Origin of the sequence: Bradyrhizobium archetypum (genome assembly GCF_013114835.1) — a bacterium.
Taxonomy (GTDB): Bacteria; Pseudomonadota; Alphaproteobacteria; order Rhizobiales; family Xanthobacteraceae; genus Bradyrhizobium; species Bradyrhizobium archetypum.
In genome coordinates, this window is sequence record NZ_JAAVLW010000003.1 from 789756 (window position 1) to 846208 (window position 56453).

General features: G+C 62.8%; 52 protein-coding genes and 2 tRNA genes (1 of these 54 only partly in view). 34 read left to right on the top strand and 20 right to left on the bottom strand.

Going from position 1 to position 56453, the window contains the following annotated elements:
* Window positions 1–135: 135 nt before the first annotated feature.
* Together HCN50_RS12365 and HCN50_RS12370 are read right to left on the bottom strand one after the other, a co-directional pair.
* Window positions 136–372, bottom strand: coding sequence for a hypothetical protein (locus HCN50_RS12365; RefSeq protein ID WP_171709900.1), 237 nt, complete (start codon window positions 370–372; stop codon window positions 136–138).
* Between the two features lie 93 nt (window positions 373–465).
* Window positions 466–2040 carry a glycosyl hydrolase family 79 N-terminal domain-containing protein gene (locus tag HCN50_RS12370; protein ID WP_235976901.1) on the bottom strand — a complete coding sequence of 525 codons (1575 nt, stop codon included), beginning with the start codon at window positions 2038–2040 and terminating at the stop codon, window positions 466–468.
* Between the two features lie 223 nt (window positions 2041–2263).
* Here HCN50_RS12370 and HCN50_RS12375 point away from each other — a divergent pair, with 223 nt between their 5' ends.
* Window positions 2264–3055, top strand: coding sequence for a lytic murein transglycosylase (locus HCN50_RS12375; RefSeq protein WP_171709902.1), 792 nt, complete (start codon window positions 2264–2266; stop codon window positions 3053–3055).
* A 201-nt stretch (window positions 3056–3256) separates the two neighbouring features.
* Window positions 3257–4063 (top strand): lytic murein transglycosylase, encoded by an 807-nt coding sequence (locus HCN50_RS12380; RefSeq protein ID WP_171709903.1) that lies wholly within the window; start codon window positions 3257–3259, stop codon window positions 4061–4063.
* A gap of 195 nt (window positions 4064–4258) precedes the next feature.
* Here HCN50_RS12380 and HCN50_RS12385 read toward each other — a convergent pair whose 3' ends face one another.
* Window positions 4259–5101, bottom strand: coding sequence for an SDR family NAD(P)-dependent oxidoreductase (locus tag HCN50_RS12385; protein ID WP_171709904.1), 843 nt, complete (start codon window positions 5099–5101; stop codon window positions 4259–4261).
* Between the two features lie 149 nt (window positions 5102–5250).
* Here HCN50_RS12385 and HCN50_RS12390 point away from each other — a divergent pair, with 149 nt between their 5' ends.
* The 4 genes from HCN50_RS12390 to HCN50_RS12405 all read left to right on the top strand — a co-directional run bounded on the left by HCN50_RS12390 (window position 5251) and on the right by HCN50_RS12405 (window position 8868).
* The gene (locus HCN50_RS12390) at window positions 5251–5655 is read left to right on the top strand and encodes a response regulator (protein WP_171709905.1); all 405 of its coding nucleotides are present in this window, start codon (window positions 5251–5253) and stop codon (window positions 5653–5655) included.
* Window positions 5656–5701: 46 nt separating this feature from the next.
* Window positions 5702–6319, top strand: a complete 618-nt coding sequence (locus HCN50_RS12395; protein ID WP_171709906.1) for a LysE family translocator — start codon at window positions 5702–5704, stop codon at window positions 6317–6319.
* Window positions 6320–6979: 660 nt separating this feature from the next.
* A complete protein-coding gene (locus HCN50_RS12400) occupies window positions 6980–8209 on the top strand; it encodes a GGDEF domain-containing protein (protein ID WP_171709907.1) in 1230 nt (409 codons plus the stop codon).
* A 35-nt stretch (window positions 8210–8244) separates the two neighbouring features.
* Window positions 8245–8868, top strand: a complete 624-nt coding sequence (locus HCN50_RS12405) for a peptidoglycan recognition protein family protein (RefSeq protein WP_171709908.1) — start codon at window positions 8245–8247, stop codon at window positions 8866–8868.
* 226 nt (window positions 8869–9094) lie between these two features.
* Here HCN50_RS12405 and rpoH read toward each other — a convergent pair whose 3' ends face one another.
* Together rpoH and HCN50_RS12415 are read right to left on the bottom strand one after the other, a co-directional pair.
* A complete protein-coding gene (gene rpoH / locus HCN50_RS12410; RefSeq protein WP_171709909.1) occupies window positions 9095–9991 on the bottom strand; it encodes an RNA polymerase sigma factor RpoH in 897 nt (298 codons plus the stop codon).
* A 215-nt stretch (window positions 9992–10206) separates the two neighbouring features.
* Window positions 10207–11235, bottom strand: coding sequence for an RluA family pseudouridine synthase (locus HCN50_RS12415; protein ID WP_171709910.1), 1029 nt, complete (start codon window positions 11233–11235; stop codon window positions 10207–10209).
* On the opposite strand from HCN50_RS12415, the gene HCN50_RS12420 reads away from it, so the two are divergent.
* Both HCN50_RS12420 and HCN50_RS12425 read left to right on the top strand, forming a co-directional pair.
* On the top strand, window positions 11234–11572 hold the full coding sequence (locus tag HCN50_RS12420) for a hypothetical protein (protein WP_171709911.1): 339 nt from the start codon (window positions 11234–11236) through the stop codon (window positions 11570–11572). The two genes, HCN50_RS12415 and HCN50_RS12420, sit on opposite strands and share 2 nt — an antisense overlap.
* Window positions 11573–11706: 134 nt before the next feature.
* Window positions 11707–11781: transfer RNA gene (locus HCN50_RS12425), tRNA-Glu, on the top strand.
* 91 nt (window positions 11782–11872) lie between these two features.
* Here the strand turns inward: HCN50_RS12425 and HCN50_RS12430 are convergent.
* Window positions 11873–12067, bottom strand: coding sequence for a hypothetical protein (locus tag HCN50_RS12430; protein ID WP_171709912.1), 195 nt, complete (start codon window positions 12065–12067; stop codon window positions 11873–11875).
* A 1230-nt stretch (window positions 12068–13297) separates the two neighbouring features.
* On the opposite strand from HCN50_RS12430, the gene HCN50_RS12435 reads away from it, so the two are divergent.
* Window positions 13298–13372 (top strand) — tRNA-Glu (locus tag HCN50_RS12435).
* Window positions 13373–13391: 19 nt separating this feature from the next.
* Here HCN50_RS12435 and HCN50_RS12440 read toward each other — a convergent pair.
* From HCN50_RS12440 to HCN50_RS12455, 4 genes are all read right to left on the bottom strand, one after another.
* A complete protein-coding gene (locus tag HCN50_RS12440) occupies window positions 13392–13646 on the bottom strand; it encodes an HGGxSTG domain-containing protein (RefSeq protein WP_235976903.1) in 255 nt (84 codons plus the stop codon).
* The gene (locus HCN50_RS12445; RefSeq protein ID WP_171709913.1) at window positions 13643–14305 is read right to left on the bottom strand and encodes a hypothetical protein; all 663 of its coding nucleotides are present in this window, start codon (window positions 14303–14305) and stop codon (window positions 13643–13645) included. Before HCN50_RS12445 ends, HCN50_RS12440 begins: the two co-directional genes overlap by 4 nt.
* Window positions 14306–14614: 309 nt before the next feature.
* Window positions 14615–15631 (bottom strand): hypothetical protein, encoded by a 1017-nt coding sequence (locus HCN50_RS12450; RefSeq protein ID WP_210264878.1) that lies wholly within the window; start codon window positions 15629–15631, stop codon window positions 14615–14617.
* Between the two features lie 2 nt (window positions 15632–15633).
* The gene (locus tag HCN50_RS12455) at window positions 15634–18498 is read right to left on the bottom strand and encodes a penicillin-binding protein 1A (RefSeq protein ID WP_171709914.1); all 2865 of its coding nucleotides are present in this window, start codon (window positions 18496–18498) and stop codon (window positions 15634–15636) included.
* A 375-nt stretch (window positions 18499–18873) separates the two neighbouring features.
* Between HCN50_RS12455 and HCN50_RS12460 the strand changes: the two genes are divergently transcribed.
* Together HCN50_RS12460 and HCN50_RS12465 are read left to right on the top strand one after the other, a co-directional pair.
* A complete protein-coding gene (locus HCN50_RS12460; protein ID WP_171709915.1) occupies window positions 18874–19437 on the top strand; it encodes a hypothetical protein in 564 nt (187 codons plus the stop codon).
* A 60-nt stretch (window positions 19438–19497) separates the two neighbouring features.
* Entirely contained in the window at window positions 19498–19827 is a 330-nt protein-coding gene (locus HCN50_RS12465) for a cytosolic protein (RefSeq protein WP_235976904.1), read from the top strand.
* 218 nt (window positions 19828–20045) lie between these two features.
* Here HCN50_RS12465 and HCN50_RS12470 read toward each other — a convergent pair whose 3' ends face one another.
* Window positions 20046–20954, bottom strand: a complete 909-nt coding sequence (locus tag HCN50_RS12470; protein ID WP_171709916.1) for a PaaI family thioesterase — start codon at window positions 20952–20954, stop codon at window positions 20046–20048.
* 130 nt (window positions 20955–21084) lie between these two features.
* On the opposite strand from HCN50_RS12470, the gene HCN50_RS12475 reads away from it, so the two are divergent.
* Both HCN50_RS12475 and HCN50_RS12480 read left to right on the top strand, forming a co-directional pair.
* Window positions 21085–22638, top strand: coding sequence for an amidohydrolase family protein (locus HCN50_RS12475; RefSeq protein WP_171709917.1), 1554 nt, complete (start codon window positions 21085–21087; stop codon window positions 22636–22638).
* 2 nt (window positions 22639–22640) lie between these two features.
* Entirely contained in the window at window positions 22641–23573 is a 933-nt protein-coding gene (locus tag HCN50_RS12480; protein WP_171709918.1) for a CobW family GTP-binding protein, read from the top strand.
* Between the two features lie 13 nt (window positions 23574–23586).
* On the opposite strand, the gene HCN50_RS12485 is transcribed toward HCN50_RS12480, so the two are convergent.
* On the bottom strand, window positions 23587–24369 hold the full coding sequence (locus HCN50_RS12485; protein WP_171709919.1) for a DNA-binding transcriptional regulator: 783 nt from the start codon (window positions 24367–24369) through the stop codon (window positions 23587–23589).
* Window positions 24370–24502: 133 nt separating this feature from the next.
* Here HCN50_RS12485 and HCN50_RS12490 point away from each other — a divergent pair, with 133 nt between their 5' ends.
* From HCN50_RS12490 to HCN50_RS12540, 11 genes are all read left to right on the top strand, one after another.
* Window positions 24503–25321, top strand: coding sequence for an HpcH/HpaI aldolase family protein (locus HCN50_RS12490; protein ID WP_311968034.1), 819 nt, complete (start codon window positions 24503–24505; stop codon window positions 25319–25321).
* Window positions 25305–26237, top strand: a complete 933-nt coding sequence (locus tag HCN50_RS12495; RefSeq protein WP_171709921.1) for a cupin domain-containing protein — start codon at window positions 25305–25307, stop codon at window positions 26235–26237. Before HCN50_RS12490 ends, HCN50_RS12495 begins: the two co-directional genes overlap by 17 nt.
* Window positions 26238–26265: 28 nt before the next feature.
* Entirely contained in the window at window positions 26266–27237 is a 972-nt protein-coding gene (locus HCN50_RS12500; RefSeq protein ID WP_171709922.1) for a DUF6282 family protein, read from the top strand.
* 56 nt (window positions 27238–27293) lie between these two features.
* Window positions 27294–28379, top strand: coding sequence for an alpha/beta hydrolase (locus tag HCN50_RS12505; RefSeq protein ID WP_171709923.1), 1086 nt, complete (start codon window positions 27294–27296; stop codon window positions 28377–28379).
* 43 nt (window positions 28380–28422) lie between these two features.
* A complete protein-coding gene (locus HCN50_RS12510) occupies window positions 28423–29394 on the top strand; it encodes a Bug family tripartite tricarboxylate transporter substrate binding protein (protein WP_171709924.1) in 972 nt (323 codons plus the stop codon).
* A complete protein-coding gene (locus HCN50_RS12515; RefSeq protein WP_171709925.1) occupies window positions 29394–30155 on the top strand; it encodes an SDR family NAD(P)-dependent oxidoreductase in 762 nt (253 codons plus the stop codon). Before HCN50_RS12510 ends, HCN50_RS12515 begins: the two co-directional genes overlap by 1 nt.
* Before the next feature lie 41 nt (window positions 30156–30196).
* The gene (locus tag HCN50_RS12520; protein ID WP_210264909.1) at window positions 30197–31612 is read left to right on the top strand and encodes an aldehyde dehydrogenase family protein; all 1416 of its coding nucleotides are present in this window, start codon (window positions 30197–30199) and stop codon (window positions 31610–31612) included.
* A 222-nt stretch (window positions 31613–31834) separates the two neighbouring features.
* Window positions 31835–32089, top strand: coding sequence for a DUF3551 domain-containing protein (locus tag HCN50_RS12525; RefSeq protein WP_171709927.1), 255 nt, complete (start codon window positions 31835–31837; stop codon window positions 32087–32089).
* Window positions 32090–32189: 100 nt separating this feature from the next.
* Window positions 32190–33830 (top strand): phosphoglucomutase (alpha-D-glucose-1,6-bisphosphate-dependent), encoded by a 1641-nt coding sequence (gene pgm, locus HCN50_RS12530; RefSeq protein ID WP_171709928.1) that lies wholly within the window; start codon window positions 32190–32192, stop codon window positions 33828–33830.
* Between the two features lie 265 nt (window positions 33831–34095).
* A complete protein-coding gene (locus tag HCN50_RS12535) occupies window positions 34096–34422 on the top strand; it encodes a hypothetical protein (protein WP_171709929.1) in 327 nt (108 codons plus the stop codon).
* Window positions 34423–34483: 61 nt separating this feature from the next.
* The gene (locus HCN50_RS12540; protein ID WP_171709930.1) at window positions 34484–34930 is read left to right on the top strand and encodes a helix-turn-helix domain-containing protein; all 447 of its coding nucleotides are present in this window, start codon (window positions 34484–34486) and stop codon (window positions 34928–34930) included.
* Between the two features lie 68 nt (window positions 34931–34998).
* Here the strand turns inward: HCN50_RS12540 and HCN50_RS12545 are convergent, their stop codons facing one another.
* The gene (locus HCN50_RS12545) at window positions 34999–35553 is read right to left on the bottom strand and encodes a hypothetical protein (protein WP_171709931.1); all 555 of its coding nucleotides are present in this window, start codon (window positions 35551–35553) and stop codon (window positions 34999–35001) included.
* A gap of 69 nt (window positions 35554–35622) precedes the next feature.
* Here HCN50_RS12545 and HCN50_RS12550 point away from each other — a divergent pair, with 69 nt between their 5' ends.
* Window positions 35623–36984 carry a YcaO-like family protein gene (locus HCN50_RS12550; RefSeq protein WP_171709932.1) on the top strand — a complete coding sequence of 454 codons (1362 nt, stop codon included), beginning with the start codon at window positions 35623–35625 and terminating at the stop codon, window positions 36982–36984.
* Window positions 36985–37022: 38 nt separating this feature from the next.
* On the top strand, window positions 37023–39128 hold the full coding sequence (locus HCN50_RS12555; RefSeq protein WP_171709933.1) for a BTAD domain-containing putative transcriptional regulator: 2106 nt from the start codon (window positions 37023–37025) through the stop codon (window positions 39126–39128).
* Window positions 39129–39134: 6 nt separating this feature from the next.
* On the opposite strand, the gene HCN50_RS12560 is transcribed toward HCN50_RS12555, so the two are convergent.
* Both HCN50_RS12560 and HCN50_RS12565 read right to left on the bottom strand, forming a co-directional pair.
* Window positions 39135–39545: a hypothetical protein gene (locus HCN50_RS12560; RefSeq protein WP_171709934.1), complete on the bottom strand. Its 411-nt coding sequence runs from the start codon at window positions 39543–39545 to the stop codon at window positions 39135–39137.
* A gap of 42 nt (window positions 39546–39587) precedes the next feature.
* Window positions 39588–41336: a peroxidase family protein gene (locus tag HCN50_RS12565; RefSeq protein WP_171709935.1), complete on the bottom strand. Its 1749-nt coding sequence runs from the start codon at window positions 41334–41336 to the stop codon at window positions 39588–39590.
* Between the two features lie 549 nt (window positions 41337–41885).
* Between HCN50_RS12565 and HCN50_RS12570 the strand changes: the two genes are divergently transcribed.
* Complete coding sequence (locus HCN50_RS12570) at window positions 41886–42761, top strand: dihydrodipicolinate synthase family protein (RefSeq protein ID WP_171709936.1); 876 nt, start codon at window positions 41886–41888, stop codon at window positions 42759–42761.
* 145 nt (window positions 42762–42906) lie between these two features.
* Here HCN50_RS12570 and ftsH read toward each other — a convergent pair whose 3' ends face one another.
* The gene (gene ftsH, locus HCN50_RS12575; protein WP_171709937.1) at window positions 42907–44748 is read right to left on the bottom strand and encodes an ATP-dependent zinc metalloprotease FtsH; all 1842 of its coding nucleotides are present in this window, start codon (window positions 44746–44748) and stop codon (window positions 42907–42909) included.
* A 329-nt stretch (window positions 44749–45077) separates the two neighbouring features.
* Between ftsH and HCN50_RS12580 the strand changes: the two genes are divergently transcribed.
* The 5 genes from HCN50_RS12580 to HCN50_RS12600 all read left to right on the top strand — a co-directional run bounded on the left by HCN50_RS12580 (window position 45078) and on the right by HCN50_RS12600 (window position 50866).
* Window positions 45078–46178 carry a S1C family serine protease gene (locus tag HCN50_RS12580; RefSeq protein ID WP_171709938.1) on the top strand — a complete coding sequence of 367 codons (1101 nt, stop codon included), beginning with the start codon at window positions 45078–45080 and terminating at the stop codon, window positions 46176–46178.
* 163 nt (window positions 46179–46341) lie between these two features.
* Window positions 46342–48666 carry a xanthine dehydrogenase family protein molybdopterin-binding subunit gene (locus tag HCN50_RS12585; protein WP_171709939.1) on the top strand — a complete coding sequence of 775 codons (2325 nt, stop codon included), beginning with the start codon at window positions 46342–46344 and terminating at the stop codon, window positions 48664–48666.
* A 190-nt stretch (window positions 48667–48856) separates the two neighbouring features.
* Complete coding sequence (locus HCN50_RS12590) at window positions 48857–49465, top strand: LemA family protein (protein WP_171709940.1); 609 nt, start codon at window positions 48857–48859, stop codon at window positions 49463–49465.
* A gap of 20 nt (window positions 49466–49485) precedes the next feature.
* A complete protein-coding gene (locus HCN50_RS12595) occupies window positions 49486–50367 on the top strand; it encodes a TPM domain-containing protein (protein WP_171709941.1) in 882 nt (293 codons plus the stop codon).
* Window position 50368: 1 nt separating this feature from the next.
* Window positions 50369–50866: a TPM domain-containing protein gene (locus HCN50_RS12600; protein WP_171710009.1), complete on the top strand. Its 498-nt coding sequence runs from the start codon at window positions 50369–50371 to the stop codon at window positions 50864–50866.
* 259 nt (window positions 50867–51125) lie between these two features.
* Here the strand turns inward: HCN50_RS12600 and HCN50_RS12605 are convergent, their stop codons facing one another.
* Together HCN50_RS12605 and HCN50_RS12610 are read right to left on the bottom strand one after the other, a co-directional pair.
* Window positions 51126–51935 (bottom strand): MBL fold metallo-hydrolase, encoded by an 810-nt coding sequence (locus HCN50_RS12605; protein WP_171709942.1) that lies wholly within the window; start codon window positions 51933–51935, stop codon window positions 51126–51128.
* Window positions 51932–52306: a Crp/Fnr family transcriptional regulator gene (locus tag HCN50_RS12610; RefSeq protein ID WP_171709943.1), complete on the bottom strand. Its 375-nt coding sequence runs from the start codon at window positions 52304–52306 to the stop codon at window positions 51932–51934. The genes HCN50_RS12605 and HCN50_RS12610 overlap by 4 nt, the downstream gene beginning before the upstream one ends.
* A 245-nt stretch (window positions 52307–52551) precedes the next feature.
* On the opposite strand from HCN50_RS12610, the gene HCN50_RS12615 reads away from it, so the two are divergent.
* Together HCN50_RS12615 and HCN50_RS12620 are read left to right on the top strand one after the other, a co-directional pair.
* Window positions 52552–53559: a hypothetical protein gene (locus HCN50_RS12615; protein WP_311968035.1), complete on the top strand. Its 1008-nt coding sequence runs from the start codon at window positions 52552–52554 to the stop codon at window positions 53557–53559.
* A gap of 91 nt (window positions 53560–53650) precedes the next feature.
* Entirely contained in the window at window positions 53651–55165 is a 1515-nt protein-coding gene (locus HCN50_RS12620; RefSeq protein ID WP_171709944.1) for a hypothetical protein, read from the top strand.
* Between the two features lie 3 nt (window positions 55166–55168).
* Here HCN50_RS12620 and HCN50_RS12625 read toward each other — a convergent pair whose 3' ends face one another.
* Window positions 55169–55816 carry a glutathione S-transferase family protein gene (locus HCN50_RS12625; RefSeq protein ID WP_171709945.1) on the bottom strand — a complete coding sequence of 216 codons (648 nt, stop codon included), beginning with the start codon at window positions 55814–55816 and terminating at the stop codon, window positions 55169–55171.
* Window positions 55817–55827: 11 nt separating this feature from the next.
* A protein-coding gene (locus tag HCN50_RS12630) for a CaiB/BaiF CoA transferase family protein (protein WP_171709946.1) crosses the window boundary here: on the bottom strand, window positions 55828–56453 show its 3' portion. The gene runs 580 nt beyond the window's last position; 626 of the gene's 1206 nt are visible here — the last part of the coding sequence; its start codon lies beyond the right edge, outside the window; it ends in the stop codon at window positions 55828–55830.

Genomic DNA, 56453 nt, shown 5'->3' on the forward strand with positions numbered 1-56453 from the left:
GTTTTGTTTCTGGTCCGACGCTTGCTCCGTCATTGCGAGGAGCGTTAGCGACGAAGCCATCCATGCCTCCGCTTGCGGCGCGATGGATTGCTTCGCTGCGCTCGCAATGACGTGGGTGGAGTTGCCTGATCGAACCTACTTCTTCTTCGCCCCAACCCGGCTGATGCTCTTGATCTTGAGCTGCGGGCGCCCGGATTTCTCGGCGATCTCGCGGTCCTGCTCGCGGATGTAATCGCGCGCCGGCTCGTCGCCGTCGAGCCCGCCGAGCAGCTCGGCCGGCACGCGCCGGTTGGAGCGCTGCGAGTCGTCCTCATAGACGACATTGAAAAAGGCGAACTCGCCCTTGGGATTGGTTCCGGGTTTCTTGGCCATGGGCGGCTTGTCCTCGATCAACGCGCCGCTGTCAAAGAAAAACGGCGGCCCTCCGGCGATGGTGGACCGGCGTGCGACCGGCGCCCGAGAAATTCAATTGCAGGCCGCGTTTCCCGCATCCGCGACCGTGAGAAAGGCAATCGTGCTAGGTGCGATCTCGACCAAACCCGGTGGCGATGTCACTGCAGAGAGCCGCGGCAGATCGTCATTAGGCCCAAGGGCCAACGCCGTGCCATTCAGCTTCACCTCGGTGCCCTGAAGATCGTCCGCTGACAGCGTGTAACGCTCGCTCGCCGCCGGCAGTCGCAGGCTTGCGGCGGCCGTCCGGTTCGTATTGATGGCAAGCAGCGTGACAGCCCCAGGCACGCCGCGCCGGCAATGCGCATAGAGATGCATCCCCTTGTGCACGCCGGCGTCGAGAACGGTTTCGCCCATCAGCCTGCGCCACAGCAGCGCCGCCCAATAGCTTGGCCGCGGCCGCAACGTGTTCTCGTCAAGCAGGCCGTAATCGCTTGCCGCCAGCGTGTTGTGCGCAACGATCTGGACGCCGGCCCTGGCCAGCCGGCCAAGCTGATCGAGATACCGGAACGTATCGAGGAACGTGGAGGCCCAGGGATTGCCGCCGCACGCCGTCTCGCCGGTTTCTGTCAGCCATATCGGCTTGCCCGGCGCAAACTCGTCCCGCAGCGACTTGTAGAACGCGAACGTCTGCTCGGTGCTCGAAAGCCAGCTTTCCGAAAGCGCAGCCTCAGGCGTGGTCTGGCCCGGAATGCCGGAGCACCGCTGCGAGAGCGCGCCGTAGTGATGATAGGAGAACGCATCGATGGCGGCTCCGGATGCGGCAAGCAAGTCCCGCGCGCTGATGAAATCGGTGCTGGACGGCGATGCTGCTGTCTCACTGATCGAACCGGGGCCGAGAACGATCACATCCGGTTCGCTTCCCCGGATGAACGCAACAAAGGCCTTAAAGTCCCGCCCGTAGGCTGCCGCGTCGTAGCCCTTTGGCGCACCGCCCATGGCGGGAAGCGTCGGCTCGTTCATGAACTCGACGGCGGCAATTCGACCGCCGGCGGATCTGGTGTAGGCAAACAAGCGGCGCGCCTGATCGCTCTGCCACCGGCCTGCCACGTCGCGAACACCGGGCCCGACCGCCATCGAGGTCACGATCTCTGCGCCGGCCGCGCGGGCAAAGTCGATGACGCCCTTCCAGCGCGCCCGGCTCAGCACCGCGCGAAAACCGTCGGGCGGCGTGGCGGGCACCTCGCCGCTGTCGGCAAAGTACGTGGTATTGGCCCACGCGCCGCTGACGCGCACATAGGCTGGACCGAGAGCGGCAGCCAAGGTCCGCAGGCGAGGGTTCGACAGGTCGATCGGCGGCCGATACGCGTAGAGATCGGAATTCGAGTCCGCCGGGACATTGCCGGCGTTATCGCCGCCGCGATCCGGCGGCGCTGACGCACTCGTCCTGTAGGGCTTCCAGAATCGTCCGCCGGTGATCTCGACCATTTCAACGTTATACGATTGGAAACGCGCGTCGATGGTGCCGATACCGGGCAGTTGTGAAGGGTCGATGGAAAGCGCCGGTGCCTGCGCGACTGCCTGCTGGCTTCCCGCCAGCGCAGCGATGGCAATTCCAATCCCGACTTTGAAGCCGCCGAACTTGGCCATAGCCATTGTCCTTGGAGCCGCCAGGCGATCGAAGCGCGCGACGAACCACCACGCTGTTGGTTCGCCGCCATAGTTCAGGCGCGGCCGGCAGCCGGCAGTTCAAATTAGCCGCAATCATGGCTGATTTCGAGATGTCAATGGATTTGGCAACCCTCGAAGGGCCGCGAAGGACATGCTACAAACCGGAGCTTATTTGTAGCGCTCTGTCAGGAACGGTTTGTCTATGCTCCGCATCGCTTTTGTTTTCAGCGTCTCGCTGGCAATCCTTGCATCTTTCAGCACACACAGCACCGCCGCCCAATGCGGCACTTCCGCCGCCGGTTACGAATCCTGGAAGCAGCGATTCGCCGGCGAAGCCCGGGCAAAAGGCATCAGCGCTTCCACCATCCAGGCCCTGATGGCGACGAATTATGCGCAGGCCACCATCAATGCGGATCGCGGCCAGCGCAGCTTCAATCTATCGCTCGATGCGTTTCTGGCGAAACGCGGCGCGACGACCATCGTCGCGAAGGGGCGGCAGTTGAAGCGGTCGCAGGCCGCGCTGTTCGCCTCCATCGAGCAGCGCTACGGCGTGCCGCCGGGACCGTTGATCGCGATCTGGGGGATGGAGACCGGGTTCGGCAGCCAGCGCGGCAATCAGAACATGCTCGCTTCCATCGCGACGCTCGCCTATGACTGCCGGCGCTCGGAATATTTTACGGAGCACCTCTACGCGGCGCTGCAATTGATCGATCGCGGCGCGCTCTCGCCATCGCAGCGCGGCTCCATGCATGGCGAGGTCGGCCAGACGCAGTTCATGCCAAAAGCCATTCTGGCCTACGGCACCGGCAATCTCGAAAACGCGGCGAACGCGCTGATGTCGACCGCCAACTTCTTGAAGGCGCATGGCTGGCGCGCCGGCGCCGGCTACCAGCCGGGCGAGCCGAATTTTGCGGCCATCCAGGCCTGGAATGCCGCGAGCGTCTACCAGAAGGCGATCGCATTGATGGGCCGCCAGATCGACGGCGGGGAGTAGGGGCTTTTCGGCGTCGGCCCAACTCGCTCCGTCGTCATGCACCGGGCTTGACCCGGGCATCCATCCTCTTCGCAAGATTTCATTCGAAGAAGATGGATTGCCGGGTCAAGCCCGGCAATGACAGGTAAAGACGCCTCCCAGCACCTGCCGCGCGGCATCTTCCCGTGGCATAACGGACGCCGAGATGAACAAGGGATTCGCATGCGCATTTTTCGTTGGGCCATTTGTCTCGGCGCCGTCATCTGCTCCTCGCCCACTTACGCCGCCCGCTGTGGCGGCGATTTCAACACCTTCATCGCGGCGATGTCGCAGGAGGCGGCGGCTGCCGGCGTTTCGCAGGCCGTGATCGCGCAGGCGTTTGCCGGCATCACGCAGGATCCGGCGGTGCTCGCCTTCGACCGCCGCCAGCGCGGCACCTTCAACAAGACCTTCGAGCAATACGTCTCGACCCGCGTCGGCCCCGGGCGGATCAACATCGGCCGCCAGATGCTGCTGCGGCACGGCTCCCTCTTGGCGCGTATCGAGCAGAAGTTTGGCGTGCCGCCGGAGATCGTGGTCGCGATCTGGGGGCTGGAGAGCGATTTCGGCAAGGGCGATGTCGGCAAGCTGCCGGTGATTCGCACGCTCGCTACCATGGCCCATGATTGCCGCCGCACCGAGCTGTTTCAGGGCGAGTTGCTCGCGGCCTTGAAGATCGTGCAGCGCGGCGATCTTCCCTTGCGCGATCTGATCGGCGCCTTCGCCGGCGAAATCGGCCAGACGCAGTTTCTGCCGTCGTCCTACATCAAATACGGCGTCGATTTCGACGGCAACGGCCATGTCGACCTCCGCCACAGCGTCCCCGACGTGCTCGCCTCCACGGCGAACCTGCTGCACATGTCAGGCTTCAAGGCCGGCGCGCCCTATGGCGAGGGCAGTGCGAATTTCGAAGCGATGCGCGAGTGGAACAGGGCGACGATCTACCGCAAGACGATCGGCTATTTCGCGGACCGGCTGGTGGGGCGGTGATGTAGCAAGCAGTCCGCGACGCACGCCAGGTCGCGAAGTCATAGTCAGTTGTCGTCACCGCGAAGGCGGGTGATCCAGTATTCCAGACAAGTTAGCGATGGAGCCGATAAGCCGCAGCGTACTGGATTCCCGCATGCGCGGGGACGAGTTGCTTTGTGGCGGCCATCTCCACATCTTGCAAGCGCAGCGACTAACTCACTTCTTCTGCGCATCCCTCTTCCCAATCCGCTTCGCCAGCACCTTCCAATATGTCGCCGGGCGAAACCGCTGCAGCAGATCCATGAACCTGGCGTCGTTGCCGATCAGAATGCGCGGCTCGTCGTTCTCGATGCCGCGAATGATGCGCTGGGCGGCGGCCGGCGGGGTGGTCTTGGCGACTGCGTCGAAACGGTCGATCGATTCGGCGTGGCGCGCATTATCGGTGATACCGCTGCCGGTGCGGGAGTTGCGCACGATGTTGGTGAGCACTCCGCCAGGATGCACCACCGAGAGCTTCACCTTGCTGTTCGTCATCGCAAGCTCATGCCGCAGGCTTTCCGAAAAGCCGCGGACCGCGAATTTCGCCGCGCAATAGGCGGTCTGGCCGGGCGGGGCCACGATGCCGAAGATTGAGGAGAGATTGACGATGTGCGCTTCATGCCTCGTCGAAAGATGCGGCAGGAAGGCACGCGTGCCGTGCACCACGCCCCAGAAATTGATGTTGAACAGCCATTCCATCTGCGTCTGGTCGACCTCGCTGAAGGCGCCAAGCAGCGCGACGCCGGCATTGTTGATGACGATGTTCAGCCCCGGATGCGCGGCGATGGCGGCTTGCGCGAATGCCTGGATCTCTGCGGGAACGCCGACATCAACACGGTGCATCGAGACCTTGCGCGTGCCCACCTTTGCGACCTCGGCGGCGAGCTGTTGCAGCCCGGCCTCGTCGCGGTCGCCCAGCGCCAGGTCGCAGCCGCGCGCGGCCATTTCCAGCGCCAGCGCGCGGCCGATGCCGCTGGCGGCGCCGGTTACCGCGGCCGCGCTTCCAGATATCGCTGTCATGTCGGGAGCTCCTTGCGAAAAAGAAAACAGCAGGTTCCGTCAACTTTTCGCAAATTGGAACCGAACCATAAAGCGGTTTCCGCGCTTAGTGTCGATTACCGGACAAAAGGTGGCACCACCAACTGACGCGGATTCTGGAGGAGGCTCGTATGGGACAATCAAAACCATCTCGCGCAACGGCGCTGGTTGTCGAAGACGATCCGATGCAACGGGACATGATCTGTCTGCTCCTGGAGGAAAGCGAGGTCGATGTCATCGAATGCGAGAGCGCGGAGGCCGCCGAACTGGTGCTGGAGCGCGCCCCCGACAATCTGGTCCTGATGATGACCGACGTGCAACTCGCCGGCAACATGGACGGCGTCGAACTCGCGCATATCGCCAGGAAGTACAATCCCGAGATCGGCGTAATCGTCACCTCGGGCAAGCCGCTGCATCAGGAATTGCCCGACGGCGTTCAGTTCTGGGCCAAGCCCTGGGCACCGCTCGACGTGATCCGCGAGGCGGAGCGGATGGTCTATCAACGGCAGCATGGCGACGAGCCGCGCGCGCGTTGATGAAGGTGAGCTTCCGCGCCGCACGCCGCCGTGCTAATGGCAGCGCATGACGCTGTCGTTTCTGCTGACCTCGCTGATCGTGGTCGCTTCCCCCGGCACCGGCGTGCTCTACACGCTGGCGGTGGCGCTGACATTGGGCGCACGGCCGAGCGTCGCCGCGGCCTTCGGCTGCACGCTCGGCATCGTGCCGCATATGCTAGCTGCTATGCTCGGGCTAGCGGCGGTGCTGCATACCAGCGCGCTGGCCTTTGCAGCGCTGAAATGGTGCGGCGTCGTGTATCTGCTCTACATGGCCTGGCAGGCGCTGCGCGAGACTGGTGCACTCGCAATCGATACGCGCCCGGCGGCAGCCACCCGCTCGAGCCGCCGCGTGATCGTGACCGCCATCCTGATCAATATCCTCAATCCGAAACTGTCGATCTTCTTCCTCGCCTTCCTGCCGCAGTTCGTCGCCGTCGACGAGCCGCATCCGCTGGCACGGATGCTGGAATTGAGCGCAGCCTTCATGGCGATGACGTTTGCGGTGTTCGCAATCTACGGCCTGTTCGCAGCTTCCTTGCGCGACCACGTCATCACCCGGCCGAAGGCGATGGCCTGGCTGCGCCGCAGCTTTGCCGCGGGATTTGCTGCGCTCGGCGCCAAGCTCGCGCTCGCGGAGCGCTAGATTTTTCGCCACTGCCTTCATTGCGCGGAGCATGCAATCTGTATTGTTCGTAGTTCGTAGCCCGACGCCAAAAATAAAAAGGCGGACCTTTGGCCCGCCATTCTCCAAAAAACTTTCCCGGAGGTGGGAGCCCGGGCGAAGCTGAGCACTCCACCCGGGCTAAAATTCACTTCTTCTTCGCCTTCTTGGCCTTCTTGGCCTTCGCCTTTTTCGCCTTCTTCGCTTTCTTAGCCATAGTATCCTCTCAAGGTTTTCATGGATTGAAACGCGACACCGAGGCATGCTTGGCGGAGGGCCAGCCTCGCAACATCCTCGCTCATGATCCCAGCAGATTCGCAGGCCGCTGCCGCGTGCCGTCATGGCGTTGTCATCACGTTATCCACAGTTGTTATGCATTTTGACGCGACTTTGTGCCGAAACGAGCATCACCAGCGCCGTTCGCATGCGCGCGCCTCATGCTTAACGATGCCCCAACGTCAGCGATCTTCATCAATTCAAAACCACGGTTTGGATTGGGCGGCGGCAGTCAGGGTCCATTAAGCGCCGCGGATGCACCTTGTCCCGTAAGACGACGGAGATCGTCGTGGGGAAACCTCGAGGCGCGGCAGCCTCGCGCGTTAGACAAGAGGGGAGACGGGACCTGCGCGTCCCGGATTCGTAATGCTGAGCGTTCCGACGCTGTGGACGGTGTTCGTCATCAACTTTCTGGCGCTGGGCCTGATCTGGGCTTACGTCATGCGCTGCTATCCCTCGTTCGAGGCCGCGCGATTCTGGACTGCTTCCGCATTCGTCGCGGCGGCCGGCGCGGCGCTGGCGATGCTGCGCGTGGTGCTGCCCGACACGCTGGTGCCGCTGCTGTTCGCCGGCACCGCGCTGATCCTGGCGATCTGCCTCGCCACGATGGGGGTCCGCAAGTTCTTCGACCGGCCGGTATTGTGGCTTGGTACCGCGTTGACCACGGCGCTTGGCTTTGTCGGTCTCTCCTTCTTCATCTTCGTCCATGCCAGCGTGCCCGCGCGCGTGACCATTTTCACGATCGCGCAGATGCTGCCGATGGCGCTGAGCCTGAAACTGTTGCTGAGCCCGCATGACGGCCGGGTCAATCCGGGCGCGCGGCTGGCCGGCATCGTCACCATCATCCTGATGGCGATCCTCGCCGTCCGGCTGTTCGGCGCCGTCACCGGCATGGGCGGCGGCTTCTCCTACCTGCATTTCACCCCGGTGCAGTCGGTCGTCATCCTGGTGCTGGTGTTCCTGTCGATGGCGCTCAATTTCGGCTTCCTGCTGATGGCCATGGACCGCCTGCGCAACGAGGTCGCGGACCTCGCGCTGCTCGACGATCTCACCGGCGTCGGCAACCGCCGCTATCTGGTGCAGCGGCTCGCGGAAGAATGCGCGCGCGCCGAACGCAGCGGTCAGCCGTTTGCGCTGCTGGTGATCGATCTCGACGGCTTCAAGGCCATCAACGACACCCACGGCCATGCCGCCGGCGATGCCTGCCTGCAGCATTTCACGCTGATGGCGCAGACCCGTTTGCGGCCTGGAGACATGCTGGCGCGCAGCGGCGGCGACGAATTCTGCATCGTGCTGCCGTCCTCGACGTTGCGCGAAGGCGTCATGATCGCGCGCCGCGTGCTGGAGGTCTGCCGCGCGGATGCCGAGCACTGCACCGGCAACGACATTCCGATCGCGGTTTCGATCGGCGTCGCGCAATGGACAAGCGAGATGGGGCTTTATCCCGACCGCCTGATTGCGGCCGCCGATCACGCGCTCTACGACGCCAAGAAGGCCGGCCGGAACGGGTTTGCGACCTACGCCCCGGCGCCGCCGCTCGTGCCCGAACTGCCAAGCGCGCCAATGTCCGACATGGTTCTGCGCGAGAGGGCCTGAGACATGCTATTGAGGTCCGTCACTGGACCTCGCGCATGAATCTTCGCCTCGCAGCGGCCGCACTATTCGTCCTCATGCTTCCCGCGTGCGCCTCGGCGCAATCGCTCGATCTCGCCGCGATCGCGCGGGCGTCCGGCACGCCTGACATTCCCGGCCTGAAGATGGTCTGGCTCGCGCCGTGGGGAGAACTCGCGAAGGCCCATCCGTGGCGCAACATCATCGTGCACCAGACCGAAGGGCCGGCGGGCTCCGCGCGCGGCGGCGCGCTGGCGCAGTCGAAGAACCCGACCCGGCGCGGCGTCATGGTCTGGGTCGAGACCGATGGCACGGTGTACTGGGCGGTCGGCGACCATCTCGTTCCGACCCATGGCGACGGCGCCAACCGCAACGACAATAAGTACATCGACAACGGACCGACCTATCGCCAGGTGGTCGGTAACAATTCGGTCGGCGTCGAATTCGCCGGCAATTTTCCTGATGTGACGCGGGGCCCGACGGATGCGCAAATCGCGGCGTGGCGAATCCTGGTGAAGGTGCTGCGCGCGCGTTACGGCATTCCGCTCGATCGCGTCTATGCGCACAACTGGATCGACTTCAAGGACGCCCGCTACTGCGAAGGCTGCGCGTTGGCCAAGTTGGCGCGGGAGTGGGGCGAGTAGGGAAGGGCGTGTTGCTTAGACGCTCAGCCTTGCACTCGGTCGTCGTCGCCCGGCTTGACCGGGCGATCCAGTATTCCAGAGACCGAGTGTGGTGTCGAACGACCGCCGCGGCGTACTGGGTCCGCCGCTTTCGCGGAGGACGACAGCCGAGATGGTGGAGAAAGAGTAAAAAAAACAAAAAGCCGGCGTTGCTGCCGGCTTTCATTGCTTGATACCTCCGCCGCAATCAGTGCGCGGCTTCGAGTTCGGCTTCCTGGCGGGCAATCGTGCCCTTGACGGCCGATTGCACCTTTTCGAAAGCGCGGACCTCGATCTGCCGCACGCGTTCGCGCGACACGCCGAATTCGGCGGCGAGATCTTCCAACGTCATCGGCTCTTCCGCCAGACGCCGCGCCTCGAAAATGCGGCGTTCGCGCGGATTGAGCACGCCGATGGCGCCATTGAGCGCCTCGCGGCGATGATCGAATTCCTCGCTCTCGGCCATCACGGCCTCAGCATTGGGCGAGGTATCGACCAGCCAGTCCTGCCATTCGCCGGCTTCACCGTCGTCGCGGATCGGCGCGTTGAGCGACGCGTCGCCACCGAGGCGGCGATTCATGTCGACGACGTCCTGATCCGTCACGCCGAGGCGCTTGGCAATCAGCTTCACCTGATCGGGGTGCAGATCACCCTCGTCCAGCGCGGAGATCTTGCTCTTCGCCTTGCGCAGGTTGAAGAACAGCTTCTTCTGGTTCGCCGTGGTTCCCATTTTCACGAGCGACCAGGAACGCAGGATGTACTCTTGTATCGACGCCTTGATCCACCACATTGCGTAGGTAGCGAGACGAAAGCCCTTCTCGGGCTCGAACCGCTTGACCGCCTGCATCAGGCCGACATTGCCCTCCGAGACGACCTCGGAGATCGGCAAGCCGTAGCCGCGATAGCCCATGGCGATCTTGGCCACGAGCCTGAGATGGCTGGTGACAAGGTGATGTGCCGCGTCGCGATCGTCATGCTCGCGCCAGCGTTTGGCGAGCATGTATTCCTGCTGGGGTTCCAGCATCGGAAATTTGCGGATCTCGGCGAGGTATCTAGAAAGACCCGATTCTCCATTGAGAACCGGTAAGGTAGCTGTACGGGCCATTCGAGCGCCCTCCAGTGGTTCAGGCCCCCGACAGCGGCGGGCCCGGCAGGTGATCGCTGTGTTAAAGCCAATCAGGCTGCGATGTTCCGCGTTGGATATTCAACGCAGGTGCAACATAGCAAAAAACGAACAAATAGGGAAGGAATGCTGACGTCACGTCCCCGTGTGGCAGCTATAAGCTATTGGTATAGCTTACCTTTTCTAAAGGGCCTGCGTCATAGGGCCGCTTGCAGGGCGCTTTGCAGCCGAACCAAATCGGCCGGCAAGGGCGCCTCCCAATGCAAAAGTTCCCCGGTTCGGGGGTGTTCGAGGGCCAACAGGAAGGCGTGCAAGGCCTGGCGGCCCAGATCGGCCAAGGCCGCCTGGCCCTCGGGGCCGAGGTGGCGGGCCTTGGTCTTGAAGTGCGGGCCATAGACGGCATCACCCATCAAGGGATGGCCGATATGGGCGAGGTGCACCCGGATCTGGTGGGTTCGCCCGGTCTCAAGCTGGCAGGCGAGCAGCGAGGCGACCGGTTTGCCGTCGCGCCCGTGATACGCCGCCTGCACTTCCCAATGGGTTATCGCCTCGCGGCCGCTCTGGCGCACCGCCATTTTTTCGCGGGCATACGGATGCCGGTCGATCGCCGCATCGACCGTGCCGCGCTGGCGGCTGGGCACGCCCCAGATGAAGGCCATGTAGCCGCGTTGCATTGGACCGGTGCGGCCGTGATCGGCGAATTGCGCGGTCAGCGATTGATGCGCCTGGTCGTTCTTGGCGACTACCATCAGCCCGGTCGTGTCCTTGTCGAGCCGGTGGACGATGCCCGGCCGGCGGACGCCGCCGATGCCGGAAAGGCTCGCTCCGCAATGGGCGATCAGCGCGTTCACCAGCGTGCCGCTCTCATGGCCGGCGGCCGGATGCACGACCAGCCCCTTCGGCTTGTCGATGACGATGATGTCGTCGTCCTCATAGACGATATCGAGTGCGATAGCTTCACCCTGCGGCTCCGCCGGCGCGGCCTCGGGGACGTCGATTGTGATCGTATCGCCGGCCGCGACATGATAAGCGGGGTCGCGGATGGGTGTGCCCCTGGTGGTGACGGAACCGGCCAGGATCAGCGCCTTCAGCCGCGAGCGCGACAGTTCCGGGCGAAGCACCGCGAGCACGCGATCGAGGCGGGACGATCCCTCGTTGCCGCCGACGGTAACCTCCAGCCTTTGGCCGCCGTTCGATAATCCCTGTTCCAAGCTAGAGCCTTGCATGACCGATACCGTTGCGCCCGAACCGACCCCCGAGCAGGCCGCGCTGATCGCGCGGGTGCGGCGGATGATGCTGATCGCGGGCCTGACCTCGGCCCTGGCAGTGGCCGTGGTCCTGATCGCCGTCGGGTACCGTCTTTACCGCGGCGAGGGAAGCCCCACGCCTGGCACGACGGACATCGCGGAAACCCTGCCCAAGGGCGCCCGCATCGTTTCGACCGCGGTCGCCGGCGAGCGGCTGGTGCTGACGCTGGATATCGGCGGGGCCACCGAAATCCGCACCTTCGAAGCCAAGACGCTGAAACCCGCCGGAAAGCTCAGATTCGTCAACGAGCCGTGAAGCCGCGCGATCGGCCCGAATTCCCCCCGGCATCCGGCCCGGGGATGCAAGGCAACAGGTTTATCCAACCGGGCGAGAACCTTCAGACTTGCCTTGCCCCCCGCACATTTCGCGGCTATTCCCTGAAGCCATACGCTCCCTTCGTCTAGCGGTTAGGACGCGGCCCTCTCAAGGCTGAAACAGGGGTTCGATTCCCCTAGGGAGCGCCAACCGGCACCGCAGTCGCAGCCAAGCTCGCTGTCCGATGGCTTGTCAGGATGGTTCTCGCAAACCCACCCGATGGCATGATAAATTGTGCAATTAGGGTTTGTCACCACGCGACGGCCTAGCAGCGTTTGCCTGCGCCTCGATTTCTGATTGACGGAGCAGTTCGATCTGCTCTCGGAAGTTCACCGGCAACTCTCGATCTTCTTTTAATGACGCGCGTAGTCGTTCACCGATCTTTTTGACGATCGCGAGACTATGGGTGGAGTCGATGTCAACACGCTTTCGCATGACATCTCTCCCAGAAAAACCGACACCAATGTCGGTGTGCCGACTAAGATGCCGGCGGAGGATTTTGTTCCTCGTTTTCTGAATATTTGTTCAGATTGCTGGTGGAGCGCCGATCGCATGCTGAGGCTGGAATCTTTGGCGCGATCGAACTCTTTGGAGTAGTCGGGTGTCTCGCCGCCGAGGCAACCACTGACCTGAATCTCCTGAAAGTTTCATAAGCAAATTTTTTGTAACCGACCTTTTTCCCGAAGCCGTCGGCAAGGATGATCGAGGAACGTGAACGCCATCGGATCGTTGAGCATTTTGCCTAGTCGTCTAGAACCGCGGCAATGCGGGCAGCTGGTGCTTGAGTTAGGATCTCGACCATGTGCTCAGGTCGGCGACTCGCTGCCATTGTTCTTCTCAGCTTTATGCCCTTAGCGGAGGCTACTGCGGCCAGCTTGGAATGGCGACGGTACGCAAACCCCGCCACCGGGCTGAGCGTAGATGTTCCAGTATCGATTTTCGAGGAGGACAGGGGCGCAACAGAGGGGACACTTGACCGCCATCTTTTTACGAAGGATTACCGGGCCAACCTCACGATCAAGTCATTTCCTAATCCCGATAACGTTTCCCCTGCCGTTTTTCTGGAAAAGATGCGGCCGCCAGCCGATATACAATACAGAAGAGTGACTCCTAAGTTTTTCGCCGTTTCCGGTGTTCGAGACGGCCATACTTGGTATAATCGGTGCAACCGCGCGAACGGCTTCATGAACTGCGTCTTAATCAATTATCCAGCGGCGGAGGAACGCCAATGGGATGCTATCGTCACGCGGATTAGCTTGTCCTTGGCCAAATAGAATCCGCCGACTGGTTGATGGCCCAATCAGGGGACGTGATCGCTCCTGCCACTACCAATACTGTAAGGCTTGTTCAGAAAGTAATCTCGGTTGCCCAGCGCCGCTTCGGGTGTACTGGTCGATCGCGACAGTGATCGCTTGGACATGTTGGTAACACCAACCTTCGCGCGGAGCTAACCGCCGAACTTCCGCGAGCGCTTTGATCCACGCGGAGTTGTTGGCATTGTCGTCGTACCATTCGAGAGGCTTGCTTATCACCACCGACGCCCTGCCAACACTTTGCCTTTGGCCCGGATTCACGGTGACAATGCACGAAACTCTCAACCGCAATTAAACGCACTGTCACCGTAATGTCCGACCGCACATTTCGAGGCTATTCCCTGAAGCACACGCTCCCTTCGTCTAGCGGTTAGGACGCGGCCCTCTCAAGGCTGAAACATGGGTTCGATACCCCTCGGGAGCGCCACTGCTCTTCGAAAAGCCAATCACTTCATCGCTTCCAGCAGCTTCCGCGCTTCACCCAGCAACGCCCGTATCTGCCTTCGCTCGGCGATCGCGTCCCTGGTGAACAGGCCGTGCTTGCGCGCGTTCTGGTTTGCTCTTGGCGCGCCCGATCCCGGTGCACCGCCGTGCATGCGGCAGCGCTTTTTGCCGCTCACCGCCGGCGAGCGGCACGGGCCACTGGTGCGGGTTTTGGCGCCACAGCGTGGGCTCGCCAGCATCGGGCCGGTACTCCTCATGGCTGTGCTTCCTGCTTGGCAGCAGCGGAGGCGCGCCTTCGCCTGGAGCCTGTGGCCTTCGCCGCCTTTCGCGCCGCGGATGCCGGGTTCTTGTCGGAAACGATCACACGCGCATGCTGCGTGACGTTGCCGACAATGGCCTTGCCGCCGTCCTCGACCGACACGTTCTGCACGGTGATGGCGGGCTCGCCACGGCTCCTGTAGCGGTTGAGCGCCTCGATCTGGGCGGGAAATGTGCGGGCAAGCCGGCCCAATGCGCGGGCGGCACTGTCGTGCTGGGCGAGATCGTCTGCATTCGCAAGGTGGTGGGCACATCGCATCGCCATCACATGAACCGAAACCATCTGCGCCACCAGCATGGCCTCGACGGAATCCCGGGGGCGAATGCTCTTCACCATTGAAATCATGAAGGAGAGGTCGACCTCGTCAGGACTCTCGCCGCTCACGCTGGCCTTTACCAATTGTCTGAGAAGGCCATGCATCGCTTCGAGGTCCGCGACTCCCAGCGCATTCGCCATGAGCTGTTCGCCGAGCTCCGGATCTGGATGGTCGATGGAGAATCCGTGCGACTGAAGTTTTATTCGCGGGGCTGCGGCAGCGTTGGTCTGCTCGGTTGCGGCGATCGCCGTTGGCATCGTGAGGTCCGAAGCGGTATTCATGTCGAGATTCCCTGGGCCGCGCGCTTGCCGCGCGCACGGTTCTGTCACGCGCAGGCGATCGCTCGCCGCGGTGATCCCTGCAATTTCAATGGTGGGTGAGGATTTGAGCCGCAGTCGTACCGGCGCGTCCGCTAGTGCGGGGCGACGGGCGTTCACAAGATTGCGGGATGATGAAGGAATGCCGCTGATTTGCCCGACATGTCAAATTGTTTTTCGAAGCATTCAAGCCGGCGGCGGCCCGCACTTGCATGGAGTTATTTTGATGAATCGCCATCGGCGATGCGGACATCTGCGCCGCACACGATCTGCTCATTCCCGCTCCATCATATCGGCGATCGCCTTGACGCGGCCTCTCGCGTATTTCGGCAGGCCGGCGCTCAGTGAATCGCCGCTGTTGAAGGAGCTCTTGCCCATCAGCAATTGCGCAGGCACGAGGTTTCGCAGAATCGGAGTATTGGTGTATTCCCTTTGCTTGTTCAGCACGTCGTTCCTGACCGCAATCAGGATGTAGACCGTCGCGATCGCGGCTTCCGGCTCGGTCGGATGCTGTTGCAGAACCGCAAGCAGCTTGCCGAACTGAATGACTTGGTTGACCCAAAAGATGTTCTGCTCGAGCGCGCCGGCGACTGTGGAATCGAGCCCTGTCAGGCTCGGCAGTTCGGCAAGCTGCGGCTGCGCGGCCAACGTGATCTCGCTCTGAAACTCGATGAAATCCGGAATCGGCTTCTTGCCCTCATCGCGCAGCTTGTTGGCGAGCTGAATGCCCGCCGGAATTTTGCCTTCGAACATGTAGCGGGACTGCACGCAGATCGCTGTTTCGTCCTCGCACCAGCGGCGATTCGGCGGCCGGTTGTGCGCGGCGCCCGCGTCCTTATTGGGAACAGCATCGCCTGCCGTGATCGGCCGGTGCTTGACTGCCGGATCGATCTGTTCGAGGAACGCGACATTCGCATACCGCGACAGATCCAATGCCGTTGCCGGTCTTGGAAGTCGAAACCGCGCCTCGGCATGGTAGACCGAGAGCTTCAGTTTCGTTTGTTGGTTGAGCGTGGGCTCGACGAAGCTTGCGAAGAGCGAGAGGAAGCGGCGCTGAACCGGACGTGAGCGGGCCCAATCGTCGAACGGAATGAGCCCGGTCGAGGAATCGGCGAGCTTGTCGTTGCGTTGGTCGGCGAAGATCACCGTGCGCGGTTTGATCTCTGCGATCGGAACGCCGGCAACGGCAGGCACGTCCTCCAGCCGAAATTCCTCGGCGGCCGCGCCCGTGCAAATGGCCATGCAGGCGGCGATAAGGACAGCGGCACGGTGGAATCTCATGGCGTCCATGTTCAATTCAGCCGCCGCCAGAAATAATCGGGATCGACTCGCAGCGGCGGTCGTGGGAGGCGGTCCTCGTCATCGGGATATCCGCGAGAGGAGGGATATTCGCGCGGACCTAGACGCCAGTTCGGGAACGGAAAGGGCAGCCGGTTATCGCCGTAAAGGCGGTTGTCGTAGGACCACTGCCGAAATGGCCCATCGTCTTCGTGATGCCCGCCACGATGGGCGTAGCTTTCCGCGCGCGAGACGATTCGAAATTGCGTATCATCGATTCTGCCCGCTGGATCCCTCTTGAGGTACTCGGTGAAAGCGCGCCCGGAGCCGGCAGGTAGAGGATCGCCGGTAGTGGGATCGATCGACAGCGTAACGAGCTGACGCATGGCTTCGCGCGAAGGGCCGTTCAACGCGGTCTTGGGAGCGTGCAGCTCCCAGGCTGCCTGCACGATCGGCTCGAACATCGGCAGCGCTACCTTCGCTCCGGTCTGGCCACGCCCAAGGGTGCGGCGCCCGCCGTCGCCGTTGTCGTAGCCGACCCAGATGGCGATGGTGACGTCATTTGTGAAACCGACAAACCAGGCATCGGCCGAATTATCAGTGGTACCGGTCTTGCCGCCGACAAAGGGCGAGAGATGCTTCAATTCGCGCGCGGTTCCGCGCGCGAGCACGCCCTGCAGCATTGATTTCAACTGGTAAAACGATGCGCGGTCGGCGAGGCCGATCCATGTGACCGCATTCGGATCGTGCCGGTAGATTGGTCGGCCGTCCTGTTCGATCATTTCGATTGCATGGGGCTGGGGTCGTGCGCCTTCATTGGCGATCGCTGCATAGAACGCCGCAAGGTCGATGAGCCGGACGGTTTGGGCACCGAGCACGAACGGGTAGTGGCGCGTGCATTCCTTGTAGAGCTGCGCTTCCATCGCGAGCTCGCAGACCCGGTCGAGGCCGCGCTCGGCGCTGTCGTCGAGACCGCTCGCGAGCAGTTGCGCGGTGGCGAGATTCCGGGAGTTTTCCAGCGCACGGCGCAGTGTAATGGCGCCCAGGGCGCCGCCGTCATAGTTCTTCGGCGACCAGAAATCGCCCCGGCGCGCGTGGACCGTCGTCCCGATCGGCGCCAGCGTAATCGGTTCGTCCATCACCAGCGTGTTGGGCTGCAATCCCTTGCGAAGGGCGGCGAGGTAGGTCAGCGGCTTCAAGGTGGAGCCGGGTTGGCGCAGGCTCTGGACGACGCGGTTGAGCTGGCTTGCCGGATACGAAAAGCCGCCCGCCATCGCGAGGATGCGGCCGGTTCCGTTCTCAAGGACGAGCGCCGCTCCCTGCACTGTCGGTGGAATGCGCAGATCGGCACGCGCCGCTTGCTTACCCTTGGCTTCGCGCACCTGCACGTAGACCACATCGTACGGCTTGAGGCCGCGCCCGATCGCGGCGTTCAAGGTGTTCAGCGGCAGGATGCGTCCGTCGGTCAGGCCGACGTTGATCGCATGACCGCCCTTGCCGCGCGTGTTCTCCAGGACGACCGCCGCTTCCCAGTGAACGTCATAGAGCGGTAGCCGCGTCGTCTTCAACGCCACGAGCCAATCCGGTTCCGTGGCCCTCGGGCCTGCCGCAATCTGCCGGACAGTGTCGGAGATGTTCGCCTCAGGTCCCTCAAATTTGTAACGGCCGGTGTTCAGCTCATACCGCGCGAGGCCCTCCTGCAACGTCGCTTCGACCACGCGCTGCAAGGCCGAGTTGACGGTCGAGCGCACCGTGTAGGAGGAACTGGTGAGATTATCGAGGCCTGCGGCCACCTTTGCCTCGCGGGCGACATGATCGACGAAGTGAAAACCGAAGTCCCGGCGCGTCGGCCGGTACTCGACGAGCTTCGGCAATACGGCTTGCGCCGCGGCGGCGTCGATCATGGCGTCGTCCTGCATGCGCCCCAGCACGTAGGCAAGGCGCTCGCGCGCACGCTCAGGGTGTTGGTCGGGGTTGAAGTAGTTCGGTCCCTTGGCGAGCCCGGCGAGCAGCGCGCCCTCGACGGGGGAGAGCGCCTTGGCTGGTTTGCCGAAATAGCTGCGCGCCGCCATCTCGATGCCCCAGGCTCCGCGACCGAGATAAATCGAGTTGAGATAGAGCTCGAGGATTTCCGCCTTGGTCAGGGCGCGTTCCATCCGCGAGGCAACAATCATTTCGCGCAGTTTTCTTTCATAGGTAATGTCGTTGCCCACCAGCAGGTTCTTGGCAACCTGCTGCGTAATGGTCGAGCCACCCTGCGGCCGGCCCGGATGCGTGAAGTTGCCGATGAAGGCGCGGACCAGTCCGCGCTCGTCAATGCCGGCATGTTGGAAGAAGCGCTTGTCCTCGGCGGCGATGAATGCGTTGCGCACCGCTTCTGGGATATCCGCAAGCTTGACCCAGATGCGGCGATTGTTCGGCACATAAATCTCGGCAAGCCGCTCGCTCTTGTTGTCCAGGACTATGCTGGTGCCAGGAAGCCTGAGCTGCTTAAGCTGCACTGCGTCGGGCAGATCCTTGACCGCGCTGTTGTAGAAAGCGATGACCTGACCAAGATCGACGGGAGATCCTTCCACTTTTTCGACCTTGCAGAACTGCCTGTAGGCCACGTGGAGGTCGGCCAGATTCAGTCCTTTGAGTGCCTTGATCTCGCTGCTCAACGCCTCCTTGTCATCCATGGCAGTGGCAATCAGGTCATCCAGGTTGATGTCCTCGATATCGAAAGCCTTGCGCATGTGGGCGCAGCCGGCCCCCAAAAGCTGCGCGACCTCGAAGCGGTCGCGCGGCGCGTCGAACTCCGTCTTGACCTGATCCGGACGGGTAGTGACCTGGCTGAAGGCAAGCGCCGTGGCGAAGATCTTGATAAGGATCGAGTCCATGACCTGCCACCGGTCGAAAAACCGCCTCCGTAGGGTCCCTTTTTGTAGAACAATACTAACAAAGCTGTTTTGAGGAAAAAGTTCCCGCTAGCTCGCTTGAGCCGCGCTGAGACGCGGTCATTCAGGAGGAAAGGCATTGGGGGCGCTCTGCTGCCGCCGTGCACGACGATGCGCATGTCGGGACTAGACCTTCGGCGACATCGGGGCGGTCCAGGTCTTTGCCGCCGATTACATTGCCAACGAAGAGATCATCTGCGGCTGAGCGCAACCGTGCGATGGCGCGCCCCGCTTCTCGGGCCGTTCAGCACCGTTCCGGGCCGCGGAACCAGCGCGGCGGCCAATGCGTTCTAGAAGCACAGCATTGGCAGTGCACTCATGAATACCCTTTTTCCGGTCGTGCTTGCCGCGGCGCTCCTCAGCGCCATAGCCACGATGCCTGCGGATGCTGCTCCCCGAAAAAAGAAGACCACGGTCTCGCCTGCAGCCAGCGTCGCCAAGCCGCCCGCGGACAGGTTCTTGGCCTGCGACGTCCGGGTGCGAGACTATCTTCGCGAAGGCGGCGCGGCGATACGGGTGACCAAGATCGAAGTGGACGATGCCCGACTGCAGTTGAACATTCATCATGAGTACGGCGAGGCGGGAAAGTCGTCTCGAAAATACCTGCGCGGGGACACTGAAGAAGAAATGCGCAAAAATCTGCGCGGAATATTGGACGAGTTCGCGGCGGCTGCGAAGGCTGCAGCGGCTGGTCGCGCCTGGTATGTGATCGCGGCCCGGAAGGTCATGCCGGATCTCCGCGAAGGTTCGAGCGAGAACACGAGTCCATGGACGGCTATTGTCCTCGCGGATGTCGAAGGAAAATGCAGACCCATCACGTTCTATCAGTCTGTCGATCGGAACAAGCTCAATCCTGAACTGAGCAAGATATTGGATGAGTGAAGGTTTGCAGTTGAAGCGATTGCAGTCGTAGCGACCGCCAGGACGCGATGACAACCCGCGATGCTGGTGAACCAACGACGAGGGAGTCGATCGATGAGGTCCTTTCTGCTGCTTACAGCCAGTGGTCCCTTGCTGGTCCTCACGTCCCACGAAACGCTGCACGATCCGAAGTTCCTGAGCAGGCTGAGAGCCAAGGGAATCGGCAAGTTTGTCGCCTTCGATGTGCCGCTTGATCTGGCGAAGGAGCGCTACGGCGGGCATTTCCGCGCGGTCGAGAGCGATTTGCACGAAACAGATGATTTGAGGATCCTCGATTTCAATGGCCAGCGGATCTTTCAGTTGTTCCGTTTCGACGAACTCGGCCCCGCAACATTGCAAGAGCAGGTCTGAGGCACCTGATCGCGCTAGATATCAATCGCGGTGTGAACACCAGCCGCCGCGTCCGCTATTGCGGGGCGACGGGCGTTTACAAGATTGCGGGATGATGAAGAAGTGCCGCTGATTTGCCCGACGTGTCAAGCTGCTTGTCGAATGGCGGCGGCCGCCGGCTACGTTGTATGGGGTTGTTTTCGATATTTTGGGAGCGCGCGTATCGGAAGTGCAGCTTCCTATTCCTTCTCCGCCGTCTGCCTCAGCTTGAAATGCCCGAACGCGGTTGCGATCGGCTTCGCCACGTCGTCCTGCCAGGCCTGTGCCTGGAAGGCGACGATGCGTTGGCCCTGCTTGACGATCGAGACATTCGCAAAGCTGTCCAGCGCGCGGCCCGAACGCAGATAGTTGATGGTCAGGCCGATCGGCTTGGGTGGTGCGGCGAAGCCGAGTTCGCGCGCGACGCCGATGATCGCGGTCGTCTCCAGAAAGGCGCCGCTGATGCCGCCGTGGATGGCGGGCAACACCGGATTGCCGATGAGTTTCGGCGAAAAGGGCATGTGCAGCACGCCATCTTCCGCAACGCGGATGCCTAAGCAGCGGGCGAACGGGCTTTTGGCGAACGGGCCTGTAGCATCCTCCGGGCAGTCGAGAACGGGCACCTCGTACGCTTCCCGGTCCTGCAGCATGTTGGTGCGGTTGGCGCCGATCATGAAGCAGGCGGCGGCGGTCGCGACAGGATCCTGCTGGGTCTCCTGATAAGCGGTCGAGCGCACGAAGGCGATCGACCGCGTGACATGGTAGCAGATCGAGTGTGCCTTGATGTCGAGACTGGGCTTGGCCGGCTTCTGGTAATCGATGCGCAGGTCAAGCGTCGCGATCGCGCGGCTGCCGTCGAGTGCGAGCTGGACCGCCATGCCGCAGCTTTCATCCAGCATGGCGGTGACCACGCCGCCGTGGACCACGCCGGACTCGATGTCGCCGACAAAAACGGATTGGTAGGGCAGGCTGGACCAGGCCTCGCCGCGCTCGGCGCGATCGATGCGAAGTCCGCTGGCGCGGCCGTAGAGCGACCGGCGTTCCGCGATCGCCTTCGCCAGTTTGTCGAAGGGCAGCGGCTGCCCGTCATAGGTCGAGATTTCAGACATGGTGACGGTTTAGCATGCCGCCGCGATGAATGGTGCAGCAATGCGCATAACGTATCAGCATCGGCGGAGGTGGTTGTCGGTCTAAAAATCTGTCTCTATTGAGATTCGAGCGGCCCTTCGCGGCCAGCCGATGTATCTTGCGGAACTGCTGGCGGCCTTGCCTGCCTTGCGTTCTCTGTGCGGGAGTGCCGATATGAGCGGCTTGGTGATCAGTGGCGGCCGGGTGGTGGATCCGGCGAGCGGGATGGACGCGATTGGCGATGTTGCGGTGCTGGATGGCAAGATCGCTGCGGTCGGCAGCGGGCTCGGCAGCGCCGAACGGGTGATCGACGCGACCGGGCTGATCGTCGCTCCCGGCTTCATCGATCTGCACGCGCACGGCCAGTCGATCCCGGCGGACCGCATGCAGGCGTTCGACGGGGTGACAACGACGCTCGACCTCGAAGCCGGCGTATTGCCGGTCGCATCCTGGTATCGGCGCCAGGCCGACAAGGGACGCGTGCTGAACTACGGCGCTGCCGTCAACTGGGCCTTCGCGCGCATCGGCGCGATGACCGGCTCCAACGCGGAAAGCTCGCTGGAGGCGTTCGGCAATGCCATGCGCGATCGCCGCTGGATCGATAACGTGGCCAGCGACGCCGAGGTCGCCGGCATCCTCGAGCGCCTTGCTAACGGACTGAACGAGGGCGGCATCGGCATCGGTATCCTCAACGCCTATGCCCCGGGCGCCGGCGTCCAGGAGCTGACCGCGGTGTGCCAACTGGCGGCGGCGCATGATGTGGCGACCTTCACCCATATCGCCTACATGTCCCGCATCGATCCGGAAAGCGCGGCCGAAGCTTATATCCGCCTGATCGGCTATGCCGGCGCCACCGGCGCGCACATGCATATCTGCCACTTCAACTCGTCCAGCAAGACGGACGTCGAGCGTTGCGCGGCGCTGGTGGCGAAAGCGCAGGCGCAGGGCCTGCCGATCACGGTGGAGGCCTATCCCTATGGCACCGGTTCGACGGTGCTGGCAGCCGCGTTCTTCAGCGATCCCGAATTCGAGGCGCGCAACGGCACCGGCTACGATTCGGTGCAGCGGGTGACCGACGGCCGGCGCTTCCGCGACCGCAACGAGCTGCTGGAGGCACAGGCGGAGGAGCCCTCCACGCTGGTGCTGTGGCACATCCTTGATACGGAGAACAATCCGCACCACCGCGATCTCCTCGACATGTCGGTGCTGTATCCCGGCGCCGCGATCGCGTCCGACGCGATGCCCTGGACGCTGTCGGACGGCAGCGTCTACACCGGCGACGCCTGGCCGCTGCCGGAGGATGCCACCTCGCATCCGCGCTCCGCGGGCTGCTTCACGCGTTTCATCCGCGAGTGGGTGCGCGAGCGCAAGGCGGTGTCGCTGCTGGAAGGCGTCCGCAAATGCGCCCTGATCCCGGCGGAGATCCTTTCCCGCAGCACGCCCGCGATGCGCGCCAAGGGGAGGCTGCAAGCGGGCGCGGATGCCGACATTGTCGTGTTCGATTTCGAGACGCTGACCGACCGGGCTACGTTCTCGGCGATGAACCGTCCATCGGAGGGCGTGCGGCATCTGGTGGTCAGCGGCCAGCCGCTGATATCAGACGGCGTGCTGGATGTGGCGGCGCGACCCGGCCGGCCGGTTCGCCGTCCGGTGGTCGAGACCTGATCGTGCCAGTCCCGATCCTGCTGGTCACCGGCTTCCTCGGGGCGGGCAAGACCACGGTCGTCAACCACCTGCTGGCACATGCGCAGGGGCGGCGGATCGCCGCCGTGGTCAACGATTTCGGCGCGATCAACATCGACGCCGAGCTGATCGCGGGCGCCAGCGACGGGGTGGTCAGCCTGAGCAACGGCTGCATCTGCTGCTCGCTCGAAGGCGACCTCTTGCGTACGCTCGCCGGCCTGCTGCGGCGTGATCCGCCACCCGAGTTCATCGTGATCGAAACCAGCGGGATTGCCGATCCCGCCGATATCGTGCGCAACCTGATGGATCCCATGATCTGGCGCGAGGCGCCGCTGGAAACGGTAGTGTGCGTGGTGGACGCGACGACAACCGCGACGACGTTGAAGGACGACGCGCTATTGCGGTCACAACTCCGGGCCGCCGATGTGGTCGCGCTCAGCAAGGTTGACCTGGTGGATGGAGCTGGCCGCGCGCAGCTACGCGAGGCCATCCGCGCGCTGCACTCGGTGGCGGTGGTCGTCGATGCCCTGCATGGCGAAGTCCCGGCTGCGCTGCTGTTCCCTGTTGACGTGGACCGCGTGCCGACGCCGCGCGAGGTCGGGGCGCGGCGACCGGCGGTAGACCGCTTCGAGACGCTCAGCTGGACATCGGAACGGCCGGTGTCGCTGCCGCGCTTGCAGCAAGCGATCGGCCGGCTGGCACCGAAGCTCGCCCGGGCGAAGGGGTTGTTCGAAACAGTCGAGCAGCCCGGGCGGTTGATGGTGTTTCAACTCACCGGCGGGCGCGCCACGCTGGCGCCGGGCGGAGCGCCGGCCGCCGGCGTGCCACGGGCGCGGATCGTATTCATTGCCGAGCTCGGGGTTCTCTCGAAGGCCGAGATCGACGGCGTCATGGAAGCGTGCACCGCGGTTGAATGAGCTGCGCCTGCAATCATGGCTGCTGCAACGACGCGACACTCGCCGCGATGTTTTCCGCCAGCGCCTGCACCAGCGGCACATAACGCTCGATCACATCCGCGCGGTCGAGTGCCGACGTGAAGTAGGTCATGCCGACGGTCGCGAGGACGCGATGGTTGACGAGAATCGGTACCGCGACGGTGTTCGACGAGCGCGGCTCCACCATCGGGTCGCGTTCGGCAAAACCCTGCTTGCGGATCGCGGCGAGCAGGGACAGCGCGCGCTTGCGCTCGGACGCGAGTTTGTCTTCGTTCTCCTGTGACCGCGCCAGCATGTCGAGCAGCATCGAGCGTTCGCTCACCGGACAGAACGCCAGATAGGCGCGCCCCAGCGCCCGGCCGAGCAGGCTCAGGTGCATGTTGAGGGTGCCGTGAAACGGCGAGACCGGGCTGTCGGGAATGGTGCTGAAGCGGACCATGACGGAGCTTCTGTCGAGAACGGCAATCGCGATCGGCCAGTGATATTGCCGCGTGAAGGCGAGTGCCCATGGGCGCGCCGCCTCCACCACCAGCGGATCGCCGTGAAAGCCGTTGCTCAGCGATTTCACCCGCGAGGCGACGGCGTAGCCGCCCTGGCGAGGATCGTTGGCGGCATAGCCCATCGCGCATAACGACTTCATCAGCCGCACCACCGTCGATTTCGGCAGGCCGGTCGCCCTGTGCAGGCGGTCGATCGAGGTGACGCGGTGGCGGTTGAGCTCCTCCAGCAGGAGCAGCGTGCGCGAGGCGGCTTCGACGGTGTCGGATTTGAGCGGCATCGTAAGATTCCACCTGGTGGAACGCGGCGGAATAGCTATGGCCGACCGGCGCCCTGCCTGCAATGGTCTTGGCCAAGCCACGCCGAGCCCGCTTTCTCAAGGCGGCCCGTACAGATGGCCGGGAGGAACAGCCGTGTCCGGAGACATCGTCAGGCCGCATTTTTCGTCGTTCCGCCGCCGCTTCGCCGCGCGGCAGGCCGTCGTCGGCACCTTCATCAAGACACCGACCACGCATGCGACCGAGATCTTCGGCGCGCTCGGCTATGATTTCGTCGTGATCGATGAAGAACACGCGCCGATCGATCGCGCGATGACCGACGTCATGCTGCTGGCCGCGCGCGCCGGCAACCTTGCCGGCATCGTGCGCGTGTCATCGGACGATCCGGCCAAGATCCTGTCCTGCCTCGACTGCGGCGCAGCCGGTGTGCTGGTGCCCCATGTCGCGACGGTGGAGAAGGCGCGCGCCGTCGCGGCCGCCGCGCGCTACCGCGGCGGTCGGCGGGGCTATTCCGGCTCGTCCCGCGCCGGCGCCTATGGCGGCACGCCGGTGTGGTCCCTCGTCGACGAGCAGGATGCCTCGGTCTGCGCGATTGCAATGATCGAGGACCCGGAAGCGCTAGACCATATCGACGCCATCGCCGCCGTCGACGGAATCCATGGCGTCTTCATCGGCCGCGGCGATCTCACCGTGGCGCTGGGCGCCAAATCGTCGGCGGATGCGTCCGTGAAAGGTGCCGTTGTGCGGATCATTGCGGCGGCGAAGAAGGCCGCCAAGCCGATTTGCGTAATGGTCGCGAGCGCGGCGGAAGCCAAGGATTTCGCCGACCTCGGCGCCAGCGCCTTCATCATCTCGTCGGACCAGGGCCAGATGCGCCGGGCTGCGGCGCAGACACTCGCCGACTTCAAGAACCTCGTTCAAACCACGGATGGCCTCCATGTATCACGCCAGTGATCCCCGCGCAGCGCTTGCCGCCGCGCCCGTCGGCGCAAAGCCCGCCGCCACTCACTTCGCGGGCGCCGAATATGCGAAGTTCTACGAAACGTCGCCGGCCGAAAATCAGAACGGTGCACGCACCTGGTATGCCCGCGGCCAGAACTTCATCATCGCCTATAGCGAGGCTGACAAGGGCGCGGTGTTGAGCCGGGCCAGCCAGCCCGACGAATATGTCGTGCTGCTTCCCGATCCCGGCGCTGGCGCCGAAATCGTGTGGGGCAACGAGCGCAAGGTCGTCAACGGCCATACCATCAGTTTCGTGCCAGCGGGCGCAAGCGCAGTCACGCTGCTCGGTGCCGCCAAGATGGTGCGCATGATGACGACGCGATCCGAAGATCTCGTAAGGCTGTGCTCTAACGCCGCCTCTTACGCGACGCCGCATCCCAATCTGCCGCCGTTCGAGCCGTGGCCGGAGGCGATCGGTGGTCCGAAGATTCGCACTTACAGTCTCGACGTCGCGGCCACGCCGGGCCGGTTCGGGCGCATCTTCCGCTGCTCGACCTTCATGGTGAATTTCCTAGAGCCGAAAAACGGCCCGCGCGATCCGAGCAAGATGTCGCCGCATCACCATGACGATTTCGAACAGTGCTCGCTGGCGCTGGCCGGCACCTTTATTCATCACCTGCGCTGGCCGTGGACGACTGACATGGCGCAGTGGCGCAATGATGATCACGAGAGCTGTGGATCACCTTCGATCGCCGTGATCCCGCCGCCGGCGATTCACACCTCGCAGGCCGTCGATCCCAAGCTCAATATCTTGGTCGACATCTTCTGTCCGCCGCGGCTGGATTTTTCAGCCAAGCCGGGGTGGGTGCTGAACGAAGACGATTATCCGATGCCCGGGCAAACCCCCGCCGGAAAATCCGCCGCCTGACACCTGTCAATTTGAAAGGGCCCCGACCATGGCCGACAAGCAAGCGTCCTATCCGATCACCGTGCCGCTGCCACCGCTGTCGCGCGCAGCGGAAGTCGCCGAGCTCCTGGTCGGCGCGATCGATCTGCACTGCCACAGCGGCCCGGCGGCGATGCCGCGCATTCTCGATCATCACGAGGAACTGCTCGATGCCGCGGCGGCGAAATTCCGCGCGGTTCTCTACAAGGATCATTTCTACGCCGGCATGGCGCATGCGATCCTGCTCGAGAAGTTGTTTCCTGAGACCAATGTCAGACTGTTCTCCGGCATCGTGCTGAACAATGCGTCGGGCGGCATCAACCCGCATGCCGTCGATCACACGATCAAGCTGGGCGGCAAGATCGTCTGGATGCCGACACTGTCGGCGGCGAACCATATCAAGGCGATGGCGGCTGGAAATTCGACCTTTCCAAAGACCTCGCAGAAGATGCTCGATCCGATCCCGCTGTCCGCGCTCGACGCCAACGGCAAGCTCACCGACGACACCAAGAAGGTGATCGATCTCATTGCCGAAGCGGACATCATTCTTGCCGGCGGTCATCTGCCTGCGAGCGAACTGCACATCCTGTTCGACGAGGCGGCGCGGCGCGGCGTCAAGAAGATGATGGTCAACCATCCGACCTACATCGTCGGCTGCAACGACATCGATATCCGTCAGCTCGTCGCCCGCGGCGTCAAGATGGAACATTCGATCTGCATGTTCATCGAAGGCAAGTCCCTGAAGTACAGCCCGGATGATCTCGCGCATCTGATCGAAGTCGCCGGCGTCGACAACACGATCCTGTCCTCCGATCTCGGGCTGCAGGGATCGCAGCGTCCGGTCGATGGTTTCCGCAGCATCACCCAGATCCTGCTCGATCTGCAGATGCCACGCGCCGCGATCAGAAAACTCATCAGCGACAATGCCGCGCGGTTCCTCAATCTTCCGGTGACGGAATCGGTCGCGCAGAACGCCGCTTAGCAACACAGGCGCAAAGACCGCGAAAAGCGGCGTGCGCTCAAGGGGAGGAAGTCACCATGGATCGGGGGGACCGCGAAGGTCGCGCGTCGAGCATCATCTGGCGGACCATGCCACCGATGGTGGCATTGCTGCTCGCTGCAGCAAGCAGTCCCGCCTTCGCTGAAGAGCGAAAACCTACGAAACCTCCGATCGTCCTGGAATCGACTGGCGCGTATGAAGTGGGTGGTAAGGTCATTGCCAAGCCGGGTGACCCGAGCCAGACGCTCTCCTGCGATCATGGTTACGTTGAATACTTCATTCCCGTGAAACGGCGCAGCGTTGGCCTGATCATGTGGCACAGTTCCAGCACGAAAGTCTGGGAGAACCGCTGGGACGGCGGCGAGGGCTACAAGAGCATTTTCCTGCGCAAGGGATATCCCGTTTACCTGTGGGACGGCCCGCGCGTCGGCCGCGCGAACTGGAGTTGCGAGCCGATCACTTACACGCCTGATTATTTCGACCAACGCAACTTTGCGGCCTGGCGTTTCGGACTCTCTTATCTCAATTGGCATCCGGGCCTGCAGTTTCCAACCGCCGATAAGGAAGCCTGGAATCAGGCGACACGCGCGCGTTACGACGAATTCGATACGCTCGAGAACGCATTGTTGCAGGCAGAGGCCGGCGGCCAGGCGATCGACCGGATCGGGCCCGTCGTGGCGCTCACCAATTCCGCTGGCGGCTGGCGCGCGCTGTTGTCGGCGCTGAAGGCAAAAAGCAACAACATGAAGGGTATCGTCGCCTACGAAAACCCGGGCTTCGTCTTTCCGGAAGGCGAGGGGCCAGATCCGAAGCCGGACGCGCCGTTCGGCCCCAATTCGGTGCCGCTCACCGAGTTCAAGAAGCTGACGAAGTTTCCGATCCAGATGGTGTTCGGCGACTACACGGATACGCGCCCCATTTGGGCGACGTCGATCAAGGTGGCGCGGACCTTCTGCGACATCGTCAATCGCCATGGCGGCGATTGCGAGGTCCTGCTGTTGCCCGATGCGGGTCTGCGCGGCAACACGCACATCGCCTTTGCCGACCTGAACAACGAAGCCGTTGCCGACGAACTATCCAAATGGTTGCACCGCAAGGGCCTCGATCGGTTCGCCGGAGAATAAGCGGTTGCGCCAACGCATGCCGCGCACATCACTCGGAGGAAACATGCGCCCGCTAGCTTTCGGCCTCTTGGGCCTGGCACTCGCCCTTGCGCCATGTCACCGCGCCGTTGCGCAGGAATGGCCGAACCGCCCGGTGACCATGATCGTGCCGTTCCCGGCCGGTGCTGCCGTCGACACGCTGGCGCGCGCCGTGGCCCACGCGCTGAGCGAACACTTTGGCAAGCAGTTCATCGTCGACAACCGCGCAGGCGCGGGCGGCAATCTCGGCGGGACGGCAGTCGCCAAGGCGAGCGCCGACGGCTACACATGGCTGTTCGGGACCCCGGCGCCGATCGCGCTCAACAAGCTGATGTACAAAGGGCTAGCTTACGACTCCGAACGGGATTTCACGCCGGTCATCCTCGTCGCCAAATCTCCAATGATGATCACGGCGACATCAGCCTTTCCGGCCAAGACACTCCCCGAGCTGATCGCCTATGCGAAGCAGAACCCCGGCAAGGTCAATGTCGGCCATCCCGGCAACGGCACGCTCGGACACATCACCTCGGCCTTGATCCAGCAGTTTGCCGGCGCGGAGATGACGCACGTGCCGTATCGCGGGTCGGCGCCCCTGATCACGGACCTGTTGTCGGGACAGGTCGACGTCACGATGGATTTCATGCCGACCTATCTGCCGCTGGTGGCCGCCGGCAAGGTCCGCGCGCTTGCGGTGACGACGAGCCGACGCGTGGCGCAACTGCCCGATGTGCCGACGGTGCAGGAAGCCGGATTCAATGGTTTCGAGGCGACCGCGTGGTACGCCATCGTGGCGCCGACGGGTACACCACCGGACATCATGACGAAGGTGAACAAGGCGGTGAACACCTTCCTGGAAAGCGACCAGGGCAAGACCATCCTCGAACAGAATTCGCTGCAAGCCGTCGGCGGCTCGCCGGAGGATCTCAAGGCGTTCATCGATGGCGAACGCGCGAAATGGCGTCCTGTGATCGAGGCGGCAAAGATCGCGATGCAGTAATGACGGTCATTGAAATTCCCTCCTTGTCGATTCCGAAGGTCGCGCTCGTCACCGGCGGTAACAGCGGTATCGGCAAGGCGATCGCGGCGCGTCTTGCTGCCATGGGTGCCGCCGTCGTGGTCGGCTATAATACCCGCCCTTCGTTGGCGGAAGAGGTGATCGAGGGGCTGCAGGGAAGCGGGCATCTCCCCATGCGTATCGTAATCGACGATCCGGCTTCCATCTCCGAAGCCGCGGCGGCCGTGGAAAGGCGGTACGGGCAGCTCGACGTGCTGATCAATTGTGGAGGTGCCACGACGCCGGTGCCCGCGGCCGATCTTGAAGGACTGACAGACGACATCTTCGACCGGACCGTCACGACCAATCTGCGCGGGCCGTTCGCCATGATCCGCGCCTTTCACCCGTTGCTCGAACGCGGCAGCAGCGCAGCCATCGTGAACATTTCGTCCATTGCGGCGCGAACGGGTATCGGCAGCAGCCTGGCCTATCTGGCTGCAAAGGCGGGCGTCGATGCTCTGACGATTGCATTAGCGAAAGTGCTGGCGCCGCGCATTCGCGTGTTCTCCGTCTCGCCAGCCGGCGTGGACACGGATTTTGTCCCCGGCCGGACCCGCAAACAGTTGCAGGAGACTGCCGGGAAGCTGCCGCTAGCCCACGTCACCACGCCGGACGATGTCGCGAGGGCGGTGGTTGCCTGCATCGTCAACCTGACCAGTTCGACCGGAATTGTGCTGCCGGTGGATGAGGGCAGGCACCTCTGACGAATAGCCACGCCGCTGTGCGGACATCATCAATGGGAACAATGGACAAACTGAAATTCTATATCGACGGCGCCTGGGTCGACCCGGTCGCGCCGTCCACCCTCGGAGTAATCAATCCTGCGACCGAAGAGATATTCGCGCAGATCAGTCTGGGTTCCGCTCTGGATGTGGATCGGGCCGTCACGGCAGCCCGCCGCGCTTTCTCGACCTATTCGCAAACGAGCATCGAAGAACGCCTGTCCTGGTTTGATAAGATCATCGCGGGCTTTAAAGCACGTTTGCCCGAACTGGCGCGAACGATGACCCTCGAAATGGGCGCGCCGATCACGTTCGCGACCCAGCGTCAGGCCACCGTCGCGCTGTTTCATTTCGAGGAAGCTGCCCGCGTGCTGGCGCAATACCGGTTCGAGGAGCGGATGGGCAACGGGATCGTCCGCCGCGAGCCGATCGGTGTTTGCGGGCTGATCACGCCGTGGAACTGGCCGCTGAACCAGGTTGCTTCCAAGGTCGCGCCGGCGCTCGCCACCGGCTGCACCGTCGTCTTAAAGCCCAGCGAGATCGCGCCGCTGAGCGCGATGCTGTTTGCAGAGATCGTCGATGCCGCTGGCGTCCCGCCGGGCGTCTTCAATCTCGTTAACGGCGATGGACCGACGGTGGGCGAGGCGATCGCCGCCCACCCCGGGATCGACATGGTGTCCTTCACCGGATCGACGGCAGCGGGCGTGCGAGTAGCCAAACTCGCGGCCGATACGGTCAAGCGCGTCGCGCAGGAACTCGGCGGCAAGTCCGCCAACATCATCCTAGCCGATGCTGATCTGAAGTCGGTGGTGATCGAGGGCGTCCACGGCTGTTACACCAATGCCGGCCAGAACTGCCAATCTCCAACGCGCATGCTGATTCCCCGCGCGCAGCGCGACGCGGCATTCCAGGCGGCGCGTGATGCGGTCGACAGCATTCGCCTTGGAGACCCGCTTGATCCGGCATCCACCATGGGACCGCTCGTGAGTCAGACGCAGTTCGACAAGGTTCAGGATTTCATTCAGTCGGGCGTCGATGAGGGGGCGACGCTAGTCGCTGGCGGAATGGGGCGGCCGGCCGATATCAACCGCGGATACTATGTTCGTCCGACGGTCTTCGGCGACGTGATGCCGCAGATGAGGATTGCACGCGAAGAGATCTTCGGCCCAGTGCTGTCGATCATCAGCTACGATACCGAGGACGAAGCAATCGAGATCGCCAATGACACGCCGTTTGGATTGGCGGGCTTTGTGCAGTCCAGGGATGCCGCCCGCGCCCGCAAGGTCGCCAACCGCCTCCGCGCCGGGCGCGTCTATCTCAACGGGGCTCCGTTCGACCGCAGCCTGCCGTTCGGCGGCTATAAGCAGTCCGGCAATGGGCGCGAGTTCGGGGTGTTCGGCTTTGAGGAATATCTCGAGGTGAAGGCGATCCTGGGCTGATGCCCTTGGTCGTGGTCTCGCGCGAAAGAGATACTCAGCAGCGGGACGGAAATGTCTCGGGGAATGTTGGCGTTCTTCAAGCAAAGGCTCGCGCCTGTGTGACGATCGTACCCAGCCTCCGGGTGGTGTAAGGTCTTCTCAGCGTTCTGCCCTGCAGCAACGACCGCACGCGGCTGGCTTCTCGCGATCCCCATGTTACTAGCCTGTTCGAAGGAGCCCCCAATGCGTCTGTCGGCTTGCACGATTCTGACGATCGGAACGATGCTGGCCGCAGTGCCCGGCCGCGCCCGGACCTATGATCCAAACTACTCCGTTTGCCTGCAAACTTATGCCATTGGTGGCGGCAGCATCGATTGCAGGTTCACCTCACTTGCGCAGTGCGCCGCATCGGCATCGGGCCGTGCGGCACAGTGCTACAATAACCCGTACTTCGCGCAACGTGACAGGAAACCGTCTCGGCACCGCGGCGTTTACTAGAACGGCTGCCTCGGCTCGCGCCGCAGGCGTCATACGCAATTTTACCGATGCCATCGCTTCCACGTATAATCCGGCGAAACCAGCTATTCCGTGAGGTCATGTGACTGCCCCCAATCCCGCCGCCGGCAAACCGGTCGATCCTTCCACCCTTGTGAACGTGCCGCGACTGGTGACGGCGTATTTCTCCGGCCAGCCCGATCCTGTCGATCCCAGTCAGCGCGTTGCCTTCGGCACCTCGGGTCATCGGGGAACGTCGCTGAAGAACTCGTTCAATGAAAAACATATCCTGGCGACAACACAGGCGATCTGCGACCACCGCCGCGAAACAGGGCTAAGCGGCCCACTGTTTGTCGGGATCGATACCCATGCGCTCGCCGAGCCGGCGCTGGCGAGCGCGGTGGAAGTGTTTGCCGCCAACGGCGTGGACGTCATGATCGACGAGCGCGGTGGCTATACGCCGACACCCGTGATCTCGCATGCGATCCTGAGCTATAACAAAGGCAGGACCAGTGGATTTGCCGACGGCGTCGTCATCACGCCGTCGCACAATCCGCCGGAAGATGGCGGATACAAATATAACCCGCCGCATGGCGGCCCAGCCGATACCGACGTTACGGCCAATGTCGAAAAGGCCGCCAACGCCTATATGGAAGCCGGCATGACCGGCGTTGCGCGGATGCCGTATGAGCGCGCCCGCAAGGCACCTTCGACACACTTGCATAACTACATCAGTCCCTACGTCGCCGATCTCGGCAATGCCGTGGACATGGCGCTCATCAAAGCCTCCGGCGTGAAAATCGGAATCGATCCGCTCGGCGGCGCGGCCGTTCACTATTGGGCACCGCTGATCGAGCAGTACGGGATCAATGCGACGGTCGTGAACGACGCCGTCGATCCGACCTTCCGGTTCATGACGGCGGATTGGGACGGCAAGATCCGGATGGATTGTTCCTCGCCATTCGCGATGGCAAGCCTGATTGCGATGCGCGACAGGTTCGACGTCGCCTTTGCCAACGACACCGATGCCGACCGGCATGGCATCGTGACGCGCAGTGGCGGCCTGATGAACCCGAACCATTTTCTTGCTGCCGCAATCGCCTATCTGTTCGAGCATCGGCCGCAATGGAGTCGGGAGGCCGCGATCGGCAAGACCATTGTTTCGAGTTCGATCATCGACCGGGTCGCAAGGAAGCTGAGTCGCAAGCTGGTCGAAACGCCGGTCGGCTTCAAATGGTTTGTCGAAGGCCTCGGCACCGGCGCATTTGGTTTTGCGGGGGAGGAGAGCGCCGGCGCTTCGTTCCTCAAGCGCGACGGCTCGGTGTGGACGACCGACAAGGACGGAATGGTGATGGGACTGCTCGCCGCCGAAATCTTGGGGCGCACCGGCCGCGACCCGCACCAGCTCTTTGCCACCCTGACCTCCGAGCTCGGCGTGCCCTTCTACGAGCGGATCGACATACCGGCGACGCCGAAGCAGAAGAGCGTGCTGAAGGCGCTCGGGCCGGAGCAACTCGCCGTGCGTCAGCTCGCAGGCGACCCGGTCAGCGCGATCCGGACCCGGGCGCCGGGCAACGATCAATCCTTTGGCGGCATCAAGGTCGAGACGGAGTCCGGATGGTTCGCCGCGCGGCCATCGGGCACTGAAGACGTCTACAAGATCTACGCCGAGAGTTTTCGGAACCAGAACCACCTCAAGGCAATTCAGCAGGACGCCCAGCGCGCCATCGCGAAGGCTTTCTGATTCCGGTGGGGTGGCAGCCGGGACGGGAAATCACGGCTATTTCCTGACAGTGGAAGAAAGATTGCGCCAGACTGCGCCTGGCTGCATCAGTTCGGTACAATTCCTGATCGGGCAGGAACCTGGATTGGCGGCGAGCGCCATGCGTTCGCGATCACGCTGAAATCACGAAGACCGAAGCAGTGTTAGACTCGGGAAAGTTAGCTGCCAGAAAGCCGTCCGGGTGCGGGGGCTGTGAGCTATCACAAGGTACCGGGGGATAAATAAGATGAGTGCGGAATCGGTCGTCTACTATCTGAATCGCGTGCCTGAGAGCGATCCGAATGACCAAACTGAATGGCTTTTGACTGCGCTAGGGCAGTATACCGGCGCGGAATTGCGTGAACTGCTCTACGTAGCGGAAGAGCCGGGCTTCTTTGAATTGATGCGCGGGCTGTTTGCGCTCTCCGACGAGAACCGCGCCGTCCTGCAGCACTTTCTCGAAACCGGTCACCCGGCGGACATGAAGGCGGCGATCGACCCGAAAGGCCGACTGACGATCGAGCAAGTCAGTGTCGAGCAGCAGGTAAAAGTGCTGCCTGTGATCGCAAATTAGCGCCAGAATCTCCTACAGGTTGTGCTAGGGCCTTCCAACTCTGAAGGGTTGGGTGCCTGCCATGGCGACGAGGAAGTCCGGCCCGCTGGATGTGATGGTGGGTGCGAGGATTCGCGTTTCGGGCAACCGCGGCATGATCCAAACCATGCTGGCGGAGCGAATCGGCGCAACGTTTCAACAGGTACAGAAATACGAACGGGGTACCAACTGGGTTGGCGCCAGCCAATTGTTGCTAATCGCGTCCGTGCTGGGTGTTTCAGTTGGCGAGTTTTTCGAATCCGCCGAGGCCGGGTCTTCCGGCTTGAGTTCACCGACGCGCCTGCTTGCCGAGCCGGGGGCCTTGCGCGCGCTCAAGGCCTGTGCGCGAACGACCAATCCGCGCGTGCGGCTTTGCATCGCGAACCTAATTGATAGCATCGCCGATCGGACTCCCGGGATGAAGGCCACCGTGACGCGGCTGAACACGGACGATCGTGGTAAGCGGCGAACGTTTCCTTCCCAGGGATAGTCTTTGCCCAGGAAGATGGGCGGCAAACTTGTGCCGCGTCAACTGCCGGGGCCATCCGATTGCACAGATCAGCAGCTTGCGCGCATCGCGAGCCGCTCTTGCGGCCTGCTGCCGGGAATGAACTCGCCGATCCAGTCACGGCGTGTCGCTTCGATGTGCCAGGACATTGCCTCGGCCGAATAAGGCGCCGGATCCGGAATGTCCTTGCGGATTTCCTTTCCATCGAGCCAGCCGCAGCTATGCGAGTAGCGTGCCTTGCACACGAGGTGGATATCACCGTGCTCCTGCAGCAGCACGTATCCATCAGCCGGAAAAAAAGTGCCGGCAAGCTCGATCGCGCCCGGCAACTGACGCACCAACAAGAACGTGCTGGTGGATTGCTTTTCCGATTCCGAGACCAACACGCCGACCAAGCTATGGATCGGCGCAATCGATTGTGGTGCAACCAGTGCGAGAGGCTCCGTGATCGGGCCGGCCGTCGCAATCGAAAGGTATTCGCCCTCAGGTCCCCAGCGGCACGCGATCAGCCACTCACGGCTTCGGCTACGAATCAAGGTCGGCTTGGCATAATCCGATCGGGCAATATCTGCCGCCATGGCTATGACTAAGGCTTTCGCGAGCATAAAGTTCCTCCAGGGCGAGGCCGGGGCTGGGTCATGTCCGGAGTCTGCGCGTCAAGTCGTGAGGTCACCGTGAGCGGTACCGCAAATGCGATGCAGGAATTGTTTGCGCGCGCCGCATCGTTGCTTCTTGGCAACGAAGTGGATGTTGCCGGTGATCACGATGCCAAACTTCTGCTGCAGGCGCTGGAATATGGCGGCGAATCCAGCAACCGACTTGATTCGGTGAGCGCAAATCGTGCCCATTTACTGATCGCCGCTTCCCGATTCGCGCGGGTGTTCGAACTGGCCGCGCCCGATGCGCCCGGTCTAATCAGCTTTGGTGCGCAATTCGATCCGGCACTTGCCGATTCCGTCCATGACGGAAGCCCGATGGTCGGCGTTTCCGGCGTCGGTCTGACATTGCAGGAAGCTTTTCAGGGCTGCATCGGCGAGGGGATCGAATATCTCTCTCAGTTGCAAACCGGGACCGACCTGTTGCTCAAGCCCGGCGTCGACGACTGGGCCGGAAAACTCGGTCCGAACGCACTGGAATTGGCCGCTGCCCTTTCGGAGCGTCGTATCCAACCGGAGCGAGCACTGTCCTGGTGTCGGGCAACAAAGCTCACCGACGGCGGCGAAGTGTGGCTTCCGGCGGATATCTGCCTGCGCCGTCCGCCGGCGCAACGCGACTTCGCTCCGCCGTTTCCCCTGAGCATCGGTTCGGCCGCCGGTCCGTCACCGGATGCTGCGGCGCTGCATGGCCTGCTGGAATTGATCGAGCGCGATGCGGCCGGCCTGTGGTGGCGCGGCGGGCAGCTAGCGCGATCGATTCCGCCGCAGCATGAAGCCGCCATCGTGGCGGAAGAGTTGTTGCAGAAGCTTCGGCACGGCGTAGCAACGCCGCGCCGGACATGGCTGCTTGACATCACGACGGACATCGGCGTGCCCTGCGTCGCCGCCGTCTCGTGCCGGGCGGACGGTTCCGGGTTTGCCTTCGGCCTCGCCGCGCGGCCGGCGCTGGAAGTCGCAGTTCGTTCCGCGATTCTGGAAATGTGCCAACTCGAATTGGCCGATGCCGTGGTCGCAACCAAACGCAGCGGGGGTAGCGATAACGCGCTCAATGCACAGGATCGCATTCATTTGCAGCGCGCGGCGATCAACGCCGATCGGTGCCGACTGCTTCATCCGCTCGCCGAATATGCCGCTCACCCGCCCCTGCGCGCAACTGAAGCGAGCGTCATGTTTAGATTGATCGTACAGCGTTTGGAAAATCTTGGAATCGAGACATTTTGTCTCGATCTCACACGCCAGCGTTTCGCCGTTCCGGTGGTCCGCGTGATCGCCCCGGGCTTGCAACTCGAGCCTTCGGAAATCGTCACGGCCAGGCTGCAGGATACGATCATGCGAACCGGAGGCGGTGCAACCTATACCAGAGGTGTCCCTTTGATATAGACTGGCAGGAATTAACCAACCGGTTCCGGAACCGTTGCATGCCGGCCAGCACAAACGCCATGACCGTAGACGCCGCCGCGGCATCTGAGAGCGCGCCGCGGCTGTCGGTATCGCTGGTCGGGCGCCTTGGCGTGCGGTTCAACGGTCGGCCGATCGAGCTCAGAACCCGCAAGGCTGGTGCGGTCCTGAGTTACCTTGCGCTATCGGAGGCAAAGCAGGAAAGCCGCGAGCGGCTGGTCGGCCTGCTCTGGAGCCGTTCCGACGAGGAAAGGGCGCGTGCCTCGCTGCGGCAGGTGGTTCGCGAACTGCGATCAATGCTTGAGGAAGCCGGATATGACGGTTTCATTGCGGAACGACTCCTGATCGGCCTCAACGTCGGGCGAATCGAAGTCGATATCGAAAGCGTGATTCAACTCGCCGAAGGCGGACGCGTTCACCCGCTGCTGCTCGATACGCCGCAGCTCGACGGCCGGCTCCTCGAAGGGATGGATGATCTCGACCCGTCGTTCCGGGTCTGGGTGCTGGCCAAGCGTCAGACCATCCATGAACGGCTGATGCGAAGCCTCGACGAAGGCTTGACCTCCGCCAGCGTGCCCGTCGAATCCAAGAAGAAGATCGCGGCCGCGATCGTCAATCTCGATCCGACTCATGAATTTGCCTGCCGCTACCTGATGCGGGCGCATGCGGAAGAAGGCGACACTGCCGGTGCGCTACGCATCTACAAGGCTCTGTGGGATCTCTTGGATCGCGACTATGCCATGGAGCCGTCGTCGGCCACCGAAGAACTTGTCGCCAATATCAAGCTCGGCATTCTGGAGCGCGCGCCCGCCGATCGGGCCGCGTCGGCAGCCAATGACGAGTTTGCTGTCAGGATGATCCGGAGCACCGTGCTTCAGCCGGTGGTCCCTATCGCAACGCCGGTCAATCCACCTGCCAAAACGCGCCTGGTGCTGCGGCCCTTTGCGATGCACGGCGTCGATGAGGATCACAGCCATCTGGTGCAGGGCTTCTCCCAGCATCTCGCCGCCTGTCTCGTGCGTTTCCGCGAATGGAGTGTCGTCGACCGTCCTCCCGCAGCCGTCGTGCTTCCCGCGCCGGACTCGGCGCCGCAATACTGCATCGAAACCACCGCCTACCAGGCGGGCGCCGAAATCAACATCGTGATGGTGCTGCGGGACGATACTACCGGAATCTACGTTTGGAGCGAAAGCTTCCGGCTCGGCCTTGGCAACTGGTTCGAAACGCAGCAGCGCATCATCCGCCGGATCGCGACCGCGCTTAACGTTCAATTGTCGACGGAGCGGCTGATGCGACTGGCAGGCGAACCTGACGTGTCGCTCGAGCTGCACGACCGCTGGCTGCGCGGACAGAATCTCATGTCAAAATTCGATCCGGAAAGCTGGCGGCGCGCGGTGGCGATCTTCCACGATGCGATCCGCGACAATCCGGGATTCTCACCCTGCTACAGCAGCCTCGTGCAGATGAACAACATCGAGCATTTTGTTCATCCGGGCCTGTTCCGGGACCTCGAGAAGGCGCGGGCGACGCTCGATCTTGCGAAGACCGCCGTTCAGCTTGATCCGGTCGATTCCAGGGCGCATCTGTGCTGCGGCTGGTCCTATGTGATGGCGATGAAGGAATCTGAAGCCGCGCCACATATGGCGCTCGCATGCGAACTCAATGACAACGATCCGTGGACGTTGTTGTCCAGCGCGCATTATGACGCGTTCTGCGGGTCGATCGAGCAGGCGCGACTCCGAGCCGAGCAATCGCTCGCGCTGTCGCCGGCACCGTCCTACCTCGAATGGAGCTATCACTGCATCATCCGTTTCATGAGCGGCGACTATAGTGGTGCGCTCGACGCCTTCGACCGCGCGCACCGTGTGGTGCCGATCCTGCCGGCATGGCGCGCGGCGGCGTTGTTCCACCTCGGCGAAGAGGATACGGCGCGGGAAGAGGCGCAACGCTTCGTGAACGGCCTACGCTCGTTCTGGGTCGGGCAATCGGCGCCGACCGACGAGGCCGTGACGCGTTGGGTTTTGCAAGCGCATCCGATTAGCGTCCGCGAGCGATGGGACGCCCTCCGCCACGGTTTGCGTGGCGCAGGGCTTCCAGTAGCCGGTATCGTTCAGTTCTCGGCGTAAGCCGGATCAGGCACAAAGGCTGAGCGTGTAGTCGCCGATGCGTTCGGCATGCACCTTGAACTTTTCTTCCTCCGGAATCACCGGGTCGATGCCGTTGAACAACCGCTTGTAGAATGGCGGAAGCGGATAGGTCGATCCGGGTTCGCTGAGCAACGCCTCGGAATCCTCGATCATCACCTTCGGCGGCAACTTGACAGTGATCGTGTCCTGCTCCTGGGACACGAACTTGATGTGCTTGAAGCGATCCGGCACCGTAGCGAATACCTGGGCCTTGGCGAGCTGCTCCTTGAACTCGTCCACTGTGGTCGGTATCGGGTAGCTGTTGTCGTCCTCGAGGTAGTTGGTGCCGGTTGCCCAAGTCTTCACCAGTTTGCCCCAGCGCTCGTGGTTGGTTACTTGGAGCCTTTCAATCCGCATAGTCGTTCTCCTCTGGGTTGCGTGAGACGGATTGATTTCCGCTCACAGAAATGCGGGCACGGCGTGCTGCAGCTCGGCAATTTCGGAGGTGAGTTCCACCAACTGCGCCATGCTTGAGATGTCAGGAATTTCCTGAAGTAGGTTTGCCGGATAAAATTCGCGGGAGATGCCTGCCATACGCTCCGAAAGCGAACTGCCGTCGGCCAGGCGCGGGTCGCTGGCGAGCGCACCGAAAATCACTTCCGATATGATGATCGAACCAAGCGGCCCAAGGTGCAGGCCTTCGGCGTGCGGTTGCTGCATGGCTTCGAACAGGATGAAGAAGGGAAGCGGAGGATCGTTCGAAAGCGTCTCGATGTCGGCGGCCGAGAGCGCACCATAGGCCGGCGCGGCAGCCAGCCATTCGCGAAGCTGGCTGACGCGATAGGCGCGGTCGGCCAACAGGCGCGACATCGCGACGAAGTGCGGTCGGCGTTGGCCGATCTCCGCAATCAACGCGTCCACCGACCACATTCCGGCGAGCCCCGCTCCGAGCAGGTCGCGGTAGAGCAGGCCGACGCGCTCGGTCTCGTCGAACGCCGGAAAAATCTGATCGTTCCCCAGCCCGTCGCTGAGATAGGGGCCGATGCGGCGGCTGAGATTCGGCCTCGAACCGTTGATCTCGAAAAAGCGCGACCACTGCACCATCCAGGTCTCATCGAGCGGCATGTTGACTGGGTCGTTCGCGGAAGATTTCTCAAGCGTGTTGTTGAGATCATGCAGCGACAGATCGTTGATGCGGTACTCGTGTCGCACCATGGCGTGACCGAAGCGGAATGCGCCATGTGAGAATTCGAAGGGAATTTCCCAGCCGCCGATCGCACAGCCTTCGGCTGGATCGGGGCAGTCGATAAAGCTCGGATTCGGGCTGCAATAAGCCTGATAGATGGCCGGGTGGATCACTCGCCGCATCAAGTCCTTGCGGAGGATGTTGTGATAGATCGCCGTCAGTGCGCCGCGGGCGCACAGAAAGCGCTTGTAGGCGGCGCCGAACCGGCCGTTCGGTCTCGTGTTGTCTTCCTGGCGGCGAATGATGTCGACCAGCCCATTGTGCAGCAGGGCGAACAGCGCGGTAAGCTGCGACATCACGGCGTGATCGTCATTGCGTGGATCGGCGACCAACGGCTCGGTAAGGGCAACGCGAACGCCTGCAATGCTGCGGTCGATCCCTGTCACATTTTCCGCACGGGTTCGCGCGATGTCGCGGAACGGGCAGCCGGTCGCCGGCTCGTTCTCTTTCCAGCGCATTCGCCCGAGCCGCAGCTTGGTGCGGCGGTCGTCATTCGGCGCATCGAGTGCATAGATGTGCGGGGATCCGACAGGGCCACTGCCGTAAAGCGTCTCCAGCCGAAGCGGTGTGTGGCGTGCGTTGGTTGTTCCTCGACCGAGCCCTCCAGCAACCGAAAGCGGAATTGCCGAGTGAACCAGATCATGCGCAATGAATTGCAGCAGGTAGGTGTAACCCGAGGGGATGAAGGGATTTTCCCAGTGTTCCGCCGATCGCCCCTGGTGTGGTGGCCATTTGATGGCAGCATCCATTCGCCGCGACAGGCGATGCATCAATCCGCGAAGCTTTGCATGGTGTGACGGCGAACTGAGCGGATCGATGCCGAAGGCGCGAAAGCGCTGCGAAGGAGCCGGCGTGCCGAGGAAGTGGCGAAAGCCGGGAGCTGTCGCGGCCGTACCAGCATCGCGCGCGCATAGCCCGGAAGTTCGGATAGAGGATGCGTCAGCGACGTTCTGCACAGCCATCAGACCTGTTCTCGCGCTTGGTCGATAAGACTGCTGAGAAAGTCGTGAAATTATCGTGAGTTAAATCGTTAGAACCTGTGAACATCTGTGGACATCTTTTGGTCAGCGAAAGCGCGTTGGATTGCGCGTGCGACGCGGCATCTGCCGGCGGTTTCGCCGCAAGCGATGCAGTTATGTGTTCCAGACATCTCGTCGTGCCGCTTGGCACAGCAGCACGCTTTGAAGCCTACTAAGACCGCATCCTTGGCGCGATCCCTCGGCACAATGCTCGCGGCGATGATTGTTGTTTGCGGCGCTGCGCGAGCGGCGCGATCAGGTCGACCGCGGCTTTTTCTTCATCGACTATCCGGCCGACAACGGCATCAAGCGGTTGCTGACGAGCAACTCGAGCCCGCCGATGCGCGGCGGATATTTCCCTGCCGGCGATTGCCTGGCTCAAGGGACGCAAAGGACGAACGCTGCGCGCACTACTTGCGCAGCGTTGCCTTGTACCGGCATTCCGGTTAGCCATGGCAAATACGACTTTCCCGCTCGAGGAATTTTCTGTCCATGGCTGATTTCCACGGCGTCTTTCCCTATCTGGTGTCACCGGTCAATACTGCCGGCGAAATTCGCGCCGAGGTGCTCGCCCGGTTGTGCGACGACCTCATCAAGGCCGGCGTGCATGGGCTGACGCCGCTCGGCTCGACCGGCGAGTTTGCCTATCTCAACCAGGCGCAGCGTGCGGCTGTGGTGCAGACCACGATAGAGGCTGCGAATGGCCGCGTGCCGGTGGTCGCCGGCGTTGCTTCAACGTCGACAGCAGACGCGGTCGCGCAGGCAAGAGCATATCAAGCGCGCGGCGCCGACGGCATTCTCGCGATCATGGAAGCCTATTTTCCGGTGGCCGACGCACAGGTCGAATCCTATTTCCGCGCCATCGCCGACGCCGTCGATATTCCCGTCGTGATCTACACCAATCCGCAATTCCAGCGGTCCGACCTGACGCTCGATGTGATCGCGCGCCTCGCCACCCATCCGCGCATCGGCTACATCAAGGATGCTTCGACCAATACGGGCCGGCTGTTGTCGATCATGAACCGTTGCGGCGACAGCATCAGAGTCTTCTCGGCATCCGCCCACATCCCGGCGGCGGTGATGCTGATCGGCGGGTGGGGCTGGATGGCTGGCCCAGCCTGCATCATCCCGCGGCAGAGCGTCGAGCTCTATAATCTCTGCCAGGCCAAGCGCTGGGATGAGGCCATGTTGCTGCAGCGCAGATTGTGGCGTATCAACGAAGCGTTTGCGCGTTTCAATCTTTCGGCCTGCATCAAGGCCGGGCTCGAGCTTCAGGGCTATCCAGTCGGCGACCCAGTTCCGCCGCAGGCGCCGCTGACCGCTGAGCAGCGCAAGCTCGTGGAGACGGCGCTGCGCGATCTTGCTTAGAAGGCGCTTGCGAGATGCCGTAGCGAGATGCCCTAGGGTGCAAAGGCGCGTTTGCGCCGTGCCCACCATATCTCAACAGCCGTTGCTTTGAATGGTGGGCGCGCTTCGGTTGCCCACCCTACGATGCTACGATTCTTGGCACTGCTTAAACCGCTCGCAGCGCCTCTTTCGGCGTTTCGCGGATCAGCGCCTCGAGATCGCTCTGCTCCAGCGTCTCCTTCTTCAGCAGTTTCTTCGCCGCTCGATCCAGAATCGCGCGGCGCGCTTTCAGAATGCCCTGTGCCCGCTCGAATACATGATCGACAATGGAGCGTACTTCCTCGTCGACCGCAGCGGCGGTCTCGTCGGCATAGTCGCGTTCGCGAACGGGGTAGGGCCGGTCGGCACCGGCGAGGAAATTGCCGGGGTCACGTTCGTAGGCGACGCCGCCGAGCTTTTCCGACATGCCGTAGCGCGTCACCATGCTGCGGGCGATATCGGTGACGCGGCGAAGATCGTCGGCAGCGCCGGTGGAGAGATGATTGAACACAATCAATTCCGCCGCGCGGCCGCCAAGCAGCACCGCCATCTTGTTTTCCAACTCTTCCTTAGTCATCAGGAAGCGATCTTCGATCGGTCGCTGAATGGTGTAACCGAGCGCGCCGACGCCTCTCGGAATGATCGAAACCTTGTGCACGGGATCGACGCCCGGCAGCGACAGCGCGATCAGTGCATGGCCCATTTCATGATAGGCGACGATCTCGCGCTCCTTTGGATTGAGCAGCCGGTTCCGCTTCTCCAGTCCGGCCACCATGCGCTCGACGGCATTGTTGAAGTCGGTCATGGCCACCGCGGTGGCGCCGCGGCGCGTCGCAAGCAGGGCGGCCTCGTTGACCAGATTGGCGAGATCAGCGCCGGTGAAGCCCGGCGTGAGCGCCGCAACCGCCTCCGCATCGACACTTGGATCAAGCTGCACCTTCTTCATATGCACCTTGAGAATTTCAATGCGGCCCTTCTTGTCGGGGCGGTCGACCAGCACCTGGCGGTCGAAACGGCCGGCGCGCAGCAAGGCCGGATCGAGGATTTCCGGCCGGTTGGTTGCAGCCAGAATCACGAGGCCCGAACGCGAGTCGAAGCCGTCGAGTTCGACGAGCAACTGGTTGAGCGTCTGCTCCTTCTCGTCGTGCCCGCCCGCAAACGGCCCGATGCCTCGCGCGCGGCCGAGCGCGTCGAGTTCGTCGATGAAGATGATCGCCGGCGCCTTCTGATGCGCCTGCTGGAACAGATCTCGCACCCGCGCAGCCCCGACGCCGACGAACATCTCGACGAATTCCGAACCGGATATCGAGAAAAACGGCACCTTGGCCTCGCCAGCGACGGCCTTGGCCAGCAGCGTCTTGCCGGTGCCGGGCGGACCGACCAGCAGCACGCCCTTCGGCATGCGTCCGCCAAGCCGCCCGTAGTCGGTCGGATTTTTCAGGAAATCGACGACCTCGCGCAGCTCGTCCTTGGCTTCGTCGACACCGGCAACGTCGGAAAAATTCACACCGGTATTGGACTCGACATAGATCTTGGCCTTGCTCTTGCCGATCGCCATCAGTCCACCGCCGAGGCCGCCACCTTCCGCGGCGCGTTTGCCGATGTACCACCACAGGCCGAAGAACAGGAGCACCGGCATGACCCATGACAGGAGGTCACGCAGGAAAGTGCTCTCGATCTGGCCGGTGAATTTTACGTTGTATTTCTCGAGCTCTTGCGCGGTCTCCTGATCGACGCGGGTGGTGACGAACTGTTTTTGTCCACCCGATAGCGGCTCCTTCAACGTGCCCTGCACGGTGCGGTCGGAGATGCCGACGGTCGCGACCTTTCCCTGCTTCAGCAATTGCTGATATTCGCTGTAGGGGATGACGGCGATCTGGCTCGCCGCAGAGAAGAAATACTGGATCAGCAAGATCGCAAAGATCGCGGCGACCGCATATCCGACGTTGAAGCGCATCTTGTTGTTCATGTCAGAACTCCGGGCGAACATCCTCGCTAGGAAGCCGCGCCGGGGTATTCGCCCGATCCCAAAAAGTCGGTGGCGACATCTGGATTGCGGCTCTCTGACAATGGGAACAGGGAGGTTTGGTTTCAATGGCGATTACGGGCTGCTTGCGCGACAAATCGCGCTACCTAGATCATGCATGGCAGCAGCCTTTGGTGCGCCAACAAGTCTCTGAAAGGGCAGAAACTTTCGGCCAGCCGGGGCGTTTGGTCACGCGGACATCCCAACGGGCTGAAAGCCCGGCTTCCCGCTTTCGCTTCCTTCCAGGCAAGCGGCATTCAAATGAGTGATCGATGAACCGTCGCTTTGCGCTTTCCCTGGCCGTCATTGCAGCCGTGTTGCTGGCGTTGACGATTTCCAATATCCGCTACAGCCCCTGGACCAATACTTCAGCTCGCAGCGTCGACCAGCGCGGGCCGCTGTCCGACGCCGAGCGCGCGAACATCGAACTGTTCGAGCGGGTCTCGCCATCGGTCGTACAGGTCGCCGCGCGATCTGCCGCCGCCAATCCACTGACCGAGGAAGACGGCGGCGAAGCCGGCGCGGGCGCTGCTTCGGGCACCGGTTTTGTCTGGGATAATGACGGCCACATCGTCACCAATAACCACGTCGTCCAGAACGGTCGGGAGGTCGCGGTGCGCTTTGCCTCGGGCGAAGTAGCTCGCGCCGAAGTCATCGGCGTTGCGCCCAACTACGACCTTGCAGTGTTGCGGATCAGGAGCGCACGCAAGTTGCCGCCGCCGGTGGCGCTGGGCAGTTCAAGCGAACTCAAGGTTGGTCAATCGGCGTTCGCGATCGGTAATCCCTTCGGGCTCGATCAATCGCTGACCAGCGGCATCATCAGTGCGCTCAAGCGCCGGCTGCCGACCAGCAGTGGCCGTGAGATATCGAACGTGATCCAGACCGACACCGCGATCAATCCCGGCAATTCGGGCGGGCCCTTGCTGGATTCGGCGGGGCGGCTGATTGGTGTCAATACCGCGATTATCTCGCCCTCGGGCTCCAGCGCCGGCATTGGATTTGCTATTCCGGTCGACATCGTCAACCGCGTGGTCCCCGAACTCATCAAGAACGGTCGCGTGCCGACGCCCGGGATCGGCATTGTCGCCGCCAGCGAGGCCGTCTCGACCAGGCTGGGCGTCGAGGGGGTGATCGTGGTGCGTACCGCGCCCGGAAGCCCGGCCGAGCGCGCCGGCATCCGCGGCGTCGATTTCGGCTCGGGTGCGCTCGGCGACGTCATTGTCCAGGCCGACGGCAAGCCGGTGCACCGGCTTTCCGACCTGACCGACCAGATCGAGCAGATCGGTGCCGGCAAGAGCATCCGCATCAGCCTGAAGCGGGGTTCGCAGACACGCGACATCACCATCGACATCGTGGATATCGGACGTAGCTGATTTCTCCTTACCAATTGCAGGGATCGCACCCGTCTGCGGCCCCCGCGCGGACTCGCTGGCGTATTTATTGCAGGCATTTTCGCAATGAATTGAAGGCGTTGCCTCCAGCGGAAAAACCGCTAAAACCCCGCCCGATCCGACAAGAAGCTCGAAGGACAAACTGATGAACATTCTTCCCGGCAATATGCGATTTGGCGCGGGCCAGCCGGTCAAGCGTTTGGAAGACCAGAGACTGCTTACCGGGAAGGGACAGTTCATCGACGACAAGCCCGAGGAAGGCGCGCTGTGGCTCTATCTGCTGCGCTCGCCGCATGCTCACGCGAAGATCGTCTCGATCGATGCGGCGGCTGCGGCCGGGATGCCCGGCGTCCACGCCGTCTACACCGGCGCCGATTTGATCAAGGACGATATCGGCACCATTCCAACGCTCGCCATTTTCAAGCGGCCGGACGGCTCGCCGATGACGGTGCCGCCGCGGCGGCTGCTAGCCCACGAAGTCGTGCGGTATGCCGGCGAGGCGGTGGCTGCGGTGATAGCGACCTCGCGGGTGCTGGCGCAGACCGCAGCCGAAGCGATCGCGGTCGATTACGAGGTGCTGCCTTCGGTGGTCGATCCCCTGGAAGCAGTCAAGCCCGGTGCGCCGGTGGTGTGGCCGGAGGCGCCGGACAACATCGTCGCGGCCATGAGCTACGGTGACGCCGCCAAGGTCGAGGAAGCCTTTGCCAAAGCGGCACATGTGGTCTCGCTCGATCTGGTCAGCCAGCGGCTGGTCCCTTCCGCGATGGAGCCGCGCTCGACGATTGCCGAGATCGAGAAGAACACCGGACGTCTGATCCTGCACGTGCAGTCGCAGACCCCCGGCTCGACCCGGGACCTGCTCGCGGAATCGATTCTGAAGCGGCCGAAGGACAGCATCCGCGTGCTGGTCGGCGATATCGGCGGCGGCTTCGGCCAGAAGACCAGCCTCTATCCCGAAGACGGCATTGTTGCTTACGCTGCGACTAAACTGAACAGGAAGATCCGCTGGCGCGGCGAGCGCACCGATGAGTTCGTCGGCGGCACCCATGGCCGCGATCTCACCTCGACTGGCGAATTCGCGCTCGATGCCAAGGGCCGCGTGCTCGCCTATCGCGTGCGCTCGATCGGCGGCACCGGGGCGTATCAGTCGGGAACGGCGAACATCATCCCGCTGGTGCTCGGGCCGTTCGTGCAGACCGGCGTCTACGACCTGCCGCTGGTGCATTTCGAGGTGAAGTCGGTGATGACCAACACCGCACCCGTTGGCGCCTATCGCGGGGCGGGACGACCGGAAGCCGTGTTCATCGTCGAGCGGCTGATGGATGCCGCCGCGCGCCAGATCGGCATGGATCCGCGCACCATCCGCAAGGTTAACTACATCAAGCCGGCGCAACTGCCTTATACCAACGCCGTCGGCCAGGTGTACGATTCCGGCGCGTTTGCACAGATGTTGTCGCGCGCCGCCGAGCTTGCGGACTGGGACGGCTTTGCTGCGCGCAAGAAGGCGGCAAAGAAGAAGGGCCTGCTCTACGGGCGTGGCCTCACCAGCTATATCGAATGGACCGGCGGGCGTGCGCACACCGAAAAGGTCAGCCTGCATGCGACCGCGGAAGGCCGCGTCATCCTGCATTCCGGCACCATGGCGATGGGGCAGGGCCTGCAAACCACCTATTCGCAAATGGTATCCGACGCGCTCGGCATTCCCCTGGATAAGATCGACGTCGTGCAGGGCGATACCGATCTCGCTACCGGCTTCGGCAGCGTCGGCTCGCGCTCGCTGTTCGTCGGCGGCACGGCCGTCGCCGTCTCGGCCAATGACATGATCCAAAAGGCGCGCGAGAAGGCTTCGAACGTGCTGGAGACGTCGGTCGAGGATATCGAATATCGCGACGGCTGGCTGACGGTGGTCGGCACCGACAAGCGCATCAGTCTGTTCGAGCTCGCCAGGAACGAAGACGGTGCGTGCCTTAGTGTCGATTCCGAAGGCGAGGTGGATGGGCCGAGCTGGCCGAACGGCACGCATATTTGCGAGGTCGAGATCGACCCGGAAACCGGCGTCAGCAAGGTGGTGCGCTACACCACGGTCGACGACGTCGGCATCGCCGTCAACCCGATGCTGGTGACCGGACAGGTTCACGGCGGTGTTGCCCAGGGCATTGGGCAGGCCCTCTATGAGGGCGTCGCCTACAGCGAGGAAGGTCAGTTGTTGACCGCGAGTTACCAGGACTATTGCATACCGCGCGCCGACGACATTCCGCCGATCGTGGTGACGCTCGACGATTCAGCGCCGTGCCGCACCAATCCGCTTGGCGCCAAGGGCTGCGGCGAGTCCGGCGCCATCGGCGGCCCGCCCTGCGTTACCAACGGCGTGATGGATGCCTTGAGCGAACTCGGCGTCAAGCAGCTCAACACTCCGCTGACGCCGGCCAAGGTGTGGCGGGCGATCAGGGATGCGAGGGCGGCGGGATAATCCAAGGTCGTCATTCCGGGGCGCCCGCAAGCGCGAACCCGGAATCTCGCGCCGCAACTTCGAGGTTCTCCGGTGCGCAATTGCGCACCATGGCTCGATGCTACGCATCGGCCCGGAATGACATCGAAAACATGCAGCTCTCATGCAATCACTCTGATATTTTGGGTCGAAATCGTACAGGGAGAGTTCGATGCGCAGACTTTTGACCGTGCTGGCAGCGCTGGCGACATTGAGCCTGACCAATTGCGGCTACAACGCGATCCAGACCAATGACGAGCAGGTCAAGTCGGGCTGGTCGGAAGTGGTCAACCAGTATCAGCGCCGCGCCGATTTGATCCCGAACCTCGTCAATTCGGTGAAGGGATTTGCGCAGCAGGAAAAGGACGTGCTGCAGGGCGTCACCAATGCCCGCGCCAAGGTCGGCACCGTCCAGGCGACGCCGGAGGTGCTGAACGATCCCGCCGCGTTCCAGAAATTCCAGGCCGCCCAGGGCGAGCTGTCGAGCGCGCTGTCGCGGCTGTTGGTCGTCACCGAAAACTATCCGCAGCTCAAATCGGACGCGCTGTTTCGCGACCTGATGGCGCAGCTCGAAGGCACCGAGAACCGCATCACCGTAGCGCGCAACCGCTACATCAAGGCGGTGCAGAACTATAACGTCGGCATCCGCACCTTCCCGAACAATCTGACGGCGATGGCGTTCGGCTACAAGGAGAAGCCGAACTTCACGGTCGAGGACGAAAAGGCGATCTCGACGGCACCGAAGGTGGATTTCAATCCGACGCCGGCGCCCGCGAAGTAGCGGCTGAAAAGACCACAGCGATGAACGCTGCAAGAGCTTCCCTTCTTGCACTGCTGCTGTGCTGGACGTGTTCGGCGCTGGCGCTCGTCGCGGTACCGCCGCTGACGGGCCGTGTCGTCGACCAGACCGGCACGCTGGCAGCCGGCGACGTCGCCGCGCTGAGGCAGCAACTGAAGGACCTGGAGACCCGAAAGGGCAGCCAGATCGCGGTACTGATCGTGCCGACCACAGACGGCGAGGCGATCGAGCAGTTCGCGCTCCGGGTTGCGGAGGCCTGGAAGATCGGTCGCAAGAAGATCGACGACGGCGCACTGCTTGTGGTCGCCAAGAACGATCGTCGCTTGCGCATCGAGGTCGGCTATGGCCTCGAAGGCGCGCTCACCGACGCCACTACCAAGCGCATCATCGACGAGGAGATCACGCCAAGATTCAAAAGCGGCGATTTTTCCGGCGGCGTTTCGGCAGGCGTCAAACGGATGATCGGGGTCGCCAATGGCGAGAAATTGCCGGAGCCGGAACCGCCGCACTGGCACGACACCGGCCTGCTCGGCAATATTGATCCGTTCAATCCGCTGATCCTCGGCTTCGTATTCGTAGTCGGTGGCGCGCTGCGGGCTGCACTCGGCCGGCTCGTCGGCTCGGCGGCAGCCGGCGGCTTTGTCGGATTTCTGGCGTGGCTGTTCGTTGGTGACATCGGCGCGGCCTTGGCCGTCGGCGTGCTTGCCTTCCTGATCGCGGCATTTATCGATCTGATGCCATCCGGCGGCAGTCGCGGCACCGGAGGAAGCTGGTCAAGCGGCGGCAGCAGTTGGGGCGGCAGCGGCAGCAGTTCGAGCGATAGCGGCAGTTTCAGCGGCGGCGGTGGCAGCTTTGGCGGCGGCGGCGCATCGGGGAGCTGGTAGCATGAACATCAGGCGCATCGGCAGGCATCTCCTTGAACACCGCTGGCGGCTGCAACGCATCTTTCCGCCGGCGTCGCTGGCTCGGATCGAACAGGCAATCAAGGCAGGCGAAGCCATTCATTCCGGACAGGTCCGCTTCGTCGTCGAGGGCGCCCTCGACGGCGTACCGCTGTTTCGAAACCAGCCCGCGCGCGAGCGCGCGCTGGATGTCTTTTCCCAACTGCGCATTTGGGATACCGCGTACAATAACGGCGTGCTGATCTATCTGTTGCTCGCCGATCGCGACGTCGAGATCGTCGCCGATCGGGGCATCAACGCCAAGGTCGGCGCCGCCGGCTGGGAAACGATCTGCAGGGAGATGGAATCCGATTTCAGGGCAGGGCATTTCGAGCGCGGCGTGATCAAGGGCATCGAGGCGGTGTCGCGCGAGCTGGCGGCGCATTTTCCGCGAAGCGGTGGCGGAGCGAATGAACTGCCGGATGCGCCGGTGGTACTGTAGCTTGCTACCACTGCCCTAAACCAATGGATAGTCGGCTCCATCCGTTCCCATAGTGTGAGCCTACCTCGGGACGGGTTGGCCATACCTGCATCCAATGGCATCAGCCGGCGCTGGGTGTTACCGATGATGCAGCAAGCGGAATGCAAAGCAACGGAACCGGACCCGCGAGCCGGCAGTTGCGAGATAAGGTCGGCGGCGTAGCGCCCGCCGGCCTTTTTCTTGGGCGGTGAGCGAATTGCTGGACCTTGCGCGTGACGGGTCAGTCGTCGAGCTTGTTGAGGTCGCGCACCGACTGCATGATCGGCTCGAAATTCGCACGCGCATCCAGCGCGTCGAACAATTGCGCGGTGTCCGACAACAATGCGTGCGAGCGTCGGATCGCGATCCGCACATCCTCTTGCGGCGTATCGGATAGCCGCCCGTGGCCTGACAGCAGGATCTTGGAGTCGAGCCCCTTCAGCCGCTCCAGCGACTGGATGTAGTCGGCAATGCTGCCGGAGCCGAACACGCCGCCCATCACGCCGCCGGGCATCAGCGTGTCAGAGGCGAACAGCAATCCCTTGTCCTGGTCGAACAGGGTGATGCAGGCCGAGGTGTGGCCTGGCGTATGCATCACGTTGAGGCGGAAATTGCCGAGGTCGATCAGATTGCCTTCTTCCAGCCAGAGATCGATATTGATCGGCACATTCGGCTCGTTGAACATCTTGCGCAGCATCGAGAAGTCATCGCGCAGCATGATCTTGTTGGCGGCGAGCCGGTGCGCGGCGATGAAGGCGCAGCCGTGGAAATGATAGGCCGCGCCGATATGGTCGAGATGCTCATGGCTCAGCACCACCATGTCGATATCGTCGGGCTTTACGCCGATATGGTCGAGCGACGTTAATAGGCACGGATAGTTCGACGACAGCCCGACATCGATCAGGATGGTGCGCGAGCTGCCACGCACCAGATAGGCGTTGGCTGCGCGATTCTTGAAGCGTACCTGATAAACGTCCTCGGCCGCCTCGATCAGCGTACAGACCGCGCTGTCGAGCAGCGTCTTGAAGGGACTTGGTCGGCGCTCGCTCATGAAGCGGCCGCGGCTTTGTAGGCGACGGTGTTGGAGGCCCGCAAGCGCTTGCTGAGCGCATCCATGATCATCAGCGCAAAGGCGGGCTGCTGGCTGACCAGGTAGACGAAGCGGGCGTGATTGATCCGCATGACGCGGGTGTTGGGGGTGGCCGCAATGGCGGTTGCCGAACGGGACGAACCGTCAATCACCGCCATCTCGCCGAAGAACTCGCCCTTGCCGAGCGTGACGATGACCGTCTTGCTGGCGCCGTTCATCTTTGCGATCTCGACCTTGCCGTCGAGCACCACGAACAGTTCCCGCCCGGTCGAGCCTTCCTCAAAAATGACGTCATCTACATCAAACTCGTTGATGCATTTCTCGATGGTCATGGCGGCCCTCCTGCCTTCTGGCTGGTCGGTTGCGTCCATGTTAATCGGGAAACAGACCGGCGCAAACCGAACCGGCGAGGATGCCGCAGGACAGCAAAGGGACTTAGGAGTTGGGCCTGACCCGGATCCCGGCGGCCCAAAACCCGGTCGGATGAGTTCCTAAAATTTCGGTAAGGCCCGGTCCGGTAACGATTTGGCAAGCAATAAAAGTTACCAAATGGTCAATCAATTCTGGAGAATCCAACGTGAGCGATCAGCAACCCCAGCCCATCAGCGGTGAAACTGGAACCCTTGGCGCCGGGCCGGCTGCTCCCGACATGGCTGCACAGGACGAGCCGGCAATGGCCGCGACGGAGGCCGGGCCGGCAAGACTCGTACCCGAGCAGGAGGAAACAGCGCCAAAGACTGACGCGCCCAATGTCGAGACCGTCAAGATGGAAGCGCCGAAGGTCGAGGCACCCAAGGCTGAAGCCACCAAGATCGATGCTGTAAAGCCTGAGGAGCCGCGCTTCCCCGACAACGTGACGATCATGTCTCCCGGCGAGCGCGTTGGAGCGGAAGCAAAGGCCACGCCGGCCGAGGGGGTGTCCGGCAAACGACGGATCGGAGCCATGGCTGCCGTGGTGGCGCTGGCGACGGTGGCGGGCGCGCTCGGTGGCGCGCTGGCAACTGCAGGCGTCGGAAAGCTGATGGCCGGAGATTCGACCCAGGCGTCCGCAAAGGATAGTGCGCTCGAAGCCTCGGTGGCGCGACTCGATGCGGAGATCGTCGCACTGAAAGCCAGCCTTGAGCATGCTTCCAAGACGACGACAGGCCAGCTCAACAAGGCGAGCGACCGCCTCGACAAAGTCGAGAAGGCGCAGGCCGAACCCGCCGCCAAGCTCGCCAAGCTCAGCGAGGCCGTCGACAAGCTCCGCGCCGCTCAGGCGTCTGTGACGACCGCTGCTGCCGCGCCGGTTGCTGCGAAGGAGAAAGACGTGACCGGTACGATTCCGCAGCAGGCCGCTGCGGTGACGGCGCCTGCCCCTGCGCCCACGGCTTCACCCAGGCCCGAGGTGGCCCGGCTGCCGACCGTCGAAGGTTGGATATTGCGGGACGTCGCCAACGGCAGCGCCCTGATCGAGAGCCGCCGCGGCATGTACGAAGTCTATGCCGGCGATCCCGTGCCCGGTCTTGGCCGTGTCGACGCCATCCGCAGGCAGGACGGCCGCTGGGTGGTCGTGACCAGCAAAGGCCTGATCGTCGCCCGTTGACACGCCGACAAGCGAACAGAGAAGGCGCTTCACAGCGATGTGAAGCGCCTTTTTTCTTGAATAGGCCTCTTTGCGCGGTGTTAGTTGAGACATGAGCCGTGCGCCCCGAATTCTCGTCATCGTATTTGCTCTGCTGTGCGGTGCCTTGCCGGCGCGTGCGGCACAAGATGCGGCGCTCGATCGCGGTACCGCCATCACCGATCCCGCGACATTGCGCGAACTCGATGACGGCAAATTTCGGCTCGATCGCATGTTGTTGCCGGAGCGATCGGCTGACACCCCGCTCGCCAACAGCGAACTGTTCGCCGTGCCGTCGATGGTGCCGGTTCGGCAGGCGATCGACGGCGAGTTCGATCGCTATGTCGCGCGGCACGGCGTGAGCCTGCCGAAGGAGACGATCGGCGTCGGCGACGGTTTTGATTTCCAATTGTTCGACCGCGCGCTGGCTTATTCGGCGGATACCCGGTTCGTGCTGGCCGGCATCGTCAACCGCATGGACCGCACCTATGCCGCGGAAGCAAGCTGCGGCGAGATCCGCTTGATCTATCGCCTGACGCGGGTCCACAAGGCAGCCGGCGATGACGCTTCACCGCCACGGCTGCCGATGACGCTGAACCTTGTGCTGAAGGCGAAAGGCGAGGGTTCGGCGATCACCTGCTCCGAAATCGCAGATCGCTGGCTCGCGGTACCGCCCGCCGGGACAGTGGCGGCAACGGATGGCCGGCTCGACCTGATCGACTATCAAAACATCGACCGCATCGAGACCAATCTGCAAATCGCGCACGCGCCGAAATCTTCGGTTCGCGACTTTCGCACCGACTATCTGTTGAAAGTGTTTCGCTACGATCGGAGCGCACGTGCATTCATGGAAGCGCCGATGGAGAACCAAATCGACCGCGCGCGGCTGCTTGCCGACGATGACCTCAAGCGCGAGTTCAGGGTTTGGCTGCTCGATCCCAACAATCTCGCCGCGTTCGATCGCGGCACCTTGCTGATCCCGGAGAAATTCCTCGCCACCAGCGCGATTGCGCCAACGCCGGTCGGATTTGATCCATCGGACCTCGAGCCCGAATTCGGACTGGTGCACGGCGAGGGCGCCGCATTCAGCGAGGCCGAAGTCGTGGCTGCGCTGAGGAAGGCCGCGGAAAGCGGTGTGAGGTTGCAGAACATCCGCTCGCTTGCCGGGTTCGAACGGCGGCTCAACGACGTGACCTGCTCCGGCTGCCATCAGACGCGTGGCATCGGCGGCTTTCACTTCCCCGGCGTCGACTGGATGGCAGACAAGCCGTCAAATTCGGCCGTCGTCCCGGCATCACCGCATTTTTTCGGCGACCAGGTTCGCCGCCGCGATATTCTCGCAAGCCTGCACGACGGCAAGCCGCCGGACTATTCGCGCGGCTTCGCCGGCCGTCCGCAGTCGCGCGGCAGCGCCGAGCTTGCCGGCACCAATTATCTCGACGGCTGGGGCGCACATTGCTATGTGCAGGGCAAACCGGCCACCAACAATGACGCGAGTTTTCGCGACTGGACCTGCGCCGAGGGCCTGAGCTGCCAGGCCGCCGGCAAGACCTCGCGGATCGGCATGTGCTTCGTCAAAAGCCGCTAACAGTCACTTGGCGTAATGCGTCAGGCGCTTGCCGGGTAGCAGATCGTAGGCTGATTTCCAGCCCGGCAATTGCGCCATGCGCTTCAGCCACGCGTTGATGGCGGGATGGCTCACGGCCAGATCGTAGCCGGTCTCGTCGGCGGGATAATGCAGATAGGCCATCATCGAGATGTCGGCCACCGTCGGCCGTTCGCCGATGGCGAATGCGTTCTTCTGCATGTGCTGTTCGAGGATCGACAGGAAGTCGTCGAGACGTCTGCGGAAATGCTTCAGCACGTGCTCGTCCGGCGACGGCGTGAACGCGCGGTAATAGCGGTAGGTCGCCATGTAGCCGGTGAGCTTGTGGTTGTCCCAGAACAGCCAGCGCAGCACGTCGAACTGCTCCTGCTCGGTCTCGCCGCCGAACCGGCCAAACTGCTTTGCCAGCTTGAGCAGGATCGGCGCGGTCTGCGTAAGGCGTTCGCCGTCCACCTCCAGCACCGGGATTTCGCCCATTTCGTTGACGTCGCGCCGCCATTCCGGGGTGCGGGTGATGCCGCCGCCGAAATCGGTCCAGACCGGCTCGAAGCGCTCGCCACACAGCGTGAGCATCAGCGCGAGCTTGTAGCTGTTTCCCGACTCCGGAAAATAATGCAGTCGATAGCTGGGCATGGCTTGCTGCCTCACGCGATCGCGCCGGAGGCACGTAACTTGCCGATTGCGGCTTCGTCATAGCCGGCGTTGCGCAGGATTTCGTCGCTGTGCTCGCCGATGCCCGGCGGTTTGCGCGGCTGGACCTTGCGGCTGCCGTCGACCCAGATCGGGCTGTTGATCGTCAGCATGGTGTCGTTCTCGAACGGCACCAGCACCTCGTTCTCGATCATCTGCCTGTCACTTGGAATGTCGTCGAGGATGCCGACGACGCCGAACACCAGGCCATTGCCATCCAGGATCTTGCGCCACTCGGCGAGATCCTTGGTGGCGAAGACCTCGTCGAAGATCTTGATCAGCTCCAGCGACCGCGCGTGACGGTCCTTCTTGGTCTCGAACCGCGGGTCGGTGATGAGGTCCTCGCGGCCGAGGCAACGCGCCAGTGTCGGCCATTGCCGGTCTTCGTTGAGCAGTGAGAGGATCAGCCAGCGGCCGTCCTTGCACTGATAGTGATTGGTGACCGCGTTGAGCGCGCGCTCGCGCGGGCGGCGTTCGCCGAACTTCGCGCCGACCAGTTTTGCTTGCGCCAGCACCGAAGCGGCCCACACGCCGTTGGCCATCAAATTGGAGCTGACATGCGAGCCCTTGCCGGTGCGCT

What these genes read in the sequence shown, in the direction of transcription:
- HCN50_RS12365 (WP_171709900.1), bottom strand. Translation starts at nt 372, where the DNA reads ATGGCCAAGAAACCCGGAACCAATCCCAAGGGCGAGTTCGCCTTTTTC.
- HCN50_RS12370 (WP_235976901.1), bottom strand. Translation starts at nt 2,040, where the DNA reads ATGGCCAAGTTCGGCGGCTTCAAAGTCGGGATTGGAATTGCCATCGCT.
- HCN50_RS12375 (WP_171709902.1), top strand. Translation starts at nt 2,264, where the DNA reads ATGCTCCGCATCGCTTTTGTTTTCAGCGTCTCGCTGGCAATCCTTGCA.
- HCN50_RS12380 (WP_171709903.1), top strand. Translation starts at nt 3,257, where the DNA reads ATGCGCATTTTTCGTTGGGCCATTTGTCTCGGCGCCGTCATCTGCTCC.
- HCN50_RS12385 (WP_171709904.1), bottom strand. Translation starts at nt 5,101, where the DNA reads ATGACAGCGATATCTGGAAGCGCGGCCGCGGTAACCGGCGCCGCCAGC.
- HCN50_RS12390 (WP_171709905.1), top strand. Translation starts at nt 5,251, where the DNA reads ATGGGACAATCAAAACCATCTCGCGCAACGGCGCTGGTTGTCGAAGAC.
- HCN50_RS12395 (WP_171709906.1), top strand. Translation starts at nt 5,702, where the DNA reads ATGACGCTGTCGTTTCTGCTGACCTCGCTGATCGTGGTCGCTTCCCCC.
- HCN50_RS12400 (WP_171709907.1), top strand. Translation starts at nt 6,980, where the DNA reads ATGCTGAGCGTTCCGACGCTGTGGACGGTGTTCGTCATCAACTTTCTG.
- HCN50_RS12405 (WP_171709908.1), top strand. Translation starts at nt 8,245, where the DNA reads ATGAATCTTCGCCTCGCAGCGGCCGCACTATTCGTCCTCATGCTTCCC.
- rpoH (WP_171709909.1), bottom strand. Translation starts at nt 9,991, where the DNA reads ATGGCCCGTACAGCTACCTTACCGGTTCTCAATGGAGAATCGGGTCTT.
- HCN50_RS12420 (WP_171709911.1), top strand. Translation starts at nt 11,234, where the DNA reads ATGACCGATACCGTTGCGCCCGAACCGACCCCCGAGCAGGCCGCGCTG.
- HCN50_RS12415 (WP_171709910.1), bottom strand. Translation starts at nt 11,235, where the DNA reads ATGCAAGGCTCTAGCTTGGAACAGGGATTATCGAACGGCGGCCAAAGG.
- HCN50_RS12430 (WP_171709912.1), bottom strand. Translation starts at nt 12,067, where the DNA reads ATGCGAAAGCGTGTTGACATCGACTCCACCCATAGTCTCGCGATCGTC.
- HCN50_RS12440 (WP_235976903.1), bottom strand. Translation starts at nt 13,646, where the DNA reads ATGAGGAGTACCGGCCCGATGCTGGCGAGCCCACGCTGTGGCGCCAAA.
- HCN50_RS12445 (WP_171709913.1), bottom strand. Translation starts at nt 14,305, where the DNA reads ATGAATACCGCTTCGGACCTCACGATGCCAACGGCGATCGCCGCAACC.
- HCN50_RS12450 (WP_210264878.1), bottom strand. Translation starts at nt 15,631, where the DNA reads ATGGACGCCATGAGATTCCACCGTGCCGCTGTCCTTATCGCCGCCTGC.
- HCN50_RS12455 (WP_171709914.1), bottom strand. Translation starts at nt 18,498, where the DNA reads ATGGACTCGATCCTTATCAAGATCTTCGCCACGGCGCTTGCCTTCAGC.
- HCN50_RS12460 (WP_171709915.1), top strand. Translation starts at nt 18,874, where the DNA reads ATGAATACCCTTTTTCCGGTCGTGCTTGCCGCGGCGCTCCTCAGCGCC.
- HCN50_RS12465 (WP_235976904.1), top strand. Translation starts at nt 19,498, where the DNA reads ATGCTGGTGAACCAACGACGAGGGAGTCGATCGATGAGGTCCTTTCTG.
- HCN50_RS12470 (WP_171709916.1), bottom strand. Translation starts at nt 20,954, where the DNA reads ATGTCTGAAATCTCGACCTATGACGGGCAGCCGCTGCCCTTCGACAAA.
- HCN50_RS12475 (WP_171709917.1), top strand. Translation starts at nt 21,085, where the DNA reads ATGTATCTTGCGGAACTGCTGGCGGCCTTGCCTGCCTTGCGTTCTCTG.
- HCN50_RS12485 (WP_171709919.1), bottom strand. Translation starts at nt 24,369, where the DNA reads ATGCCGCTCAAATCCGACACCGTCGAAGCCGCCTCGCGCACGCTGCTC.
- HCN50_RS12495 (WP_171709921.1), top strand. Translation starts at nt 25,305, where the DNA reads ATGTATCACGCCAGTGATCCCCGCGCAGCGCTTGCCGCCGCGCCCGTC.
- HCN50_RS12500 (WP_171709922.1), top strand. Translation starts at nt 26,266, where the DNA reads ATGGCCGACAAGCAAGCGTCCTATCCGATCACCGTGCCGCTGCCACCG.
- HCN50_RS12505 (WP_171709923.1), top strand. Translation starts at nt 27,294, where the DNA reads ATGGATCGGGGGGACCGCGAAGGTCGCGCGTCGAGCATCATCTGGCGG.
- HCN50_RS12510 (WP_171709924.1), top strand. Translation starts at nt 28,423, where the DNA reads ATGCGCCCGCTAGCTTTCGGCCTCTTGGGCCTGGCACTCGCCCTTGCG.
- HCN50_RS12515 (WP_171709925.1), top strand. Translation starts at nt 29,394, where the DNA reads ATGACGGTCATTGAAATTCCCTCCTTGTCGATTCCGAAGGTCGCGCTC.
- HCN50_RS12520 (WP_210264909.1), top strand. Translation starts at nt 30,197, where the DNA reads ATGGACAAACTGAAATTCTATATCGACGGCGCCTGGGTCGACCCGGTC.
- HCN50_RS12525 (WP_171709927.1), top strand. Translation starts at nt 31,835, where the DNA reads ATGCGTCTGTCGGCTTGCACGATTCTGACGATCGGAACGATGCTGGCC.
- HCN50_RS12535 (WP_171709929.1), top strand. Translation starts at nt 34,096, where the DNA reads ATGAGTGCGGAATCGGTCGTCTACTATCTGAATCGCGTGCCTGAGAGC.
- HCN50_RS12540 (WP_171709930.1), top strand. Translation starts at nt 34,484, where the DNA reads ATGGCGACGAGGAAGTCCGGCCCGCTGGATGTGATGGTGGGTGCGAGG.
- HCN50_RS12545 (WP_171709931.1), bottom strand. Translation starts at nt 35,553, where the DNA reads ATGCTCGCGAAAGCCTTAGTCATAGCCATGGCGGCAGATATTGCCCGA.
- HCN50_RS12555 (WP_171709933.1), top strand. Translation starts at nt 37,023, where the DNA reads ATGCCGGCCAGCACAAACGCCATGACCGTAGACGCCGCCGCGGCATCT.
- HCN50_RS12560 (WP_171709934.1), bottom strand. Translation starts at nt 39,545, where the DNA reads ATGCGGATTGAAAGGCTCCAAGTAACCAACCACGAGCGCTGGGGCAAA.
- HCN50_RS12565 (WP_171709935.1), bottom strand. Translation starts at nt 41,336, where the DNA reads ATGGCTGTGCAGAACGTCGCTGACGCATCCTCTATCCGAACTTCCGGG.
- HCN50_RS12570 (WP_171709936.1), top strand. Translation starts at nt 41,886, where the DNA reads ATGGCTGATTTCCACGGCGTCTTTCCCTATCTGGTGTCACCGGTCAAT.
- ftsH (WP_171709937.1), bottom strand. Translation starts at nt 44,748, where the DNA reads ATGAACAACAAGATGCGCTTCAACGTCGGATATGCGGTCGCCGCGATC.
- HCN50_RS12580 (WP_171709938.1), top strand. Translation starts at nt 45,078, where the DNA reads ATGAACCGTCGCTTTGCGCTTTCCCTGGCCGTCATTGCAGCCGTGTTG.
- HCN50_RS12585 (WP_171709939.1), top strand. Translation starts at nt 46,342, where the DNA reads ATGAACATTCTTCCCGGCAATATGCGATTTGGCGCGGGCCAGCCGGTC.
- HCN50_RS12590 (WP_171709940.1), top strand. Translation starts at nt 48,857, where the DNA reads ATGCGCAGACTTTTGACCGTGCTGGCAGCGCTGGCGACATTGAGCCTG.
- HCN50_RS12595 (WP_171709941.1), top strand. Translation starts at nt 49,486, where the DNA reads ATGAACGCTGCAAGAGCTTCCCTTCTTGCACTGCTGCTGTGCTGGACG.
- HCN50_RS12600 (WP_171710009.1), top strand. Translation starts at nt 50,369, where the DNA reads ATGAACATCAGGCGCATCGGCAGGCATCTCCTTGAACACCGCTGGCGG.
- HCN50_RS12605 (WP_171709942.1), bottom strand. Translation starts at nt 51,935, where the DNA reads ATGAGCGAGCGCCGACCAAGTCCCTTCAAGACGCTGCTCGACAGCGCG.
- HCN50_RS12610 (WP_171709943.1), bottom strand. Translation starts at nt 52,306, where the DNA reads ATGACCATCGAGAAATGCATCAACGAGTTTGATGTAGATGACGTCATT.
- HCN50_RS12620 (WP_171709944.1), top strand. Translation starts at nt 53,651, where the DNA reads ATGAGCCGTGCGCCCCGAATTCTCGTCATCGTATTTGCTCTGCTGTGC.
- HCN50_RS12625 (WP_171709945.1), bottom strand. Translation starts at nt 55,816, where the DNA reads ATGCCCAGCTATCGACTGCATTATTTTCCGGAGTCGGGAAACAGCTAC.